A 57671-nucleotide genomic window follows, 5' to 3' on the forward strand; every position below is an offset into this window, starting at 1 on the left:
ACAGCTCGGGGATGCCGAGCTCACTTCCGAGACGAATCCAGTCGGCCGAACGAAACCCTTTAGCCACGGATAAAGGACCGTCGTGAACGATGTATCGGTTGCTCGACACCAATCGTGCTGTAAGCCACACTGCAGTCCATGCAATCCAGTGCCGATGAATATCATTGATTACGACGCCCAGTCGGGACGTCTTGAGCATGTGCTCTACAACGCGGGGCAGCTCCTGATCTTCAAAATGATGGACAAATTGCGTCCCAGCAACGATATCAGCAGCTCCTTCCGGCAATTCGAACAAATCGCGCTTCAAGACTTGTACCCGCGGTTCCTTATGGAAGAATCTTCTCGCTTCCTCACAAGCTTCTTCCGTTACGTCAACCAAGGTGATCCTGAGTTTAATTCCATTCACATCAGCCCACCGGAGAAGCCGCCGGTTCACATCTCCGGAGCCCGAGCCGATGTCCAGAATGGACAAACGGTCCGGCTTGTCCGCTGCTTGCCATAATCGATTCACACCATACAGTGTGGGCGATGATGCCGCAAAGATCCGATTCAGCCTGCGCAGATGCTGCAGCGCTTCGCGGAGCTCCTCTCCCCCTTGTGAGAAGTCGTCCATCAGTTCAGGCTCCTCGGCCCGCTGACGCAGCCGGCTAAACACTTCGTTTACCCGCAAGCAGCTCCTCTTGGCGATTAACGGCCGGGACATATACAATCCGGATCATCTCGACCGTAAGGCCCGGACCGAATGCCATCGCTATGCCGTCTGCAGCTCCCGAACCGCGGGTTTCCAGACCCCTTCTCATTTCGTCAAGAACGAACAAAATGGTCGCGGAGGATACATTGCCGTAATGGCGCAGTACGGAATAGCTGGGCTCGGTCTGCTCGTCCGTAAGCCCGAACACGTCCTGCAAAGCATCGACAATGCCGCGTCCGCCGGGGTGGATCGCCCATAGCTGCGGGTCAGGCTCTCCTTCCAATAACCGCCTTGCCTCTGCAGGAATCAAGCCGGCTATTTGCTTCGGAATACTCGGGGAAAGGAATAGGTCAAAGCCGTAATCCCCCAGCTCCCATACCATCTCGTTGGCCGAGTCAGGCAGAAGGGCCGAATGCTCCTTGCCCAGCTGAAATATCCCTTTATGCTCACGATCAGCGGCTCCAATAACACAAGAAGATGCACCATCACCGAAAAAAGAAGCGGCAAATAGAGCTTCCCGCTCCGTCGAAGGTTGAATGTGGAGCGTACACAGCTCGACACATACAACAAGCACTTTAGCGCCCGGTTGCCCTGCGGCGATTTGCTTCGAGAGACAAACCGCCTTAAGCCCTGCAGCGCAGCCTAGAAATTGCAGCGGGATCCGATTCACCGTATCGGACAACCCCAGCTGCTTGACCAAAGCCGCATCCATACCCGGAAGAAATTGGCCTGTGCAGCTGACCGTCAGCAGGTGAGTAATTTCTGAAACGTTAACCTCGGCGTCTGCCAGCGCTTTTCTTGCCGCCTCTAAGCCAAGCGGTACGGACTCCCTTTTATATGTTTGCATTCGCTCGGCGGTAGAAGGTATAGATTCTATGGATAAACTCGGAAAGTAACGGCAGCTCGAAGCCGGCTCCAGCAGGTTCGGCTCGCAGGTATACCGGGTCTCCACACCGCACTGCTTGAAAATTCTCCTCGCCCAGCGCGCGGAATCCGCGTTGTCCTTCAAAGCCTCCATTAACCTTGCAGATGTCTCTGCCTGTTCAAGCCGATAAGCCGGCACGGCTGTACCTATTCCTAAGATTGCGATGCTGGAATCTCCATGCTCCATACCCTGATACCATCCTCTCCTGCAAATTGTTTCAGCTTCATTGTTACATCCTCGGTAAGTTTGGACATGTCTCCTGCTGCTATCATTCTTATTCGCAAGTTGTTATTCATATGACGAATGGAGCAAGATAGATTCCTATAAAGAGAGAAGAACCCCTTGCCTGCTCTCCTGGATAAACGAAAAGAAGCATCCAGACGCGGCCGTCTGCAATGCTTCTCTTGCCTTCCTACCACTTCACGCGGGCGATCCCCAGCTTTGAAGGTGTTTATCTACGATCTCTTCAATTCGTTCAAGCATCGAGTACTTGATAACCCTGGAGCCCTTGAATGATACTTTTAATTGAAGCTCAGGGTCATGGAGACGCTCTTGGATCGCAGCACCAATGCTCTCTCGCAGCTCCGTATGCACGTCCGCTATTCGCAGCAAAGCCATAACGGAGAACGAAAAAAACTGAAAATACAGCTCCTCCGGATCGGATATAAACTCCCAGTTTCGTTCCTCCGGATTTAGTTGCGGCAGCTCCCCCGGGTCACGGATAATCTTCAGCAGCTCCTGCACGATGCCCTTATCCCTGAGCTTGCCTAGCAGGTAAATTGCTGCATAGCCGCGCACTTGGTTGTATTTGCGGCTCGTATGCGGAACAAACATGTCCCTTTCCTGAACGATGCGTCTAAGCATTGGGATCGCTGCAGCATCGCCGATTAATCCGAGGGCCATCGCACTGTGCTTCGGCAGGTGTTCCTCCTTGTCGCTCGACAGCCAGGATTGCAGCTGGGGCACCAGCTGAGCTCCGAGACGCTTCGCCGACCAAATGGCAATACCCGGCTTGGTTCCGGCAAGAGCCTCCCGGATCTCGGCAGGGTCTGTCAGCCACTTGCGGACAGCGTAATCTTGATTCACCTTAGTGGAGCTGTCTATAAACTCCACGCTCCTCCCCTGCTCCAGACAACCGGTTTCTTCCAATAAGGACCGCAGCTCCGCATAGGGAATGGTTGTTAGCGAGCAGTTCTTAGTTATACTTAGATACGCCATATCGGCAGCGGCTTCTCCGCTCTTCTGCATATCCCGTTTCATGCGGATGCAGCTGGCGAGATCATGATCAAGCGAGATGCTTCTGCCGGCAGCTAGCAAGCCTTCGGTACCATGCGGTATGTGGGTGCCAATCGGAATGGGAACCGTGAAGTTGAGCCCCCACAGACTGGAGACGACGGACCAATCCTGCTGCGCTTCGCTCTCGAAGGCAACGTCCTTGCTGTGATTATCCAAATTCGAGTATGCGTAAAAGAGCGGCTCCGAAGTATACCTTTCTTCGATAAAGTCTCCGAAGGTGACCGTCTCCTCGCCAACGATAAGCCTTCCTTCTCTCAGCCCGAGCTGCGGCATAATTTTCAACAGCCGTCCCTCATCATCCCGGTACTCCGCTTTCAAGTGTGTTTCTAGAAGAGCGGATTGTACAATCGACTTGGACAAGGCTTCCGGGTCTGCGGCGTCGACATATCCCGAATCCGTGTAATAATGGTGGATACGGTGATCTTTCAGGAGCTGCACGACATTGGAAAACGGCTGCACTTGACCGTCTGATGAACGCCCCCTGCGCACCTCGCAGCCTGCCAAAGCGCAAACCTCGGCCTCACTCGACGCATCGATAATGACGCGGCTGCCTGCGCTTTGGATGCCATGGGGCCCTATCCACCGCAGCCCCTTGACGGCGCGTCCTTCCATGTACACGCCAAGGACGATAGCCTCATACTGAAAGGCGGCACCGGCTGATGCGGTTTCCCGCTCCAGAACGATGCTCTTGGCATTGGCATTGACGCCTCCCGCTTTGAGAAAGGAAGCAGCCTCCAGCTCCGCCGTCCGAGTATCTACCTCTTCGTAGATTCCTCCGCGCGTTCCAAAGTAATAGCCGGTCACGCCGCCCAATGTTCCGGCTCCTCCCATCCCGTGCATTTGTTCCAAGCCGAGCACCTTCAATCCCAGCTTCGCCGCCCGGATGGCTGCAATGGCGCCTGCTGTACCTAACCCCACAATGATAACATCATACATATCTTTAAAATCGGGCTTGCACGATGTTTGTACAAGTCTGCCGTTCCAACGCTCGGAAAGGTTCATATCGCCGGTACCTCCATTTGAAATTGAACTCCCGCTTCAAATGCGGCAATAGGATCCGCATACGCAGCCGAAGGATGCCATAGCCAGCCCGGTGACAGTACGGATGTCTTCGCAGGTAAAGATACATCGAACGCGTCGGCAATAGTAGCCAGCTTCCACGGCTTCAACGATTCCGGCCGTGCTTCCCAGAACGACAGCAGCCTCTCCCTTGCTGCATGCCAATCGTCATCAAGCTCCAGCGGACAGCTGACGACCCACTCCGATGCAAAGCGCCCTTGATAGATCGTGAAGCCTTCCGTTATGGAAGGTGGATTTTGCGTGCTCTCCGGACGATGAATCATGGCATTGAGCCGTTTGCCCTGCAGCTGTCGTCCTGCCGAATCCGGGGCTGTCTCACAAAAGCTCGTAGTATCTATGATGGTGTCCACCTGCACCTTGGATAGTCCTGCGGCTCCCATCAAAGTGACCTCGTAGCCTCCGTCCGGCAGCGCAGCCGTTTCAATTACGCGGGTCAAGAAGCGCACCGGAAGCTTTTCGCTGGATATCACTCGATATAAGAGCGGCGCAAACGCCGGCCAGTGAATGCCTCCCTCTCCGCCGATGACGCTTCGATGCACCGCTTCGCTCATCAGCGTATTCGTTATCGGCGACACCTCTTGTGATAAATTCACCTTAGCATTGCGGAAAGCAGCGATAAATTCTGCTCCGACCGACCCGGTTCGTTCCACAACGAGGGCCTTCTCCTTCAGGCTGGATGCTAACCCAAGCCCCGCGAACGTGCTCCCGACGATTAAGACATGGAATCGCTCCACCTCGTGCATAATCTCTCTCCTCCTCTACTCTACTAATTATCCTCGGTATTCACGGGGAGCCATTCCGGTCACCTTCGTAAATACGCGGGTAAAATACAACGGATCGTTATATCCGATCTCTCTGGCGATCTCGCTGATCGGCTTGGATGATCCCGTGAGCATGGTCTTAGCATGATCGATTCGAACCTTTTCGACGAATTGCAGCGGGCTGATCCCTATTACTTTTTTGAACAGGGCGGAATAATGACTGACGGATAGGGACACATGCTCCGCTAACACCTCCCGGCTTATGGGCTCGGCATAATGCTGCCGAATGTACTTTACGCTGTTGTCCATGGCGCGATAAGAGCTCTCCTCCCGTGTCCGCACTTCGATTACGGCGGAGCATAGTTCATCCAGCAGCTGGAACAGGCCCAGCTTCGTCTGCCACTCATAGCCCGGCGATTTCGAATGCCAACCATCGTATAACTCCGCTGCCTGCCCATGGACAGAATGTCCGGGCAAGTAGAGCATTCTTGCTAACGGCAGCGGTGTCACCGTAACCGTAGTCTGCACCTCGCTTCCTTCCCATTGCACACGCAGCTGATGAAAATGTACGCCGAAATAATGAAGCGGCTTATCGCGGGAGCACTTCAGCTCCATCCGCATTCCCGGTGAGACATGAAAGATGCATCCCGGCCCAAGCTCATAGCTCTCTCCATTCAGATTGAGCGTACCCTCACCCTCGTAGATAAAAGCCAGATTGTAAACATTCGTTGAAGGCCGAACCGCGCAATAGTCGGTTCCCTCCCAAAAGTCGACGGTTCGGTGCACCACGTCCATAATTTTGGGGAAAAATTGGTGAAGATACTCTTTCTCGATGACATACCACGCTCCCAGCCAAGAGTTTATTTGTTTTTCGCCGTCTGAATGGCTTGGTTGATCTTATCGTCTGCCAGACGCAGTGCCGTATTCACATCCGTTCCCTTGCTTATCATGGCCGCGAATTCCCCTTGTAGAATAGAGGATGCATTGACCAGTGGCGCCATTTTGGCGTTAGCTTGCGGCATCGGAGCGAATTTGTTGTAAAACACGGCTTTGAAATTTTTGTCCTTGAACAGCTTATGACCGCTGCCGAGACTCGATCGGATTTTCTCATCCATTAGGATGGTTGGTCGGCCTTCCTTGTTCGCCTGCAGCTGAACTTCATCGGATAGCAGCTCCGTAACCACCTGGAACGCCTGCTCGGCTTTCTTATTCACATTGCTGATAAAATAATAAATGGTGTTGGGCTGATAACCGACTCCTTGCGCATCGGGGAATGTCGGAGCGGCCACCATATCCCAATCGAGATCCGGATCGCTCTCGAACCGCCCGTAGCCTGACATCGGAGAAGCCACCATCGCAACATTTCTCTGCTTATGAAATGCGGTCAGCTCTTTATCCGGCGTAATATCTCCCTCAGGCTTATTTCCGGGAATGTCGTAAATGGCCTTGTATGTCATGAGAAGCTTTTGGAAAGCCGGCACATTGACGGAGCTTTTTTCCTCCGTTGGATGAATCAGAGGCAGTGACAATTGGTTCTCCAGGATCATATTGCTGTAAAACAGCGACATGCCCCGGTATTGGGTTCCGTCTTCATAACGGGTCAAGCTGGCGGTGAGTCGGGTGACTTCCTCCCACGTCATGCCGTCCTTCGGAAAGGCAATGCCGAATCGCTTAAAAATATCTTTGTTATAAAAGAGAACGACAGTATTAAGATACTTGGGCAATCCGTAAATGGCACTTGTGGAGGTAGCATTTTTCAACGATTCCATGGTGGAAGGCTCGATCCGAGACATATCGTAGTTATATTTCTTGATCAAGCCGGTCAAGTCGTACTCAAGCCCCAGGGGGATAAGGGAGGATTGCATTCCTGCGAGCGAAGTGATCGTAATGTCAGGCGCTTGACCGGAAACCATCATGCTTTGCAGGCTGGTTTCTTTTCCCTCAATGATATATTTCAGCTTATAATGCGGAAACTTGGCCCTAACGGGCTCAGCGATCGTACGCTCGAATTCTTCCTGTGTGATGGAAGCAACCTTGGATAGAATCAGCAGCTCCGCCTGCTCCAGCTTGGCGTCTTGGATGTTTTTCGCTTCTTCTTTTGCCGAAGGCTTTTCTGCGGTTGGATTCCCGGCGGGAGCGCCGCCCGTGCATGCGGACAATAATACGATCGAAATTGCCGTGATGCAACCGATACTCCCCTTTGTCAATAGATACATCGACATTCCCCCTAATTGAATGAATACGCGGTTGAAAACCCTTTCATCACTAATTATAATCATCCGTTTTAGGGAGTAAATGGAGAATACCTCTAACTAATATGGATAATAAGCTGATGCGCTTTCCAGCCAAAACAAAAAAATAAAAAGCCTGATCACTCAAGCTTTTTCATTAGAATTCATGGTGCTTTGATATGTCTCAAGTATCGTTGTATCACGCAAAATCATAAATCCAGTGGAATAGTCATTGCTATGTAAGACGGAATCATTCATCACTTCTAATGCTTTGTCCAGTGTCATCCAAGTAACCGTCATCCCAAGCTGCTGTTCGTTCTCGCTAAGCATTGCGCTACGAGGGCTATGATTGGCTTTGGCTGCATAGCAGTAGGAATATTGCATAAAATCATTTCTCTTCTTATGCTCCTCGATATATCCCAGCTCATGAAATACTTCAGCTTCATAACCGGTTTCTTCCATAATCTCGCGCAAAAACGCGTCTTGTGCCTGTTCGCCATCCTCTATACCACCGCCAGGCAGCTTGTAAAGCTTCAGCTTCGACATATACATCATGGCAACGTTACCCTGTTCATCTACTACAATGCCTCTCGCGCTATAACGTGATACGGAATCCAGCAACTCGGGTTCACCGCCGACAATATCACTATCCGTAATTATTTTGATTAATTCCATTCCTTGTCCCCCAGCTTATCTAGTTTAATAAAATCATGCTCACAGCATCTCTAACAGTTCACTAACGCAATGCTCTATCTCTTTGTTTGTGCAATCCAAAGTTTTATCACTGTACTTCATGTAGAGCGGGACTCTTTCATCGTAAACGTCCTTCAGACTGTTTCCATTCTTGATCACAATACCTCTGGTCGTTATGTTGGTAAGCCTCCGCTCAATTTCCTCGTACGACACATGCAAATAAATAATCTGTCCGCCCTGTTTTAAAGCATTCATAGCTTTATCGGAATAAACGACGCTTCCGCCTGTGGATATGATGCAATGATTTCGCTGCAGCTCAGACACAATGCTTTCTTCAATTTCCATAAACGCTTCGATACCGTCATGATCGATGATTTCTTGCAATAGCCTGCCTTCCTGCTGCTGAATAACAAGATCGGTATCTACGTAGTCCATTCCCAAAGCTTTGGCAAGCAGCACACCTAAGGTGCTCTTACCGGCTCCGGACATACCTATAAGCACGATGTTCATAAGACCCTCACTTTTGATGGAGTTGAAAAATAATGAAGCTTTCATTCATCAGGTACAGCTGCGGTATGCAGTCACGCTGCTTCGATCACTTCGTCAGGGCGCCTGACCCGCGATGAGGCGCAGCCGTTCCTGCTCCCGCCCTGTTCAGCAGCAGGTATGCCAATACGGATGTGACGCAGCCGAGGGCGCCGACCATCAGGAAGCCGTCCTCCAAGGATAGCCAATCTCCGGCAGCTCCCATGAATAAGGGTCCCCCGAACATTCCTAAGCCGTAAATCGCCTGATAGAAGCCCATGGCTGTCGCCCGTTTCCCGGTATCCATATGCTTAATACTCAAGGACATCAGCACGGGAGAAGTGAAGCCTCTTCCGAAGCCCGCCAAAGCTTGCGTCAGCATCAGCACCCAGAGCGATGGAGTAAAAGGAATTGCCACTGTAAACACTCCGCTGATGACGAATCCGACTATGATTGTATTCCTCTCGCCCAGCTTTTGCGCCAAATGCCTTCCCCCGAACCAGGAGGCTAATGCGGTTGGGAACGTGGAAAAGAACGTCAGAAGTCCCATATCCAGCTTCGTAGCTCCAAGCGACTGGGCGAACACAGGTGTGAAGCCGAACACGGTCGCGAAGGTCAGCACCTGAAAAAGAATGGACAAGAAGGAAACAGTGAGCAGTTTCCGGTCCCTCGCTACCTCCAGAACACCCTCGAAGGTAATTTTCTGCGCATCCTTCTCCACCTTCTCGACCAGATACAATGCGCCGACGAGTCCTATCGCCCCTACCACCGCGCCGATGATAAATGACGACTCCCACCCGAACCGGTCCGCGAACCATCCGCCGAGAAGAATGCCGAGCATTTGCCCCATGGAATTGTAAAAGGATAACGTCCCCAACGCTTGAGTCGTGTCTTCTTTCTTAAAGTAGCTGACGAACAAAATAGTGAAATCCACCCAGGTCGCCGCCGCTGCTCCCGCAAGCGCTCTCAAGATGAGAATCCAGGTGACCTCCTGTGTGATCAGAATGCCGAGTCCGGCCAATACGGAGAATAGCAGTCCGAATACGATAAACAATTTGCGTTTGTGATAACGGTCGGAAAGCACACCTACGGGAATGCGCAGCAGCATCTGGCTGAGCCCGTACATGCCGACGATAAAGCCGGCCATTTGGTGGGAAGCGCCAAGATACTCTACATATGAAGCCAAGATCGGAACGCACGTATACATGGAAAACCAGAACAGCAAGGTCACGGCGCAAAAAAGCGGGATTCGATAATTTGCCTTAGCGTCTGCCAATGTGATCACTCCGCCCTATGTCATGGATATATCCTTCATCATAGTCAATAAGGAAGAGGATGACAAGGAGTGTAATGAAATCCATTTAGTAACCTGAAGGTAAGTATCGGAAAGAGGATTGACTGACCCAAAATATTCCATTACAATAATCGACGAATCTTATTAACGGCAAATCGTCTTTAGTTAGGAGAAGCTATGAACGCAGCAAAAATGGTCCCCACCGCGCTTTCGGGCTTACTGCTGATAAGCTCCGTGTTAGCTCCGGCTGCGCAAGCCTCGGCTTCCACCCGTTTTGCAGACACGGCAAATCACTGGGCTATGGAAGCGATAGATTGGGCGGTTCAAAATCATATTACTCAAGGGTACCCGGACGGTACCTTCCAACCGGACCTGCCGGTAGCGGAAGCGGAATTTCTGGCTATGCTGTTTCGCTCCACGCCAGTAACCGAGGCGGTTTATTCTTCTGCAAGCGGACCGGCTTCCAACGATACCGCTTCCCCAGAACAACGACATTGGGCGGATTCTTTGTACGAACAAGCGGCCAAGCTGAAATATCCGGTGGCAGGGATAAGCAATGTAGAGAAGCGCAACACACCACTTTCGCGTTTGAATGCTGCGGAAATTATGGCGGGTGCTTACGGTTACTCTTATCAGGGGGATGACGCCGTTATTTTCGTCATGGCTAACGAGTTGGCCAGCGGCAAGGATGACTCCTTCTCCTTGGAAAGCTACCGGGGAGCGGAACCGATTACGCGGGCGGAAGCGCTGGAGCTCATCAAGCGCTCCAAGGTTCGTCAGGTGTGTCGGCCCTCCGAGCCCGTCTTAAATCAGTTGGCGGCGAGAGGCTCCACTGCCTCGGCAGCAGCGGATGTACAAGCCTATTGCAATCAGCCCAAACGTGCGGATGCTGCGGCGAACGAAAAGAGCAGCATGGGTGGCTCAAGCAATGTAATGGCATCGGATAGCCCGCAGAACAAGCCAGTACATACCCCAGTTCCTCAGCGCGTTTGGTATCAAATTCAAAAGGGGGATACGGTTTACAAAATTTCTAAAATGTTCGGTACCAGTCTAAAAGAATTGACCGAGAACAACCAGCTTGCCAATCCGGAACAAATCGGCGCCGGCCAGTTATTGTATATTCCCGGCTTTCAGCTGCCTGAGGGCGAAGGCGAAATCGTTGTCAGCCAAGTGCTAAATGCCACCTTGACCGCATACACAGCCGGCTATGAATCTACCGGCAAAACACCGGAGCATCCGGCTTATCGCGTGACCAAAAGCGGCGCCCATGTGGAAGAAGGACGGACGGTGGCGGTGGACCCTTCCATCATTCCTTTTGGGACCAAGGTGTATATCGAGGGGATTGGATATCGTACCGCTGAAGATACAGGCTCTGCGATCACAGGCAGCCGCTTGGATGTATATTTCGAAGATTTGGAGGAAGCGCGACAATTCGGCTTGCAGAAAGGCATCACCGTTTACGTGCTGTCCTGATTATAAGGAACAGGCTTCTCGATTGAACTACAAAGCGCATGCCGTAATCGGCATGCGCTTTGCATTATATATTATTCTTGCACGCCTTCGGCGTATTTCTTGAAGTTATCCAAAATCGCTTGCCATCCGGCTTGCTGCATCTCAACGGCGTTGGTTTCTTCCGCATCGAACGTTTCAACGATTTTCGTGTCGTTGTCTTGGCGAATAAAGGAGACCTTCACTTTTCTGCCGTCGCCCAACGAATAGGCAATGCTCTCGTTAATGCTGACTTCGTCGTACACTCCGCCGAAATCAAATCCAAAGCTGCCGTCTTTCGCTTCCATTCTCGAGACGAATTTACCGCCGACCCTCAGATCGTTCTCGGCATGCGGCGTATGCCAGTCGTCGGAAGCATTATTCCATTGCATGATATGTTGGGGTTCCGTCCAGTATTTCCATACGCTTTCAACTGGTTTATGAACGATGGTTTCCACGGTGATTGTAACGGGATTAGCTGCTGCCATAATATTGCCTCCTAATAAGAAATTATGAATCTCTGAAAATACCGACAAGAGTCATTCATTCGTCTTACATAGGATCTATTATAGCATGTAAACGGCAGCAAGATTTCTTATAGATTGCTATTTTATTATTTCTTTACATTTCTCTTAGTGCTTCTTCTACGGTAACTATTTTCCCCATCCTCGACGACACACCCGCAGCATGCACCAGGCTCTGCGACTTCAAATAGTCGCTGCCGCTTGGTCTTGGCTCCCGCCGTTCCTTCAATGCCGCAAGAAATTCATCCAGCGACAGCATTTGTCCTACCCCGTCAAAGGTGTATACTTCTTCGTCCTTGCCATCCTTCATGAGCTGCACCCGGTTACTCGTTATAACAATTGCGCCTTCGGCCCCTTCGAAACGCCAATCGCCATACCATTCGGTCTGCTTACCTTTTGCCATCATGCTGCCGTGATAATCTACTATGGTTCCTCCGTCAAGCTCCAGCCACGCAGTGAGGTGAATCGTCGTCGTCTCCGTCCAGCTTCCGGGCGGGTTGCTGTTAATAGCGAATACTTTGATTGCCTCCTGGCCGGTAAAATAACGAATCATATCGAAATGATGAATCGTGACATCCTCCAGCAGTCCATTGGCCATCTTGCCAAAATAGGGGATGGAGACAACATGATAGCGGTCAAATTCGATGTGTACCGACGACAACGGTCCAATGATACCGCTGTCCAGCAGCTCCTTCGCCTTCCGTACCGGCGCAAAGAAACGGTAATTCTCGGAAATCATGAACGGAATGTTCTTCTGTTCGGCTTGGCTTACAATATATTGCGCATCCCTAATATCGTTCGATATCGGTTTCTCACACAGCACAGGCAAGTTATGTGCGAAGGCAATTTCGTTAATGGCTGTATGAATGTGAGGAGGTGTAACATTAATCACAAAATCGGGTCTTTCGCTCTGAATTGCCTCTTCCAAATTCAGATAAAAAGGAGTACCCGGATCAATCGTTTCCCGGAGCGTTGGATTCGTTTCAACAACACAGATCTCCTGAACGCCCGCATGGCGTTTCAGTCTTTTGTACCATCCTGAACCAAAGTTTCCCAAACCGACCAGAACCGCCTTCATATAGCTCATCCTCTCTTTCTGCTAGTTACAATTGATTTTTGTTTCGTGACGGTCCGGCATGGCACCATACGACGACAATAGGATCTTCCACGCTTGAAATAAGATGATGGTCCTCGCCTGGCTCAATAATGATAACGTCCCCGGTCTTGACAGGGTAAAAATGCTCTTTATTGATTTCGACCTCGCCCTTCCCTTGTAAAATAAGGAACGCTTCACAATCCTCATGCACATGATAATCCTTCCCTCCAGGACCATCGTTCGTATGCGCACGTGCTCCCGGCTTCTCAAAGGCAAGTCCCCCGTATGATAAGTATTCCCCAGGCATAATACCTTTCAAAATATGACCCTCTGTCACATCGGCTAACTGGTTCAATCGATATGTCCTCATTGCGAACACTCCTTCAAATTTTGTTATGTAAACTAGTCAGGGGCAAAGGGATGTAAATCCGCTCCCGACTCAGCTACAGCGTACATCCACTCACTATGATTATGAAAAATCGATATCTGTCGTGGTGAGCTCAGAAAGCCAAGCTGCATATATCAAGCTTATGCCGGACGCATAGGAAAGTAAATGTGAAAAGCCGACGATCATTTGTGAAAAATCGATATGAGAAAAACGTCTATCGACGTCCTTTCACAGAGGAGCGACCGCGTTAAGAGGTTGTTTTTATCGCCAAATAGAATTTTTACATCCGATGACCTCGGAATCTTTTAAATTTTATTGTGGTAAAAAAAGCCTGAATTGTCATGTGACAATTCAGGCTTTTTGATTACAGGACGGCAGCCGCCAAGGGCTTGGCCATCATCGCAATGTCCGCTTCCTGCAGCGGAACCGAATACAGCTTCACTTGGCGGATCACTCCGTCGAAAGGATCCTTGCCGTATGTATCTCCGAACGCATCGCTGCCGAAGCGCCCGCCATACCCTCCAGCTCCGGTATGCGGACCGACGATGGCGAACCCGGCACGAACACGGTCAGCCAGCCTCCCGTCAAGGTACAGGGAGACTGTGCCCTCGGCAAAGCTGAGAGCAGCATGGCGCCATTTGCCGCCTGCCGACGCATCTACGGGAGCCTGAAGCATCACCCGTTCTCCCTCCGATACGACCGCCGCTTCGAGCCCTCCTTCGCGAATTCTCAATGCCAAGCCATTCTTGCTATCGCCTTCGTCAAACAATACTTGGGTTCCTGCAAGCTGGTTCGGACTAAACTGCATGACGATCGTTCGCAAGGAGAAGGCGCTGTGCAGGAATCCTTCCGGCTCTTCTGCAGCCAGTCGTACAGGTGCATTCGTCGGCGTACCATATTGCGCCAATAGCGCATACTTATCCAAAAGCCGCGCCAGCTCAGGCTCGCTTATCGGGAAGACGGTGTTATGCCTTGCACGGTATGGGATGCGGAACTTGTCCTCACCGAGCTCTCTCCACTCGCGGAAATCGGTTGTCTCCATGATGCCGAACTTGCCGTAGGACCAATAATCGTAGAACAGCAGCCAACGGTTCGTCCCTTCCAGCTTCAAAAACTCCGGCCCCTCCGTGTAGTCGGGTGTCCGAAAACCCGTTTCGACCGTATATGGCCCCTCGAGCCGGTCGGCAACAGCCAGAACATTGCGGCAAGGATGCTTGACGCTGCGGTCGTATACTACGCTTTCATCCTTCACCGCCATGTAATATTTGCCTTCATGCTCAGCAAGCGATGCATCGATGGTCTGGTATCCGGGATCAAAGAACAGCGACGGCTCCGTTAATGTAATCCAATCAGGGGTCCAGGCAGAATAATGCTTGCTGTTGCCCAAATCTTGTCCGCAGCTGGATGCCCAATATATCAGATATTGGTTGCGCTCTGGATCGTATGTGAACTCCGGCGCCCAGCTGTTCATACAATCGTCTATGCCTTTCATGACCGGGAGCTTCCTCTCGTCTTCCCATGTAATCAGATCACTTGAACGGCAATAGCCTATGTATTCTCCCCTCGGACGGATCGTGAACACCATATGCCAGTTACCGTCGGCGCCTTTGGCAATGAATGGGTCTCGAAGTATGCCTTCTCCCAATGACGTACCGAACACGGGGCGATTTTCGTTAAGCTCATACCAGTGAAGTCCATCCCGGCTATAGGCATAATGAAGCTTTTCCTGCTTGTGGGTTTGGTTCGGCCCGGAGCTGAAGTATCCCATGAAATAGGCGGGAGCGCCTCCTGCGACTTCTGGCTGTATCAATCTGGACATGAGATTGTCTCCTTCTCTGATCATCTTTTGGCTTCCTCGATTTTTTTATTAGCTTCCTCTTCCGCCTGTCTCAAGATTGTGTTAGTATCCAGTTTTCCTTTCAAATATTCGACCATCGATTTATTGATGACCTCTTTAATGATTTCCTCATATTGGCTTGGCGGCGGATTTTGACCGCTCTTCATTTTTAGCAGAGCCTGCACGTTCTTTCCTTTCAACGACGCCATGTCCGCTCCAAAATCTTTCGTCACTTCCGGATCATTGATGACCGGGATCAATCCCCTTCGCGCCATGCGAGCCTGGCTCTCCTTCTCAGCCAAGAAGGCCATGACCTTGAACGCTTCTTCTTTATGCTTGCTCTTGGTGGACAGCAGCAGGCCCGATACATCAGTTTCCTTCACCAGCGGAGCTTCTTTGCGGCTCGGGAACGTAACGATATCCCAGTTCGGCTCTGTTCCCGCCTGATGCAGCTCCTCCAGCTGATTGAGACGGTTATATGCAACCATAATAGCCAAATTCTTGTTTTTCTCGAAGTCGTTGAAGATGCCTTTCGTCTGGTTGCCGGGGATATCCTTGATCGACTTGTACATTTCGAAATAGGATTTCCAGCTGTCGGATGTCAGCACAGCTTTGCCAGTATTCGGATCGTGAAGCGGAAGCATCAACGAGGCCGAGATACGGGGGGCGGCGATCAGGTCAAGTCCGTAATACTGCTGCCCGCCGTCCGTTCTGCTCAATTGGCGGGCGAGGCCGATCGCTTCATCCCAGGTAATGCCATCCTTCGGAAAAGGAACCCCGAACCGGTCGAAGATATCCTTGTTGTAATATAAAGCCGCAGGATTGCTGTAAAGAGGCAGCATATACAATTCGCCTTTGGTTCCGTAGCTTTTCAACGTTTGAATGATGTTCGGCTCGAATTTCGCCATGTCCAGGCCGCTGTTCTTGATATAGGCCGTCAGATCCTCGGCAAGACCGAGCGGCGTGTATTTATAAATATCGAAATTGGCCTGAAGCATCATATCGGGAAACGTCCCGGCAGTGAGCATATCTTCAAAAGATTGGTTGGCCGGCTTACGTACCAGCTCCATCGTAATATGCGGGAATTTCGCTTTTACCGGCTCCGCTATCAGCTTGCTGAAGTCTTCGTCCGTCACGTTGAGCAAATATTGAAGGACGGTAAGCTTGATCGGCTCTTTGTTCTCTTCTGTTAGAGCTGCTTGCTTCGGTGTATTCGAGCCCGTGCATGCAGAGGTCATAACCAATATTGCGGCAGACGCGAGGATCAGCGCTTTGTTACCTTTCATATGTAAACACCCCTTATTTTTTTGTCATAATGATCATACATGGCGAAACGCTTCGTTTGAATACAATTATCGGACGAAAAAGTGAGCATTCCGGACATCGCGCAGCATTTAATTTTTGCGGATGGCGTTGGAGAACGAATGGCTTTCACCGAGCTCGTTAACCGCTTTCACTTTATAATAATACCGCGTTCCTTCCGGCAGCCCGCTGTCGGTAAATGCCGTGTCCTTAATTCCCATGGCAATCGCTTCGTAGCCTGTATCCGGTTGAATGCTTCTGTATACGGTATATGTTCTTGTATTTGGCGAGTACATTCGGACCGAATCGAACCACGCGCCGGTACCGCTGCTATATAGAGCAAACTTCCCCGCCGCAGGCGAGCTGTCCGTTGCCCGCAGAATGGTGCCTTCATTATTCAGCTTGGCATAAATATGGTTTCCGTCGATCGTAAGGAACAGATACAGTCTCAATGGATCGCCGTTTGCTTGTTTCGCTGCAAGCACCTGTTCCTTGCCCAACGCTACTTTAATCAGCTTGTATTGCTTATCCGTTCGGTCGTATACAAACCGGATATGATTGTCCTGATCGAGGAAGCGCACGGCGATCCCCGCTTGCCCCGTCTGCACTCCGTCCGTCCATTCCAAGACAGCCTCCCCTTCATAGTTCCCTTGCGGAGTACTCGACCACACGGCAAATTCGCTGCCGCCTTCTTGAGCGCGGTAGCCGTTCACCCTCCGGCTGCGATCCGGGTGCGGCTCCACGTTCCACCCTTCGGCATGAAACGGCCCTGCCGTCCCGTCTTCAAAGTGATGCTCCTCCACCTCGGTTCGCGCCGGCTTCCATTGCATCGAGATGGATGGCCCGTCCTCCTTCTTGATCGACAGATCGCGGGGAGCAAGCGGCAGCAGACTCCTCGGGACGGCTTCCAGCTCCGTCGAATTCCGGCTCTCGCCCAATGCATTATAGGCCCTTACGGAGAAATAATAGCGGGTGTCGTTGTCTAGTCCGCTCACCAGCCAACCGGCATTGTTGCCGGCCTCTATCGTTCCGGTATACACTCCGGGCGCTTTGCCGTACAGGATCCGATAGCCAGCAGCTCCTGCGACAGATTGCCATTCCAGCACGACCTTGCCTGAACGCTCTGCATAGGCATGGCGCAGCAGCGGGATATCCGGAGCAGATAGCATAACGGGGACTTCGTTCGATGCCGGACTTTCCCCGCTTTCATTATAAGCCGCGACGGAAAAATAATAGGTTCGTCCTTCCGTCAATCCGGAAATGTCATACTCCAACGCTTGTCCGGCGTTGATCGTATACGTGTAAGCCTTTGACTCGGTGCCGTACTTTATCTTGTAGCCCGATGCATTCGGGATTGCGTACCATTGCAGATGAACCGAGCCATGGCCGGGCTCCGCCGCATACAGCCAAGCTTCCCGAGGTGCGTCGGGCGCTTCACCGTCCCACTCCAAGCGAGTAACGCTGTATGGAGCAACGGTAACCGGATTCCCGGTAGCTTCGCTGCGAACGGCAACCTGTTCCTTCTGTATCGCCGTATTGCGTGCAGCCGGGTCGTTTGAGGTCGTATAGGTTTGTTTCATGGCCGCAAGTACCGGCTTGCCGTTCATTTGTACGGACACTTGTTGTTCCTGAGCCGACTTGTTCGTAATGACGAGGTACCGCGTCCCGTTCTCTCCTTTGTATGCTGCAGCATATAACGCAGGCATGCTGCCTTCCGCCTTCGGCGATTCGGCTCCGCCCGTCACCTGTGCTCGCCATACGGCCGAGCTGTAGTTCACCGCCCCGTCGACAACCCGCAATCCGGCGGAAGACGCATGATAATAGCTGTCGTACGCAAGCGTTGACGGATCGACTGTCTCTCCCCGCTGATACGCGTCCTCCATGAGCAGGGAAGCATTGGCTCCGCCTCGGGCCGCATTTGTATTGAAAATCCCGTTATGCAGCCGGTAGCCCGCCAAGTATGTAATATTCGGGTGGGTGGATAGCCGCAAAATCGATTCCGCGACATAAATCCCATGATATTGCGTGCTCTCAAGAATGCCGCCCAGTGCGACCCCTTGCTCCCCCAAATAAATCGGCGTATCTTGCTTTTGCAAATGCGGCACGTAGTTCGTGTCGATAAGCGGTACGAGCTTCTCCAATGCGCTATTGGCGCTTTTTACAGCTTCCGCAACCGTTCTTCCGTCGCCTTCAAAGCGGTGAAAGGTTATACCATCCCAGTAGGGGTCCGGATACTGGTATACGTCCTTGTCAAACGCCTTCGCCATCTCAGGCTTATTGCTGTTGGCCACGGAAATGATAACCTGCGCCCCCGGATAATTGCGTTTGATCGCATCGAAGTGGCCGCGAACCCTATCCAGATAATCCGATGCCGTCTTGTAGTACGCCGTATTTTTGCCGCTGCTTGATGTAAAGAACATGATTTCGTTCCCCAGCTCAAAATAGATGACCGGGACGCGGTTATCATATAAATATTTGGCCAAATCTCCGGCCTGCTCTGCCGTTTGGCGCGTCGTATTGACCGTGATCATTGCCTTGGTGTTAGTCTTGCGAAGAAGCTCCACATAATCTGTGATGTGCTCTCCGCCCTTGGCTTGGCCAAGCCGAAAGGTCGTATGCGGCCCATGAATCGTGCCGTCCGGTCCGAAGGAAAATGCGCCGTAATCGATATCCGGCATCCCCGTCCGCCAGTTGAACACATCGGAATTCGTCCCGCCCGGCCAGCGAATGAAGCCGAGACGTCCGTAATGGTTCACCTCATCGATCAATTGCTTATGATTGATGAAAGCCTCTTTGTTGCTGGTCTCATTATTTACGCCTCTCATGCCGTAAGGGATCGGTTTCTCACTCCTCGTATCGATATCAATAACCGCGTGAGCTGCGTCCGTTTGAAACGGTATCGTGCTCATTTCAGCATCTCCTCCATCCTTCGTTGTCAGGCTCCCTTCAGGCCACAGCAAGTAAGCTATGGCAAGCAACGACACTATAACCGGCATGACGCCTCTTCCCCTCAATCTATATACACCTTCTTCCTCCAAGGGTGGTTGTGTTACAATACATTCATTACTCCTAAGAGACGGGCTGACTGCCTTTGTAGGAATACAATTTTCAGTAGAATGGTGAGGATTATGGACAAATACGGGCCTATCTATCATTTTCCGACTATCGGCGAAATCCCTCCCCCCATCAGTGTGCCTTTCATCGGCATTAATTACTGCACTCCTCAGTACCGCAATGTGAGAAGGATTTCCACCATTACGGTCATCGGCTGCGTGCTGTCGGGTCGCGGGAAAATTCGCGTGAACTCACAAACCAGTCGCGTGCAGCAAGGCGATGTCTTCCTTATGCGCAGCGGCAGCTTCCATGAGGTGATATCCGAAGCGACGCCGGAGGAGCCATGGGTATTTATATGGTATAACGTACACAGCCAATGGGCGCTCAATGTTCTCGAGGCTTACCGGCTTCTCTCCACCATTGTCGTCCCGGACGCGGACATGGAACCGTTGTTCCGGCAAGGGATTGATTGGGCCGAGAGCAAAACGATCGAGGAGATGCAAGGAGCCCTGCAGCAGCTGTTCATGCAAATCGTGATCCGTTTATCGGAAATCCAAAGAAACCGCGGAGACCTGTTACCTCTCCTTGTACGGCAGATCAAGCTGCACCTGGACAACCAGATGCTGCAGCCGTTTCATACCGAGCAGCTCGTTAAGGAGATGGGCCTATCCGCCAAGCATTTGAACCGGGTGTTCAAGAAGGAAATGGGAACCACGATATACAACTATGTTCTTACCAAAAAAGTGGAATCGGCCAAGCTGATGCTGATCGAGACCCACTTGACGGTCAACGAAATTTCCGAGCAACTGGGTTATTCCGACCCCCATTATTTCTCCAATCTCTTCAAGCAAAAAATCGGTATGCGCCCCACCGCGTTCCGTAGTAAATTCAGTGAGCAGGAGCATCATTAGCCGCATTAAAGTAAGCGATTTCATACAACTGCCGCTCTACGCGGCTAGCACAGCTGCTGCAAGAAAGCCTCCCTTGCCAGGGAGGCTTCTCATTAGCTGCCGGACGGCTCGGTCCGTTCTATGGCAGCCGGCTTCATATTGATTCTGCGGATCTCATCCCTCGGGAACTTCAGCTTGCGATCGTAGGTATACAGCCCGTTCACCTCTTGCTCTACATCATAGAGCTGAGTGTAGCATAAACCGCTGATGTTCGGGTTATCCAGTATGACCGTCATAAGGCCCTCATACCGGGCAAGAAACTCCTCCTCGCTTTTCGGACGGTCGCCATACCCCCAGCCTTCTTCGTGAGATTGGGCCGGGTCCCACCAGATGCCCCCGTATTCCGCTACCTGATAGGGCTGTCCTTCATACTTTTGCCGCTTCGGATGCCGTACATACACTTCGCCGCCGTTCTTCATCGGCTCCAGTCTGGCTGCGAACGATTCGGGATCCTGATCATAATCATGCAAGCTGAAGATGTCCGTCTTTACGTGATAATGGCCGCTCGTATCCTTCACCGGACGCGTCGGATCAATGCTCTTGCTCACCTCATAGGTGATGCGCAGCACCTCATTATCCTGCTTCGTTCCGTCTCGGTCCCACGTCTCGTTGAACGGGCACCAGCCGATAATAGACGGATGATTGAAATCACGTTCCATCCCTTCGATCCATTCCGGCAAAAAGCTCCGAAGTCCCGCTGGCGTAGTAATGTCAAGCCCCCAGTTGGCGTGTTCCGCCCATACCAGGTAGCCTAGCTTGTCCGCCCAATACAAGAAGCGGGGCTCGAATATTTTCTCATGCAGCCGGGCTCCATTGAAGCCCAAATCCATAGCAAGCTCAATATCGCGGCTTAGAGCTTCATCCGTTGGCGCCGTGTAGATGCCGTCCGGATAGAAGCCTTGATCCAGTACGAGACGCTGGAAGACGGTCCGCCCGTTGATCAATACCGCTTTATCGGTCAAGGTGATCTCCCGCAGTCCGAAATAACTTGTTACTTTGTCGAATGCATGGCCATTCTCTTCCAATGTAAAGGACAGGTCATACAGCCTTCCGTTCCCCGGCTCCCACAGATGTACTTCGTCCAGCGACAGCTGCGTGTGCAGCTGATGACTGCCGATTTGCGCAGTGCGGCTGCCTACAGGCTTTCCGTTGTAATAAGCGTCGATGCGCAGCGATAGACCCTTTTTGTAGCTCCCATTGAAGCGTATCGCCAAGTTCGCCTGACCGTTGAGCGGATCCGTTACGATACGGTACGAATCGATATGGAATTCCGGAACGCATTCCAGCCATACCGTTTGCCAAATACCGGTTGTCCGCGTGTAGTAGCAATTATACGAATGATATTTACCGCTCTGCTTGCCTCCCGGCTGCAGTCCTGTTCGAACATCATCCTCAGCGCACACCGTAATGACATTGTCTCCTTCTTGTACCAGCTTCGTTATATCGAACTGAAACGAGCTGTAGCCGCCCCGGTGCGTTCCCGCCGATACGCCGTTAACCCATACTTCCGTCTCATAATCAACGGCTCCGAAGTTCAGCAGAATGCGCTGGCCTGACCAATCCTTCGGCAGCGTAAACGTCCTGCGATACCATACTGCAGGCATAAAATCGGTATACCCGATTCCCGATAGACTGCTTTCCGGGCAGAAGGGCACGATGATTGACTGCTCCAGCCGCTCCGTTTGATGGAGGCCGCGCTGTCTGCCGGTCCGTCCAAAATCCATTTCAAACTCCCATGTTCCGTTCAAATTAATCCATTCCGCTCGAACAAGCTGCGGACGCGGGTATTCAGGTCTTGGAATGTGCATTGCGTTACTTCCTTTCGGTATGTATTTATTAGCTTCCGAGTAATACAGCTTAATAGTAATCCTTCCCGAGCGAAGCAGTAAATGTATTTAAAGGATCAAATAGTGAGGAAAAAAGACATCGGACCGATAATGAAAAAACCCGCGATCTACGCGGGAGCGGATATGGATATTTACAGACAGATCAGTTATCAACAAAAAAGAGGACGGTTCCAAAATGTTTCATAAATAGTTTATAATCGGTTGTGCCCTTCAATACGATAACGGCTGGAAAAGCATTGATTTTACTTTGCTTCAAAGCAGCGAATAACTCTTTTTGCAGGTAAGAATAAAATTTGCCCTTCTCATACTCAATAATAAGCGGAGGCAGCGCAGCTGGTTCGTTAGGTTCTTCCACCTGAGCTTCAACCAGCTTCATTCCCTCACTCTGAATTAGGCGCAGCGGAAACTTGACGACTCCAAAATATATCGCCTCTCCCTGCATGAAATCATAAGAAACAGGAGCATCTTTTGGAGTAAATAACAGATAGCACTGGACCCATTCCTCAAGCATGCCGGCATTGGCGTATTGTACAGCCGATACGAAAGTCGGTGCATACGTTAAATTGGGAGATATAGTCACAGAATGGCTTTAATTGCGTTTTGGCTGGACAACCAATCAAAAAAAGCGGCTTAGTCCATGACCAGAATGCAAGTCTTAGATCGCCGCTGTTGTTTTGTTTGTTTAAGGGACAAACTTTTGTGGTTGATCCGAACAAGAGGAGTTCCATTCCTTCTGCTGGATGAATTTCTCTCCCCACTCTTCCAATTGGTCCAATATGGATTTCAACGACTTTCCGAATTCGCTCATTTCATAGACTACCTTTGGCGGCACTTGATTGTATACCGTTCTTACGATAATACCGTCTTCCTCCAGCTCCCGAAGCTGCTGTGTTAACATTTTTTGGGTAATTTCGGGAATGACCCTCTTCAATTCGCTTGTTCTAAGGGGAACAGGGCCGCAGTTTAAATGGCATAAAATCAGCAGCTTCCATTTCCCTCCAATAACCTCCAATGTGGCTTCCGCCGGGATATTGAAGTTTTTTGTCTTCTCCATAGAATTACACGCCCCCTTTAATACATTGTTCTTTATAGGTACTTTTTAGTACCTATAATACTTTTTAGTATTTATAGCACAAAAAAGTACGTTCTTCCTTTTTTGGACGGTATGCCGGATAATTTGATCGTACCTCATTCGAGGATTAACAGTAAAGAATGGAAGGTGGACGTACATGAAAGTCTTAACCGTTGTATCGCATCCAAGGGTGCATTCCTTAACCTTTTCTGCAGCAGCCAAATTTACCCAGGGATTGAGAGATGCGGGGCACGAAACGGAGATCCTGGATTTGCATCGCAGCGGCTTCAATCCCGTATTGTGGGAAGCGGACGAACCCGATTATTCTATCGATCGTAAGATCTATTCGCCTGAGGCGGAAGCAGAAATCGAACGAATGAACAATCATGATGCTCTGGCCTACATTTTCCCAATTTGGTGGTACGGTCTCCCTGCTATGCTAAAAGGATATATCGACCGGGTATGGAACAATGGCTTTGCTTACGGCTCCAATACATTGCATCATCAACAAATCCTATGGCTTGGGCTCGCAGCGGCTTCGAATGAAGACTTTGCAAAAAGACAATACGACAAGATGATCTCCCACCAATTAAACGTTGGAATGGCCGAATACTGCGGCATCACTAATAGCAGAGTCGAAATATTATATAACACCTTAGATACAAAGCAAGAAACATTCGACAAGCTTCTGACGCAAGCTTATCATCTCGGACTGTATTATGACAACTATTCTAAGGCCGTGCATTCATGAGAAGTACGGCTATCGACTCTATTGACAAAGAGCAAAGATGATTGACTGCGGTCGGTTAACAAAAAATAGACTGCCGCGTGTTTACGCGGCAGCCTTAAGCCGTCTGTCATTCAGACTATTGCATGATCCGGCTTATGCCCCGAATCCTCCCGGTTTGCCCAGCTCAACTTCGCGCTGCAATTTGGAAGACGCATAAGTTCCCAATATAATTTCAAGCGCGTGAATGCCTTCCTCTCCCGGTACGACAGGAGCCCGTTGTTCTTGAACGGCCAGAGCCATATCGCGAAGCTGAATCCGGTGACCGTCAGGGATCACTTGAAACGGTTCGAAGGAAGGGAGCTCCACCGCTTCCCCGTTCACCTTCAGAAGCTCGATGTCATCTTCCTTGTAAACGATGGTTCCTCGTTCACCGTGGATTTCCAGGCGCTGGCCCAGATCAGGATAAACGGTCGTCGTTATTTCCATAACTCCCATGGCCCCATTGCGGAAACGAAGCAGCGATACAGCGGTATCCTCTACCTCGATTTGTCTTAACTGCGTGCTTGCCCGGCCATAGACGGATTCCACCGGCCCTACGAGCCATTGCAGCAGATCGACGGTGTGAATCCCTTGATTCATCATCGATCCGCCTCCATCGATATGCCACGTTCCCCTCCAGCCGGCGCTGTCGTAATACTGCTGGCTGCGGTATATCTTCACATACGCATCGCACAAGCTTAATTTGCCGAGCCTTCCGTCTGCAATGAACTGCTTGACATATTGTGCCGCAGGAGACATTCTTCTTGGAAAAATCGTCGCCAGCAGAACGCCCTGCTGCCGGCACTCTTGAATCATCCGATGTGCATCTTCGATGAGAATAGCCATAGGCTTCTCTACGACCACATGCTTGCCGGCTCTTGCAGCCCGAATGGTCTGTTCGGCATGATAACCGCTTGGCGTACAAATGCAAACGACTTCGATCTCGTCATTTTGCAGCATATCCTCGAACTTCAAGTACAGCCGGCCTCCATGCTTATCGGCGAAGGCCCGTCCTTTCCCTTCGTCCGATTCGCATACGGCGACCAGCTCTGCTTCCTCCACCGCATGGATTGCATTCGCATGAACCTCGGCGATAACGCCGCATCCGAGAATGGCGAATTTGGTTGTTCTTTTCAGGCTCATGGCCTCAGCCTCTTCTCTTGTGTATGAATAACATTAACAAGCCCGTCCGCTAAGATAGTCGCCTCCGTCGTCTTGAGAATGTCGTTATGGGAAATCATCGAGGGCTGACCATCCATGCGCCGGATGAAATCGGCCGAGATAGACCATGGCGGCTGCTCAAGCGACAGTAAGGCCGCCGGGGCATCATTCGTCAGCTGGATCAGGACAGCAGCGTCTTGGACTAGCGGATCTCCTTGCAGCCGCAGCTCGGCAAAGCCTTCCGTGCCGGTCACAAAGATGCGGCCGTCTCCCCATGTCCAGCTTCGGCTTGGCGTATGCCAGTCGGCATATAATTGGGCGACGACGCTCCCCTCCATAACGACCTGCAGGCTTGCGGTGTTATAGAACGTCTCGTGCTCAGGCAATATCGTCTTGCCCATGTAGCCGTCGATCGCTTCGATCTCGCTGCCGGTAAACCAACGCAACAGATCGAAATCGTGCACGAGCAAATCAACAACGATGCCGCCGGACTGCTCTTTACTGAAAAACCATTCCGGCCTTCTAGCCGCATCCAGACGATGAGGCTTACGCATGCCTACCGTAACGATGTCTCCGAGATCGCCTTGCTCAATCCGTCTCTTCAATGTATAAATGGCGGGATGAAACCGCTCGGTGAGCAGCATTCCGACTTGAATCCGGCCCCGGCGGATCACCGCCTTCAATCGCTCAAGCCCTTTCGCGCAAGTAACGGCCGGTTTGTCAACCATCACATGCTTGCCCCGGCTTTCGCACAGTTCAATGACATCGATTTTCTTGTTGTTTATCGAAGCGCAGCCGACAACGTCTACGGATTCTCCCAACAAGCTTTCTATGTCGCCTGTAACGGGGATCCCATATTGCTCCGCTATGCTTTGGGCCAATTCTGCATTCTCGTCCTCGTATATTCCTGCGCATGTATGCCCCAACTCAAGCATCTCGCTAATAAATATGCCGATATGCGCATGCTGACAGCCAATAATCGCAAACTGGCGAGCTCTCATTCACCTTTAACCCCTTTCGTTCCCAGCTCTGAGAAGCTAGTTGTTTTTCTCATAAATTTTATCGGCTTCCTTGCGGAACTCGGCAGCCGCCTCATCGATCGTCGCTTTACCGAATTGCTGCTTCTGTACAATTTGTTCAAACAGCTTGTTCACTTCGCCCGTGCCTTTAGGTCCGCCGTCGTACATCGAAGGCTTGCTGCTCGTTACATGCTGCAGCATGGATGCCATTTTCTTATCCCGGTCGTTAAATTTCGGAGTCAGGTATTCCAGCATTTTTTTATTTTCCGGCATGCCTCTTTCCGTTTCCAGAATGTCTGCCGCTTCCTTCGAATTCAGGAAAAAGTCGAGGAACATCGCCGCTTCCTTCGGATACTTAGATTTCGCCGAAGCCGAAAGGAACATGGCCGGCAAAATAGCGCTCCCGGTTTGTTTGTCTTTCGGGTAGGAAACCATATCGATCTTGTCTTTCATGACATTCTCATAAGCCGGGAACGTCGCTGTAAACTGCGGCCCCATAATAGGAACGATTCCCCTCATCAGAGCATCCTTATTGGGATCCGCATTGCCGATAGGCATGAAGGAGGCGGTCATTGTAGCCGGAGGAATGATGCCCTCCTTGCGAGCGTCGTCCCACATTTTCAACCAGTTCTTAAACGTCTGATCCGTGAAGCTGAGCCGGTTGTCCTTATACATTTGCTCGCCGACAGAGAACACATAATACATATAGGCTTCCATGGAGCTCGACATGTCGAAGGCGCCGTATACTTTTTCACCCAGCTTGGACTTCACTTCGCGCGCTTTATCGAAATATTCCTTCCAGGTCATATCCAGCTTCGGAGGTTCGACGCCTGCCTGCTGGTACATTTCCTTGTTATAAATTAATGCGGAGGCATTGTCGGATACCGGCAATCCGGTAAGCTTGCCTTTCACCGTACCTTGATTTTTCACCACATCGGCATTCAAATCGTCAATCTTCAGCTCTTTGCCGACATAGGGAGCAAGATCGGCCAACACCCCCCTATCGGAATACTCTTTAATATATAAAATGCTCATTTGCATCAAATCCGGTACATTGCCTCCTGCGACCTGGGTGGACAGCTTCTCCCAGTATCCGTCAAAGCTCGTATATTCCGGCTTTATCTTGATGTTCGGATGAAGCTGCTCGAACTTCTCGATAACCTTCAGCGTCCTGTCGTGCCGTCCCTGACTTCCCCACCATGTAAATCGCAGTTCTACCTTCCCTGATCCGGAAGGATCGGCAGCGGCGCTCGGATTCTTCTTCTCTGTCGGAACACATCCGGCTGCCAGTCCGCCTAACAAGGTTAAGGTTATCATCGGGACAACCAAATTTCGGGTCAAACCATGTAGACTTGCCATTGTTGACACACCCCTTATGAATTTACTTGCTTACATATCAATTATAAAATGAGCGCTATTTTTAAAAATAAGAGAAATCTACAAAAAATATTAAAATAATACGGACTGTTGCAGCCGCGAATAGAGATAAAAAAACTCCTAAAACAAAAGCCGGGATGCGGTGCAGCTTTGTTTTAAGAGGTGCGGGGTCAGTCACTGATTAAATTCGGACGGGTTCAAGCCGGAATATTTCTTGAACAATTGGCTGAAATACGCATGGTTCTTATAGCCGACCATCCCGGAAATTTCAAAGATCTTATAATTGCCTCCGAGCATAAGCTCCTTCGCTTTTTCCATTCGGATTCGCGTCAAATAGCTGTTGTAATTCTCCCCTGTCTCCTGCTTGAAGATTTGGCTCAAGTAATTCCGGGTCAAATACACCTTCTCGGCCAAAACATCGAGAGTAATATCATCCGCATAATGCTGCTGCACATATCTCATGATGAAATCGATCGTTTTTCTGTGCTTCTGAGAGCCTCGTCGGTTCATCGTCTCGCAGATGGGGAGCAGAAGATCGCGCAGCCAGCCGGTGAAATCGGAAACGGAGTACAACTGCTCCAGCTCCTTGTACATGTTGGAGCCCGCATGAATATCTTCAAACTGCAAGCCGTGGTCGTGCAATGCGAGAGCCAATATACCGACGATGTCGATGGCAAACTCCCTGAGCACGCTTACGCTAGGAGCGGTACCGCCATGAAGAGACTCGCCTAGCTCTATTATTTTTTCCTCCGCCAGCTCGCTCTGACCTGCCATAACGGCATCAGCTAGCGCCTGATAGTTTATCATCGGACGGCGCGCGGCCGGCTTTGGCAGCCCCATAAGATCCTCGGCAGAGATGAGCTGGCGGCCCGGCATATTGTTCCGCTCCGCCAGCAAATCGAAGGCTGCGGAATACGACTTGGGGATGTCCGCAATGTGATCCGTCACAGGGCCGATAGCCGCCCCTACCTGCAGCTTAAGGTACTGATCAATATGCGCCAGCATTTCCTCCGCCATCTGCTTGACCAGAACCATGACACGTTCCTTCTTCACACGGGAAGGTGTCGCAATAATCACGGTGATGACATTGCGCTGTATGTCCGCCACATACACGCCTTGCTTGTCCTGCGTAAGCTCATTGACAATATTATTGACGGCATAGGCAAACAACGACAAATCGCTTGGCTTAAAGCTTCGCTCCCGTTTGATGAAGAACTCAATAAGCAATACGGTAAAATAGTTGCCCGATAAATCGATTTTCAAATAGTCGGATACCTTGCGAAATACGGGTGTATGATAAAACTCCGGCTCCAGCAGCCCTTTAACTATTTGTTTTTTCGTAATCTGCAGATTGGTCTCCAGAAGCTCCCGCAGCTCCTTGTCTTCCTTCTCAGCAGCCTCTCTTTTTCTAATTTTGCTTACGGTCTCCTGCAGAACGCGCTCAATGTCGTCGAGACTCGCCGGTTTGGATAAATAATCGTTAACGTTCAGCTTTACCGCCGACTGGGCGCACTTGAAATCCTCGTATCCGCTCAAGATAATGACTTCCGCCATGTTGCCGTCTTCGCGCACCGCTTGTAGCATGGAGATTCCGTCCATCACCGGCATAAAAATGTCGGTTAGAATAATATCCGGACGATGAACCCGAATCTGCTCCAAACCTTCTTTGCCGTTCCTGGCGGTTGCCGCCACTTGAATTCCGTAGCCGTCCCATTTAACGGACCGTGTGAGCCCCTGAATCGTTGTCATATCATCATCAATGATGACCGCTTTTATCATGTTCATTCCCTCCATATGACCCAGGCGGCTCTGAGATTTTGGGCAGCGATACGACGATTGTAGTGCCCTGATTCGGACGGCTGTCGATTCGTACCCCATAGCTGTTACCGAAATACAGTTCTATTCGCTCACGTACGTTGCGCATTCCGCTGTGCTCCCGGCCTGTTGGCTCTCCCTCGGCCTCCATCCCCACTCCGTTATCCTCAACGGCAAAATACAGGCTTCGTTCGTCTTCCCAGCCGGCAATCGTGACTATGCCTTCTTCGCGGGAATGAAGTCCGTGGATGAGGGCGTTTTCTACAAAAGGCTGAATGATCAGCTTCGGCGTATAATAGGCGTACATGGTCTCCGGAACATCGATGTGAAACTGGATGGTTTGTTTGTGGCGGATTTTTTGCAGCTCCACATAACAATGTAGATGCTCCAGCTCCCGCTTCACGGGGATAAAGGAGGCTCCGCTGGAAAGCCCGATACGCAGCATTTTGCCGAGCAGCACCAGCATGTGGCTAATCTCCTTGTTGCCCGATTCAATCGCATGCCAATTCATCATATCCAATGTGTTGTACAGGAAATGAGGGTTGATCTGCTCTTGCAATACTTGAATTTCCGCCTCCCGCTTCCGTCTGTGCTGATCCTCCACTTGAACGAGCAGATGGTCGATACGTCCTGTCATCTGATTGAAATTATCGTTCAAATGGCCGAACTCATTCTGGTAATCGTTATCGATCTGCACGTCCAGCTTACCGATCTTCATTAAATTCATCGCATGAATCAGCTTCCGGATGGGCGCGGCAAATTGTTTGGATAACAGGAACGCCATAACGATCGCAAACAAAATACAGAGGAATGCTGCAACAACGATGACGGTTTCGATGCGGCGGCTGCCTTGCGTAATATTATCCCAAGGAATGACATCCAACGTCAGCCATAGCGTCCGATCCTGCTTATTCCATATAACTAGCTCTTTCTTCTCCAGATCGGCTATGGCGTACTGCTCCGATTCCGATTGAGTTAGAACAGTGTCCAGCTTGTCCTTGTGGCTCTCGTAGGATACCGACTTTTTGGGAGCGCCGTTAAACTCTGCAATCAGCCTGTGATGCGTATCGAGCACAAACCGGCTGACACCGGAACCGCTGCCGGACACGATTTTTTCGATAAACGGAAGCTTCAGGTTAATGACGAGAATACCGAGCTCCTTGCCGGAGGGGGACAGCACCTTGCGCGCAAAACTAATGACAAGCCGTTCATCGGCGGTGTAGCTTCCTACTTCGATGGGATGCGTACCAATCCAGGCGTAATCGGCATCCTTGATCTCGTTAAACCATGTGCTGGTTTCCACGATCCGGTAATCGAACACACCGCTGCCTGCAATTTGCTTATTCACGGACGTATCCTTGGCATACAGCTGAACGGAATGAATTCCTTCCTTAATGTAGCCGGGGCGCGTAAGCATATCTACTATGTCCGCATTTTGCCCGATCCTCTCGAACGAATGCTCGCCAAGCTGCAAATAATGAATCAGCTTCGGGTTGCTGGAAAGGACAAGGGAATCATACTCGACGGACTGCAGCTGAATGTCCAATTGCTTGTTGATTTCGTTCAACAACAGCTTCCTCGAGGAGATCGTCTGCTCCACGACTTCCTGATTCGTAATATAATAGCTCGTTATCCCGAGCAGCATGATCAACAGTGCGGAAATGAGAATGAATGACGTAAAAAAGGTCGCTTGGAAAGAAAAGATTTTAAATGGATTCCTCATGTACAAAAACCACCTGTTGTTTAGCCATTTTACTCTCAGCATAAGGCCGGCAAAGCGGTTTGTAAACCCTTACCCTTTGATCCCCGTTGTAGAAATGCCTTCAACGAAATACTTTTGCGCAAGGACAAAAATGATAAAGCACGGGATCACCGACAGCAGCGACATCGCGTACATCGGCCCCCAGGTCACAGCTGAGGAATTGTCCAGAAACAATCGCAGCGCCAAGGGCACCGTATACTTCGCGGTATCGGTCAAATAAATCATTTGCCCAAGAAAGTCGTCCCAAGTCCATATAAAGCTGAAGATGGCGCTAGTGATAAAGGCCGGGGTACAGAGCGGCAGAACAATTTTGAACGCAATCCCCGGTGTCGAGCAGCCGTCCATTTTGGCCGATTCGTCCAAATCTCTCGGAATTCCGCGAATAAATTGGATGATGAGAAATACGAAGAACGGGCTTACCGCCAGGAAATGAGGAACAATCAAGGGAAGCGTCGTCCCCACCCAATCGAAATATTTGAACAATATATATTGCGGCACTAATGTAACCTGCGTAGGAAGCATTAACGTCAGCATCAGGATGGCGAACCACATCGTTTTCAAAGGAAACTGGAGCCGGGCAAACCCGTATGCGACCACTGCGCTGGATAATACCGTCCCGATCACCGACAGCACGGCGATGAAGAATGAGTTGTAGAAAAAATGACCGAAGCTGAAGCCGGGAATCGCAGTCCAGCCGTTAGTAAAGTTGTCCCATTGAAACTCGCGCGGGATCAGATTCGACAGAGGAATCTCCTCATTCGATTTCAATGAGCTGCCTACCAGCCATAAGACGGGGTAAATCATTACGATGCTGCATAGTGTCAAGAACATGTATTGTAAAAAGTTTTGTTGTTTCACACGAATCCCCTTCCCATCGTTTGAAATCTATCGATGTTAATTTTCATAATGGACCCACCGTTTCGCCGACCAAAAAATCAATGCAGTGAACACGGCGATTATAACGAGAAGGATCCATGCCAGAGCGCTGGCATACCCCATGTTGAAATACGCGAATGCTTGCTGGTACAAATATAAAGCATAGACCAGAGTCGAATGGATCGGACCGCCTTTGGTGACAATGAACGCTTGAGTGAACATTTGAAAGCTTCCGATAATTTGCATCACCAAATTAAATAAAATAATAGGCGTCAGCATGGGCAGCGTGATGGCAAAGAAAGAACGGATCTTGGAAGCGCCGTCCACCGAAGCGGACTCATAGAGCTCACGCGGGATTTGCTTCAATCCGGCCAAGAAAATAACCATCGAGGAGCCGAACTGCCACACGGCCAGCAATACAAGCGTATACAACGCCGTTTCCGGCGTATTGATCCAGTCTATTCCCGGAATACCGATTGCTCCCAAAAGTTTGTTAAGGATGCCGTCGCCTCCGAACAGGTTGCGCCAAATGGCCGATATCGCTACGCTGCCTCCTATGAGCGAGGGCAAATAAAAGATCGCGCGGAAGACGGACATGCCGCGAATGGCTCTAAATAGCAGCAAGGCTACCATTAAGGCGAAGCCTAATTTCAAGGGTACGGATAACACGACATAAGTAAAAGTAACCTGAAGCGCTTTCCAGAAATCCCGGTCCTCGGCAACAATCTCATAATAATTTTGGCTGCCAACCCAGATCGGGAGCTCGAGCAGGTTGTACTGCGTCAACGATAAATAGAAAGATTGGGACATCGGCCCGACGGTGAGCAAGAACAAACCGATGAGCCATGGTGAAATGAAGATATACCCCCATAGCGGTTCAAACCATTTGTTGAATTTTGCCATTGCAGTTCACTCCCAAATATTTATTCAAAGATGTCTGGTAACCAAATGGTAACTTTCTTAGCATCATTAATAAATGAGAGAAATCTATAATTAATAGCAAAATTATACGGCCTTTAGGCGTTGGCTGATCGAAAAAAAGAGACTGACGAATGTTCGTCAGTCTCTTTATGCGTGAGAGCGAAGCCTATTGCTGCGCCCGTGCTGCCCGCATTGCTATGGTTTCTTCTTCGTTAGGTCCATAGACACCCGGTGCTACGAGTCCAGCCTGGCGCATCAGTATTGTCATCTGGCCGCGGTGATGAATTTGATGGCGGAGCACGAAGCTCAATACGCCTCCATAAGTCGTATCGATGAAGTTGAACAAGCGAAGTGATTCCTGAAGCTTGGCGTCAGACCACTGCTCCGTCAAAGCCGTTGCTGCCGCATCGTTAACGCGGCGGTAAGCCGCTGCGATAGCCTCTGCAGAAGTCGGCTGTTCTTTGAAATCCGGCACTTCCAATTGCAGACCTGCCGCATGCAGAAAAGCGCCGAAGCTGCCTACCAAGTGCCACGCAATCTCACCCAGGGAACGCTGTTGAGCATCTGAGACCGTCTGTTTCAGCGAAGCGTCAGTGAGTTTGTCCAGCACTTGCAGAGTAAGAGAAGCTTCAATCTTCCAGTCTTCCAGAAATCCTTTTACGCTTGTGTACATTGGCTAATCTCTCCTTCAAAGGAAATTTCAAACACAACCGAATTATACCGTACAAACGTTCGATAGTAAAATACAGCTCGTTACACTTTCATATTTTCATGATGAATTACCGCAGTTTCGATTTGAATGGTTGTATGCTGGATCTTGAATTTATCCGCGATGAACTGAATCGCTTGCTGCAAAATCTGTTGATGATCCTGATTATCCTCGATCAAGAGATGGCAGCTAAGAGAATCCAAGCCGGATGTAATCGTCCATATATGAAGGTCATGCACGTCTTTCACACCGTCAATGCTCTCTAAAGTCTTCTTCACTTCGTCTGGATTCACAGTGATGGGCGTACCTTCCATTAGAATATGAACGGTATGCTTGATAACTCCCCAAGCACCTTTAAGGATAAGAAGAGCGACAAGGACGCTGATAATCGGATCTGCAATGTACCAGCCAAAGACCAGCATTATCAACCCGGCAACAATGGCTCCCACCGATCCCAATGCATCTCCAAGAACGTGAAGATAGGCGCTGCGAAGGTTGATATTATTTTTGACATCGCCTTTTCTCATGAGAGTCCAGGCACTTGCTATGTTAGCTAAAAGACCGATGCTGGCAATCAGCATCATGGAGCCGCTGGCGACGGCCGGAGGCTCCAGAAAACGATCGTATGCCTCCTTTATAATAAATCCTGCAACAATGAACAAAGTGATCCCATTAAAGAGCGCCGCCAAAATTTCAAAGCGATAAAACCCGTAGGTTTTATTGGGCGAAGCTGGTCTCGCAGCAAACCAAACAGCAACCAGACTTAGTAATAAAGAGCTTGCGTCGTTCAACATATGCCCGCTATCGGATAGTAGAGCAAGACTGTTTGTAAGGAGTCCGCCGAAAAACTCCAAAAACATAATACCGACGGTAATTATCAAAGCAATGGTTAATCCCTTTTTATTGCCATTCGGGTCAAAATGATGGTTATGACCGTGGTGGCTGTGGCCGTGGTCGTGCTGGTGATGCGAATGTTCGTGGCCATGGTCATCGTGATCGTGATCGTGGTTGTGGTCCTGATGATGTTTACTCATAATAATGCCTCCTAATCGTGTTCAATATGATTGATTGCTTACAAGATTTCACATTCCAGCCGGGTCGGATCAGCCAATAAATAATCGCGATCCATCCACAATTCAAAATTGGAAATACATGTTCTTCGTCTCCATATGATGCCCAATCTTTTTCAATTAATATATGATCATATACTCATATATTCATTATGTTTTGAATCTTTCTGTTTGTCAAGTGTTGGATAAAAATAAGCCGAAGACTGGAACCTCTTCTTGAACCTTTTTTCCAGACACAACGCAAAAAAAAGAGCCGCCTCCAAGTGTTAAGAACCTGGGGCAGCCCTGTATGATCGATTACTCTTCCTCGAACAGCCTCTCGCCGCGGTACAAACGCACCGCTATTTTGGCCGTATGCGGCAGCTCTCGCGCGCTTGGAGCATGTGCCGCCAAATATCGGGCACAAGCTAGCAAATAAGTCTCCTTAGCCTGTTTCGCAAATGCATCGGTACGCGCCTCCCAACAATCGTATTCGGAAACGACGGCTTCATAAAGCTGGAACGTGTGAAACTCCGCGTCCTCGCGAAGCAGGCTTAAGCCCAATGTCCCGAGCAGAGCCTGAGGATCGCGCTGTTCGTTCAAGTAACCCTTAACCCAGCCCGCTGCCTCTTCTACCTGTTGCCTGCGGTCCATAAGGTCAAGCAGCTCCTCCGGATTGTAGCTATATCCGTTTGCAGGCTTCGGCCCAGGTGCACGCGGTACATTTAAAAATCGGTCATGATAAATTGCCATCGCCCCGTAATACAGAGCTCTGTTCAGGAGCGGCTCCTTGGAACGGCGCAGCCGCATGTGTACCGCATGCGCGTAAGTAAGAGTATGCAGAACAGCCACCCAATCGCCGAAGTCATTTTGAGTGTGGAATCGAACCACCCGCTCGGCCGCCGCCAGGCAAATCAGCTGCGCCAATCGATCAGGTGCCGCTCCGCCCAGCAGAAGCCGGGTAAGCTGATTGACCGTTTCGATCGGCTTATCGCTTAGCAACTGATCCATAAAGCTTGGCTCCTCAAGCTGAACGGATGCCACCGAGTCTTCAGTCTGCTCGAGACTTGCGAAAGCCTGACGTAACGGAGCTACCAAATCGACCGGCGCCTGCCAATGATGAAGCTCTTCGCTGCGGGTAGGTGAACCGATTAGAGGAACGAGCGAGGCCAGGATCGGCTCGGTTAACGAAGGTCCCAAGTTTTCCAGAGCCTCGAACGCTTTATTATGAAAATCGAAGGTATGACCACCGTCTAAATAAAAGTGGTCCGTCACCGAAATCAGCATCATGTCCGCAAGCTGTTCGGAAGATGCGCCATTTGCAACCGCGGTCAATAGCACCTTCTCCGCGCCTTGGGTATCTCGTACCTCAACACAGCTGCGGTACCATTCCATCAGTCTTTCTATTGGAGCCGACGAGGGAGGCAAAGCTCCATGCAGGTGACGGGGAGCCCGGCCGGAGCTGGCCCTGGCAACATGAACTAAGCCGTGATACAAGGCGAGAATTTGTCCTGATGAATCGAGCTTGGGCAGCACGTTTCTCATCGCTGTCAAAATGGTCAGGCCGGCTCCCCAGCCATTGCCTTGTGATGTCCCGAAGGTAACGCCGATACGAACGATTTCATCCGTCGGAACACCGGATTCGACCAAGCCGATCACCGCCTTGGCGATTACGATGCCGATATTCTGCTCAAGACCTTCCCTCAAACGCCGCTTATGCTTCTCGGCGCTGCCGACGTTCCGCGGTCTCGAGCTGACCCATACTTCCTCGCCTACTACTTGGACATCATAGGCCGGTACGTCATCCGCCCAGGGATCCAGCGTCCCTCCGCTGCAAATATCAAAGCGTGCATGGTGCCAATGGCACGTCAATATACCATTGCAAACGCTTCCCAAATGAAGCGGAAAGCCGAGATGGGGACATCGGTTGTCTATCGCTCTTACCTCGTCCTCGTGGTAAAAAACAACGATGCCTCCTTTGATGATTTTGGAGTGCACTTGCTTCAGCTCCTCCAGAGTACCCGCGTTAATCCATTCTTCCGAGTTCATCACATACGCCTCCCTCACCATGATTTACCATCTCTTTCAGTATACAATATTCATATTCACTTAAGGCAATGGATTTCATTCCAGACGAAGGCGCATCCGGTTAAACAGAGTCAGCCAGCACCGCACTTAGTCGATGCCGGCTGACTCGTCTCGAAGAATCTCCATGAATTGCTGGCCTGTGATCGTTTCCTTTTCCATTAGAAACTTGGTGATTTCATGAAGCTTGACTATGTTCTCCTCCAAGATGGCTGCTGCTTTTTGATGGCAGCCTTTGATGATGCTCAACACCTCTTCGTCAATTTTTGCCGCGGTCTCTGACGAAACCAACAACGAGGTGTCACCTCCCAAATAAGGATTATTTACGGTTTCCAGTGCCATCATATCGAACGCCTCGCTCATGCCGAACCTTGTGATCATGGATCTGGCGATTTTCGTAGCCTGCTCGATGTCATTGGAAGCGCCGGATGTGATCCGTTTGAAAATGATCTCTTCCGCTGCGCGCCCGCCCATGTAAGTGGTGATTTTATCTAATGCCTGCTCCCTGGACATTAAGATCGTTTCCTGCTCGTCCACTTGCATCGTGTACCCAAGTGCACCGGAGGTTCGCGGAATGATGGTGATCTTGTGTACCGGTGCGGAGTGACTTTGCTTGGCGGCGACCAAAGCGTGCCCCACTTCATGATAAGCAATCGTGAGCTTATCCTGCATAGAGATAAGGACATGTTTGCGCTGATATCCGGCGATAACTACCTCAACGCTTTCTTCCAAATCGTTCTGAGAGACCTTGCTCCGGCCGAGCTTAACGGCTCGCAATGCAGCCTCGTTGACAATGTTGGCGAGATCGGCCCCCGACGCCCCCGGTGTCGCCCTGGCGATGACATGGAAATCCACCTCATCCGCCATCTTCACCTTCTTCGCGTGCACCTTCAAGATGGCTTCCCGTCCTGCCAGATCCGGCAGCTCTACCGGCACTCTGCGATCGAACCTTCCTGGGCGCAGCAGCGCTTTATCCAGCGTCTCGGGGCGGTTGGTGGCCGCTAAAATAACGACGCCCTTGTCCGCGTCGAACCCGTCCATCTCGGTCAGCAGCTGGTTTAAGGTTTGTTCCCTCTCGTCGTTTCCTCCCGCGATGCTGGAGTTACGGCTTTTACCAATTGCGTCGATTTCATCGATAAAGACAATGCACGGAGCCTTCTCCTGAGCTTGCTTAAACAAATCCCTCACCCGGGCTGCGCCCATCCCGACGAACATCTCCACGAACTCGGAACCGGAAATCGAGAAGAAGGGCACCTTGGATTCTCCTGCCACCGCCTTCGCCAATAGCGTCTTCCCCGTCCCGGGAGGACCTACTAGCAATGCGCCTTTCGGGATGCTGGCACCGATCTCCGTATATTTCTTTGGATTATGGAGGAAGTCGACGATTTCCTGCAAAGCCTCTTTCGCCTCATCCTGTCCAGCAACATTAGCGAATGTCACGCCGGTTTGCGCTTCGACATACACCTTCGCGTTGCTCTTACCTAAAGAAAACGGATTGCCTCCACCCGGCATCCTGTTAGCCATTTTTTTCATGAGCCACTGGCCCACGGCAAGAAAAATAAGAAACGGGAGAATCCAGGTTAGAAAGAAATTAAGCAGAGGTGACATTTCCCTAGGGATGACTCGGGTAAAAGCGACGTTCGCTTCGTACAATCGATCAACCAGCTTCGGGTCCTCAACCACACCTGTCTTGTAGAGCTTAGCCTCGGCCGTATTGACAGGAGTGAGGAAAATCACTGTGCTTTCGATTTTCACTTCCTTAACCTGACCGTCCTTCACCATGCGCAAGAACGTCCCGTAGTCGATTTCCTTCACGGAATAGTTGTATATAGCGGGCATAACAAAAGAATTAATCAGCAAGATCACCAACAGGGTGATCCCATAATAATAGAAAGTGGACTTCTTGGGCGGTTTGAACTCGTTCATACTCATTATGGTTACACCCTCCTTTCGTACGGTACAAGACCATTATTCCCCAACACTTCATGCCCCATGCTAACCAAGTCTCTCCGAAAAAAACTTCAACCGCAGGTCATTATAAGCAGCAAAATAGGGAGCCCTAGGGCTCCCTCGAGTAAAGCTTATATTATTAGTGCATTGCACCCATTGCCGCACGGTTGACTACGACGCGGCGGATAAAGAATGCTATGGTCAGACCGATAACCGTTACAACCATCGCGAAGAAGAACACATTCTGAGAAGCGAATGTCATCGCATTGGCCATCTCTACCGGCTCGTTCGGTGCGGAAGATCCCTCCAAGTACTTTTCCATACCCTTAGTAAGGATGCTAATCGCTACCGCTGTGCCGATAGCTCCAGCGACCTGCTGCAGCGTGTTCATCACCGCTGTGCCGTGCGGGTACAGCTCCGGCGGCAGCTGGTTCAGGCCGTTCGTCTGCGCCGGCATCCAAACCATCGAGATGCCGACCATGAGGCAAATATGCAAGGCCACAATCAAAGTGATGGAGGAAGCCAGCGTAATGCCGGAGAAAAACCAAAGCGTAGCCGCGACGATGAAGAGGCCGGGAATAACGAGCCACTTCGGACCATACTTGTCAAACAAGCGACCCATCCGCGGCGATAGAATTCCGTTCAGCGCACTGCCTGGCAGCAGCATGAGTCCGGCAGCGAACGCGGACAGCTTCATGCCGTTTTGCAAATACATCGGTAAAATAATCATGCTCGACAAGATGATCATCATACAGGACAATACCATAAACAATCCCACGATGAACATCGGGTACTTGAATACGCGTAAATTCATCATCGGCTCTTTCATATAGATTTGCCGCAACGCGAACATTACAAGCGCGATCATCCCAATAACAATGGATGCAACCACAACCGGACTGGTCCAGCCTCCGTCCCCTTCACCCGCTTTACTGAAGCCGAATACGACACCGCCAAAGCCGATTGTCGACAATACAATGGACAACAGATCGATGCGAGGCTTCGTGACCTCGGTAACATTCTCCAAATACTTCAGTCCCACGAACAGTCCTAACAGCAGGAACGGCAGCGAGAGCCAGAAGATATAATGCCAAGATAAATATTCAATCAGTAGCCCCGCTACCGTAGGTCCAGTAGCCGGTGCGAACATAATGACGAGACCGACGAAGCCCATTGCCGCTCCGCGCTTCTCCGGCGAGTAGACCACGAGGATCGTATTGAACATGAGCGGAATTAGCAAGCCCATTCCGATCGCCTGCAATACCCGAGCTACCATTAACAATTCAAAATTGTACGCCAGCGCCGCGATCAGCGTGCCGACGATGGAGCTCGCCAGGGAGACGATGAACAATTGCCTTGTTGTAAACCATTGCAGCAGCAGCCCCGTCATCGGCATCAGAATGCCGAGCGTTAACAGAAAGCCTGTCGTTAACCACTGTGCGGTCGCGGCAGAAATATGGAACACGTCCATTAGATTACTGATCGCGATGTTGAGTGCCGTCTCGCTGAACATGCCAACGAAGCCGCAGATGAGCAGCGACGCCATAATGGCTCGCGTGTTGTATTGCTTCATGTAGTTTCCACTTCCCTCTCCTGAAAAATCTCTATATATTAGCGATTTAGTTATCGCCTCTCTAACTGTTACAATAATCGTAACAGTTATTTATGTCAATACTATGAACATGTTTTATTTGTAAAAAAAGATTTACGCAACGGGTTAACGTTAGCTATCCTTGCTCACGTTATACCAATTCAGCGCTTTTGTCTCTAGCTCTTTCACGAATGTATCCTTGCCGTCCATATAAGCTTCTATGTCTCTTGGGAATTGTCTTGCGAGGCTTTCCTTCAACTCTCCATATCGCTGCGTGTCGTCGGAATGAGTCCGGAGATAATCTCTCACGGCCAAGTGGCGCGTAATATCTTCCTCGTTATCGGCTTGAAACACATGCACTTGATGTGTCCGGTTGTCTCCGCCTTTACGGAAATATCTCCTTCCTGACATGCCAAACTCTCCCATACATTCGTAACCAAGGCTTCTCATTTGTTCATTGAATGAATCCACTTGTTTAATATCTTTTACAACCGGCATAATATCAATGATCGGTTTCGCCTTTAACCCTGGCACCGAAGTGCTGCCGATGTGATGAATGTCAACTAGCTCCTGGCCGAAAATGCTTCTTATTTGCTGAGACTATTCGATATAGTTTTGCACCCAATTATCACTGTATTCCGTTTCCGTTACAACAACATTCATCCTATAAACCTCCTTAGTGGACATATCCTTTTCGTTCTTTTCAGGGCATTCCACCATCATATAAAAGTGAAGGAATAGTGTCAATCACAAATTGAGATAGCGCAAAGGGATTGGGACAGCAAAAAAACAGGGATGAACCGTCAACAGTTCACCGTTGACCGTCCATCCCTTTATAGTACGTGATATTAGTTGAAGCCGCCGTTTACGCGAATCGTTTGTCCTGTGATCCAACGGGCTTTGTCGCTAACTAGCAGCTCGATTGCATTCGCGATGTCCTCCGGCTCACCAAGTCTTCCGAACGAATTCATTCGGCGGTACGAATCAATCAGCTCCTCCGATTTGCCGTTCAAGAACAACTCGGTTGATACTTGCCCGGGCGCTATGCAGTTGATGATAATATCCTTAGGTCCGAATTCCTTCGCCAATTGGCGGGTTAGCTGCTCGACCGCACCTTTCGTAGCTGCATAGACGCTGTATGTCGGGATCATCGCCCCCGATACGGAGGTCGAGAAGTTGATGATCGTCCCGCCATGTGCCATATGCTTCATAGCTTGCTGGCAAGCGAAATAAGTACCCTTCACGTTGACTGCGAACTGCCGGTCAAACATCTCCTCCGTCACGTCCGCTATAGCCGTACATTCCATGATGCCGGCATTGTTAACGAGAATGTCCAATCGGCCAAAGCGCTCGAGCGTCTTGGTGAACAACATTTCGACTTCGCTCACCCTGCTCATATCGGCGCGGATGGCTGCCGCCTCGCCTCCGGCTTGCTCAATCATGTTCACAGCCTCATCGGCTTTTCCTGAATTCGATGCATAATTGACAACTACCTTTGCGCCGGATTGCGCTAATTGGATCGCTATTTGTCGTCCGATACCCCGTGACGCTCCAGTGACTATGGCGACTTTTCCATGTAAGCTCATTTCTATTCTCTCCTTTATTCGAGACTGGCCGAAAGGCTTCTATCGTGTTCGGCCTTGTAAACTCATTATAGTAAAGGTTTGCTGAACTCCGTTAGAACATACCTGTTCAATTCTTGCCTAATTCTCTTCTGTCTCGTTATAATAAAAGGAACTTTGACAATCTTTCCGGAAAGAAGCTGATATAGATGGACGAATCAATGCGAATGGGGCAGGCTTTGCAGCAGCTTGCAATCTTGATAGAACGCTTCGCTCCATCGGACGGTACGCACCCCACTTCCGTGCCATCTCTAATGCTGATGCGTGCCACACAACTGTCAGAACCGCTGGAATCCGTATATAAGCCATCCATTTGCGTAGTGGCTCAAGGTGCCAAGACGGCCACACTGGCTGATGAAATCTACCGCTACGATCCTTCAACCTACCTGGTCACATCCGTCGAATTACCTATTGTGGGCAGGATCGTAGAGGCAACGCCGGACATCCCGTATTTAAGCTTGAAGCTGAGCTTCGACACCGACGTGATTCTGGACATCGTGAAAGAGATGAACCGCCCCGATACCGTTCAAGCGGAAGCCGCCCGCGGTATTACCGTGAACAGGACAACTCCCGCATTACTCGAAGCCATTGTGCGGCTTATGCGATTGCTAAACACACCTGACGACATTCCGGTACTTGCGCCGCTCATCATCCGCGAAATTCTGTACAGGGTGCTTCAAAGCGATCAAGGATCGCTCATTCATCCATTCGCTGTCAACGGCAGCCATGCACATAATATAGCTCAAGCGATCCAGCTGATTAACCGGCAATACGATCGCCCGCTCGTCATTGAGCAGCTTGCCAAGTCTGTCAATATGAGTACGTCGGCGTTTCACAAGCATTTCAAGCGCGTCACGGCGATGAGCCCGCTGCAATACCAGAAAACCGTGCGCTTGCAGGAAGCCCGGCGCTTAATGCTGACGGAAACCGTGCAGGTCTCCGATGCCGCCTTTCGCGTAGGCTACGAGAGCCCGTCCCAGTTCAGCCGGGAATACGCCCGTATGTACGGACGTCCGCCGAGGCTGGATGTTCAAGAGATTCGCGGGTCTATGGCAGGTTCAAGCTCTTGAGCCTGACCTTGGATCTGTTGAATCGGCAAAAGCTTTAAACCTATTTTTCTCAGGTAGATCAGCCGCAGTTCGATCTCTTTTCTTCGATCAACATCCTTCATCAAAGGATTGACCTTCTATTGTTACAGGCAAATTTTCCTGTTTGGACTCGCTTCTAATAACATATACAAAGCTGGCAGGCGTATAAGTAGATAATGAGTAAAAATCCAATTGATATGATTAGATTCCTGCTTCTCGCGGAAATCTCTTTAAATCTGAAGTGTAAGAACATTCTTATCAAGAAATTATAAAGTATCAGTACTCCCACCAAAGGAAGCCACTTTACCATCCAATCCATTGTTTACCCATCCATTGGTCTCTAGTGTTTAACCGAATAATTTGAAAAATCGTAAATCGTTGTCTTCTTCCCTGTAACAGGGATACCCTATATTGGGATTTGCCTGTAACAAAAATCACAGTCTGTAGATGTGCTTTAATGTACAATGAAATGATTATATCAAGGTCTACTGCTTAATGGAGGAATAAAGAAATGAAACAAGAGCATATCGTCCATTTTAAAATTATTAACAAGACGGGAACGCGGCTGCTTAGAGGACTTATTTATTTGGAGGAACATCAGGAGCCGACCTTGCAAGACTTTGAGAAGTGCCTTCAAGACTGCGGTCACGAAGTACGCATAGTAAATAAGGAGCAGTTCATATTCCGAGCGTTCAAGCCTGGAGAAGAATATCTTATCGATGTTCTGGAAGATTACGAGGATCCTCATACAAGGGACCGGAATGCCGAGAGCTTGGCCAAGACGTTCATGAAGGACAACAATCCTCTTTAATCTGTGACCCGCTCCAATTATTTTTACGCTGCAGATGTAACGCGGCTACTGACATCCTCGGTGCCGCGTCTAACTTTTCCGTTGGTAACCGAAACACCCTCATCTACGCCTTACGCTGTAAAACCTCATTGCTCGCGGAACGCCTTTGATTTCCAAGAATCCGTTGTAAATAAGCTGCCGCAGCCGGTATTCCAAATAGCTGTCACCAACGTATTGATCGCAATATCCGAGCGCCTCGCCTATTACCCTTGCCGCCTTAATAAAATCGTTATTTGTCTTGTAGGAGTGCAGCTTCTCGACGGTCTCTAGCAAATAAGAATCGAAATGATGCTCATCCACATTAAGGACTCGATCTCCATCCCATATGCGTAACACCTCATGCTGATTGGCGAACTCTAACCATTCCTGCTCAAGTCTACGCCTTGTTTCCCATGCGATAGCCCCATTTTCCCCGATTTCTCCCCAAACGGCTTGAAGCTTCTCGGGGGGGATTTCTCCTGCATGCAAATAGTCGATATAACGATCCGCAGTGTTAAACCTTCGTTGGCAAGCTTCCGCAGCATCAAATAGAACTATTTTATTGGGACTGTTCCTCAACAAATAAAGAGCATACCGTAAACCTACTTGTTCGTGAGCATTTTTACCGCTCCATATAACTATGGAAACTTCAGCCGGAATAGGGGCCATTTGCTCCGTTATACTTTGATGAATAGCAGCAAAATCATAATCCGCCTCGTCATCCCCAAAGTTAATATGATCTCTGAACCATCCGCCTCTCTCTGCTTGTCCCGATTCCTCATGAAGCTGCCATAGGGGACCAATAGCAAATTGCTCACGAAAACATATAATCTTGTTTGTATCCTCATATCCCAGCTGCTGAATCGCAAATTTCAGACTTCCGGCTAAAGAATCGCCGAATACAATATGTAGCTTCGTGGTGGCGGCATCCGGTATCCATCGTGATATTTTGTTATCTGGAACTAGAAGCTTGCCGTAGATATCCCTCAAGTTTTTGTACAGATCTATGTTTGCATTCTTGTTCCTTTCAACGAGATCCAATTGCAGCTTAATCATTGTCAGAACCTGTCTTGCATCGTTCAAAGAAAGTCCATTGATCGCCTTCTGCATTTCAACCCGCTTATTCAATTTCTATGCCTTCCTCTCATTAAGTTAGTTCTAATTGATTGCACAATTTCAGATCACCGTTCTATCCGAGGTGGCTTTTCAGGTGTAAAACTTAGAACAAATCCGCCGCGATAAATAAGTTCGCCTCGATCCCCTTCTATATATTGATCCGCATCAGCAGGGTCAAGCAATTGCAGCCTTTTTTCCCCTTGTTGACATAAGAAAGTCAGGTATACTACCGTTACTTTATTTCCATTCATCCCTTGGAATGTTTCAATTTCCTTTTCAAGAAGCAGACCCTTTGTTTTAGTTTTCGGGAAAAGCTTTAAGTAGTACACTGCCAGACCTGCAACAAAGAGAATCAATAATACCATGTAAATGATTCCACGAATCATATAACCACCTGCTCGCAACTGTCAAAAAATTGTCTAACAACATTATTCGATACCAGGATAGGTATCCCCTTTTCACATTGCATAAAATGAAAAACAGGTTAACCATTTCAATAGGGTCAACCTGTTATACTATCATTCTATTGGAAAGAATATGTTGATAGCCTAGCGTAATCTTCCGGACTACCCCTACAGTATACATTGCATGAATGTTAGTCTTGTGCGGATTGATAAATTAAGTTGCAAATGTCGGCATCTCAGTGTATTTTATGAATAATCGATATTTTCATTTCGGAGTGAAGCTTATGGATATCGTATCAATGCATCACGGTAAGCACTGTGTGCCAGAATGGAAATGGAATGTTCCCGCCGGCTGCCATCCGGGGTTTACCCTGTGGAGTATTTGGGGCGGAGAAGGTCAAATGAAGCTCGGCGATAACTGCTACCGTTTAAGTGTCGGAGATGTATTTTTTATCAATTATAAGAGTGAGGTCGATGCTTTTCAAAGCGAGCATGCCAGCCTGGATGTCCGCTACATTGATTTCACCTTGCGCAATCCGGAAATACTGAGTGACCTGCCCGAGCATCGCCATTTTGATCATTTTCATTTCGTGCTAGAGCTGTTTCATCGCTTTCGTGCAGCCGAAGAAAGAAATAACCTGGAGCAAATGGAAATATGGCTGCGAGCGCTTATTACGGAGTATCAATCGAAAGCCCCCGTATCCTCCGGCGCATATACGAAACCGATAGATGAACTATGCCGCATGTTTCAACAGCAGCCGCAGCACCCGTATGATATGAGCGAGCTGGCCAAAAGCCTGTCTCTTACGACCGATCATTTCATCCGCATCTTTAAACAGGAACGCGGAATTACGCCCTACTCTTATCTGCAGCGCTGCAGGCTGGAAACGGCCAAAACCCTTTTGCGCATGTCTACTCTCAGTATTACGGACATTGCGAGCAGCTGCGGCTTTTCCGATATTTATAATTTTTCACGTTTCTTCCAGTCAAAGACAGGCTTATCCCCAAGAAAGTTTCGAAGCTGAATTCTTATTTGTGAGAAATCGATCTCAAGCCGTTCTTCCTTTGCCTGTTGGATAGCTTCTCAGCTTCAATTGTCCGACAGAATTCCGATGATGACGTTAGCGTCCATTTCATCAGAATGAACCCACTTGGGGAGCAATCCATTTTGTGTAAATAGTTCGGCAGTTAGCGGTGCCTGCTTCTCGCTGGTCTCCACTAGCAGCAACCCTCCTTTTGCAAGCCATTGAGGAGCCTCCGCCACGATTCTTCGTTGAACATCCAGTCCGTCAGCTCCTCCATCAAGGGCGATTCTAGCCTCGTGGACGCGAGCCTCCGCCGGCATGAATTGTATCGATTCCGTCGGAACGTAAGGAGCATTGGCAATCATTACGTTGACCCGATTAGCAAGCTGAGCAGGCAGAGGCTCAAAGAGATCCCCTTCATATACCAAGCCTCTGTCTATGGGAATGTTTCGACGAGCGCAATACACTGCAGCAGGATCGATATCAACTGCATACAGTGCAATCCCTTCCACCGATGCGGATAAGGCAGCACCCAAAGCTCCAGAACCACAGCACAGATCGACCACTACGTCTCCCGGTTGAGTAAGAGATATGGCCTGTCTAGCAAGAAACTCGGTTCGCTGACGGGGCACGAATACCCCCGGATCCAACTCAATTCGCAATCCGCAAAATTCCGTCCAGCCGATTATGTGTTCCAGAGGAAAACCGGCAGCCCTCCGATCCACTAGGTTGGCTAATTCGGTATAATTCTGTGATGCAGCTATTAACAAGCGAGCCTCATCCTCAGCAAAAACACATCCGGCGGCCCGAAGCTTCCATACGATTGTGTCCCAAACGCTGCTTCCTATTTCGCGATATTCCACATATCATCCTTCTTTACATGAAGATTTACTAAAACCAGTTTACATGGAAGCGTTAGAGGACTTATATGTCAAAAATTCTTATAGTTAAACTGTCCCGGCGGCAGCATCCTTCATTTCCATAATTCACCTTATTATATTGGTTTCACGAGCATGATTCAAAACAAAAAAGCCGCTAATGCGGCCTCCTTTTAATATAACACTCCATCATTCCTACGTCATAATGGCCAGCTGCTCCCGCTTCACCTCGAAGGCAAGCGGTTCTCCAGCATAGAATCGCCTGATCTCCTCCACCATCATTGTGCCGATCCGTAGTCGTGAGTCCGGATTGACTCCGGCAAGGTGAGGTCTGGCTATCACATTACCGAGCCGCCTGAATTCGCTGTCCGGAGGAAGAGGCTCTACGGAGAATACATCCACCCCGGCCAGAAACCGGTTCTTGCGAAGCTCCGCAAGCAGCGCATCTTCGTCGATCAGATCGCCTCGGGCCGTGTTGATCAGCATCGCGCCGTCCTGAATCAGGGACAGCTCCTTCACCCCGATCATCCGATACGTTTCCGGCACCTTCGGCGCATGTAAAGAGATAATATCTGACGATGACAGCAGCTCGTGCAGCGAGGCTAGCCGAACCCCCAGCTCGGCGGCTTTTTCCTCCGACAGGAACGGATCATAGCCGAGGATGCTAACACCGAACGGCTGCAGCAGCTTGATGACTTCTCGCGCCACCATGCCCAGACCGACCAAACCGACCGTCTTTCCTCGCAGCTCATACGTTTCCAATGCCGGCAGCTTGGCGTTTCCGCCAGTGCTCATAATTTCATGAACCCCGATAATCCGATGGCCCAACGCAAGAATAAGCGCCAGCACCGATTCGCTCACGGATACGGCAATAGCATAGTTGCTGTTAAGCACGCGGATTCCGCGGTCGTACACCTTCGTTGTCGGCAGCACCGGGCGAATGGAGCCGGCCATATGCGCAACGAGCTCCAACTGCTCTGCATGCTCCAGCACCTCGTCGTCCAGCGGACAAGTTCTCCAGGTTGTGATGACGATATGCGCTCCCTTCACTCTGGCCGCAAGCTCTTCCTTGGTGAAGGCGCGGTCATACGGGTTCCATTCAATATGTCCCAGAGACTGCAGCTGGGCTTTCGTCTCCTCCGTCAAGAAAGCGCTGATCTGATTATTAGGTATTTGCACTAAAATGGTACGCATACTTGCTTCCATCTCCTCATCTCCGTCAGGAGGAAAATGCCGAGGCAGACGGATTGCTCCATCTACCCCGGTCTCCTTATCAAATTCTATTTCTTCTGCTGCGCATCATAGGCTTTTTGGTAAATCTCCAAGTACTTTTTAAGGTTCATCTTATCAAGCGTACTCACGTAGTTGTTCCATTCCTTCTCGATATCCGCATCCCCTGTCACGAATCGGGCGATCATGGTTTTCACGTAGTCGTTGATCGTTTTGTCCAGCTCGGCGAGCACCTGGGAATCGCTTGGCGGGAAGAATAACGGCGGAACCAGCGTCTTGATATCCGGCTTGAACGGTTCATAATTTTTCTTCGTAATGTCGTAGTACATTTTTTCTTTATCCGGCAGCTTCAGCACCGCCTGACCTGCATACCAATCCTTATCCGTCCGGTAGTTCAAGCCGTATTGGGCCCAGCCCTCATTCTGTACCCGGCCGAATGGAATGAGCAGCCGGTATTTCGCAGGCTGACCGTCCCTGCCCAGATCACCCGGTTGAGGCCAAGACCATGACGAGTTTTCCACCCCGAAGTTGGAGTATAGATTGGCTTCGAAATCATACATCACATCCGCCCAGCGCATCGTTGCTTCCGGGTACTTATTGGTGTTGGTCATAATGAAGTTTCCCGAGCGGATTTTGTCATATGGATTCCAGAACGCGGTCTGCTTGCCCGAAGGTCCCTTGAGCGGAGCTATAGGCTGGTAATCGAGCCATCTGCCGCTCGGTCCTTCAACGATCGTAATGGTTGACGGCGAATGCGCCGGCATAGCCCCTGCGATGGCAATATCCGGATTTTCCGCGATTTTCTTAAGTCCTGCGTCGTCCTGAGTGAAGGATTGCGGAGCAATCAACCCTTCTTTATATAGCTTATTTAAATATTGCAGTCCCGCTTTCCATTCGGGCTTGTTGTATACGACATCGATTTTACCGCCATTGACGATCATCCGTTTCATACCGTCGTCATAAATAAACGAATTCATAATAAAAGGATCGATGAGAGTTCTCGTCCCGGTAGCTCCAGCCAGCGCCAGCTCATCCGGCTTGCCGTTGCCGTTCGGATCCTTCTCCTTAAATGCCTTGAGCATTTGATAGAACTCGTCAAGCGTTGCAGGCTCCTTTAATCCGAGCTTATCGAGCCATGGCTTATACACATACATTTTAAAATTCATCGAGCAGTGATAGCATTCGTTGACATACGGCAAGCTATAAACTTTATTCCCTGGCGCCGTTACCGCATCCTTGACCTCCGGCATTTCCTGGAATATTTTCTTCGTATTCGGTCCGTACTTCTCAATCAAGTCGGTAAAGGAGACGAACACTCCCTGTTCTCCGTACACCATCTGCTGCTCGGGAGAGATCCCCATGTTCAGGATGACATCCGGCAGATCGCCGCTTGACAGCACCAGGTTCAGCTGCTCCAGATAGTTCTTCTCATCCGTAACGATCCATTCCACCTGGACATTCGTCTTATTCTCGAGCCATTTCGTATAGCCGTTCGTGTTGAAGTTCTCCACCAGACTGTTGCCGCGGACAAGCACCTTCAGCTTTATTTTCTCATTTACGATGGGAAATTGGCCGGGCGGATTCACTTTGTTTGCCGTCGGACTTTGTTTGTTCTCACCCTCCTTGGCTGTTTCACCGGGATCCGACGTGCACGCTGACAGCAGTAACGAGAGACAAAAGACGATCGTCCACAACAGCACTATCCTTTTTCGCATGGTCTTGACCTCCCATAATCAAATGCTCACTCACCCTTAAGACCGTTGCCGCTTACCCTTTAATGGATCCGATCATCACCCCTTTAACAAAATGCTTTTGCACAAACGGATATATCACCAGCACGGGCACGGTAGCAACTACGATCAGCGAGTATTTAAGCAGGTCCGCCAAGCCCTGTCTGGCAACCAAATCCTCTTCACTCATTACCATGCTCGGATCGATTTGATTCTGGATCAAGATGCTGCGAAGCACCAGCTGCAGCGGATATAATTCCCGGTCCTTCAAGTACAATAAAGCGCTGAAATAGGAGTTCCAATGATTGACCGCATAAAATAGAGAGATAACCGCTACTATCGGACCGGACAACGGCAGGACAATCCGGGTGAGAAACTGCCAGTCGGTTGAACCGTCCACCTGTGCAGCCTCGAGCATCTCATTAGGGATATTCGTCTGAAAGTAAGTGCGCGTAATGATCACATTAAATACGCTGAGGGCAGAAGGGATGATCATAGCCCATCTCGTATCCAGCAAGCCTAAATCCTTTACCAGCAAATAGTTGGGAATCAGGCCGCCGGAGAACATGATGGTGAATACAAAAATAAACATGATCAGGTTTCTTCCAATGAAATCTCTTCGCGCCAGCGGGTAAGCCGCCATTAACGTCAGCACGACATTGATTATCGTGCCTACTACCGTGTAGAACAGTGAATTGGCGAATCCGGTCCATACCGCTTTGTTGTTGAACACCGCCTCGTACCCTTTAAGCCCCGGATCCACAGGCCACAGCCAAACTCTGCCGGAAATTACCGCCTCCGAGGAGCTGAAGGAAGCGCTGACAATATATATTAGCGGATACAGCATGGATAAGAAAAATATTGATAATATCGTATAGTTAACTATGTTAAATACTTTGTCACCGGTAGCTTCTCTTATGTTACGATGCATGCGTCATTCCCCCTACCCTACCACAGACTGCTCTGGCCGATTTTTTTGGCAAGCCGGTTCACGGAGATCAGCAGGATGAGATTGATGATATTCTTAAACAATCCAATCGCGCTCGAATAAGAGAAATTGACAATATTCGAAGCCAAGCCAACCTTATACACGTACGTATCCACAATCTCGGATGTCCGCAGGTTGAGCGGATTTTGCATCAGGAATGCTTTTTCAAAACCGATCTCCAGCATCCGGCCGACATCCAGAATAAGGAGAATAATCGCGATGGGTAAGATGCCGGGAATATCGATATGCCAGATTCTGCGAAGCTTGGAAGCCCCGTCTACAACCGCAGCCTCATGAAGAGAAGGATCGATGCTTGCCAGCGCCGCCAAATAAATAATGCAGCTGAAGCCTACGTTCTGCCATACGCCCGACCACACATAAATGCTGCGGAAGTACGATGCCTCGCCTATCCAGTTCACAGGGTCAAATCCGAACCAGGAGATGATTACATTAACAATCCCGATTCGCGGATCAAGCACCTGAAAGATGATGCCGACCATGACAACGACCGAAATAAAGTGCGGTGCGTAAGTAACCATCTGAACCGTCTTCTTAAACCTCTCATGCATGACGTAGTTCAGGCTCAAAGCCAGCAGGATCGGAAACGGAAAGCCTGCAGCCAGCTGATAGAAGCTGAGGGCAATCGTGTTCCACATAATGTTCCAAAACTCGTAGGATTCAAAGAAGCGGACAAAATGATCGAAGCCGACCCAGCTGCTCCCCCAGATTCCTTTGCTTGCGACGAAGTTCTTAAATGCAATTTGAGCTCCGTACATCGGAACGTATTTGAATATAATGATAAAAGCAAACGGGAGCGCCATCAGCAAATATAGCTGCCAGACCCTCCCCATGTCCCGCAGCAATTTTCTGTGTCTGCTCATAGGAACCGCATGGGACAATTGCTTCGTACTTGCCGTTTCCATTGGTGCCACCTCCTACGGGAATAGAACATTTATCTGCCGGCGAGCATCGCTTGCGCAAGAATAGTCTCCGCTACCTCCATCGTCTTCAATGCGTCACCGAAGTGGGAGGAAGGCAATGTCCCCGACTTCAAGCAGCGGATGAATTCCTGATGCTTCGCAAGAAATCCTCCGTACTGGAACAGCTCCTGGCCCCCCGCCATTTCCCGGGCATCGTATTCGATTCCTTGGGTATCTCCATCGGCGTATAGGAAGCCTTTGGTCTCATGCTCGGCCTCTACGCAAATGTTGGGAGCATGCATTTCAACGAAAAAAATACGGCGTCCGCTGGACCAGCTATTGATCAGGTAGCCCGTCGAGCCGTTGTCAAAGTGGAGCGTAGCCGAAATGAAGTTGATATCCGGCACCTGAACCCGTTTGGTCATGCTTTCCACATGGACGACTTCACCGCCGCACATCCAGCGCACCGTGTCGATGGAGTGCACCGTATCGTCCATCATCCGGTCTCTGGCATGAAGGTATGGCTTGATCTCGGATTTGTAAAATCGGCATACTGCGTGCGTAATCGGGCCTCGCTGCAAGCATTCCTCTCGAAGCTTCGTGACCATCGGTGAGCTGCGACGCTGAAAGCTGACTTGGGTGATGCAGCCGTTCTTTTCAGCCAAGTGGGCTAACGATCTTGCTTGATGTATCGTAATACCCAAAGGCTTCTCAATGTACAGGTTTAATCCCTGCTCCAAGCACCATACCCATATGTCGTACATGAGATGCGGCTGACCGATCACATAGACGGCTTGCGGCTTGACTTCTTCTACCATTAAACGGTAGTCGCTATACCTGTTTTCAATTCCGTATTGATCTGCCGTTTGCTGCAGCGCTAATGGATTCAGATCGCATACCCCGGCTATTTCCACGTCATCCATATAAGCCAGCGACGGGTAGTGCACCGAATTGGCCATTCGGCCGGCGCCAATAATGGCTATTCTGATTTTGTCCGTCATATTGCAGTTCCTCCTTTAAGCGAATAATGACTTCGCGTAATCCATGTCTTCTCGAATCAGCCGGTCCACGTCCTTATCGTTCGTGTATTCCGCCGACAAGCATACGACTCCGCTGTAATTGCGCTGCAGCAGATAAGCCGCAACCCTTGGCCAAGATGCGAGTCCCTGACGCCCGGACGTAAAGTATCGCTTCCATTCGGCGTTCTGCGCTTCAGGCCCGTTCAACCGGTGATAATAAGCGTTCTTCAAATTCACCATGGCTAAGTGAGGCCAAATGATATCCAGGCCGTATTCCGGCTGCTGTCCGGCCAGAGCATCATGGGCGCAATCCCAGATCGCTCCTATGCATTCAGGCGGTAGTCCGTCGAGCAAATGCAGCATCCCCGTAGAATCGGTGACGAAATTGCCATAGTGCTGCTGTACCCCAACCTTCACCCCATACTTTTCGCACAGTGGGATAAGCGCTTCCAATTTCTCGCGTTCCCGCTTCTCGGAAGCTACATAACCAAGCTCCGGCGATATCGTAGGCATAATCCGGATCATCGGAATTCCCGCCTCCGCACAACCGGCAAACACTCGCTCGTCTGTACCGCTTGCCACACTGAAAATGCTTAGCCCGTGGTCGGCGAATTGCTCTGCAAGCTTCGGAAGCTGATGGGCGTTCGCCGGATCGACTTGGAAGCCGTCGCGCAGCGGAAACTCGACACCGTCGCAGCCGAGTTCCTTAACGAATTTGCACAAATCCCAGACGGATAAGGTTTTCCAAGGCTTCGTGAACACAGAGAATAAAACGGATTGATCTGCCATGGTGAGCACATCCTTTGCTTTTTTGATATTTTTTCTTATGAGTCTGAGTCAACAATCATAATATCCACTTATTTCCTTACGGGCTTTACCGGATCCGATTATGGTTCCTGTTTTCATAATAATCAGGACTAGGCCCAAGCTTGCGAAGCACCGGTTCGCTAACCCGGTTCAGCCTCTCCATAACATCTCGACTCAGCTCCACGGACGCCGCCTGCGCATTCAGCTCCAGCTGCTCCACGTTGCGCGACCCGACAATAGTCGTGGCAATGGCACTGTTAGTAATTGCCCAAGCCAGGCATAGCACAATCATGTGGAGGTCCAGCTCACGAGCTATCGTCTGCACTTCCTTCAGCACGTTATTGATTTCCGCTTCGGCTCCTACCTCTCCATGGCGGGTTCCTTGCCCCCTGCTGTGATGGAAGTGTCTGGACCTTGCCTGCATGGGCTTCACATCCGCCAGATCGGCGTATTTGCCGGTTAATACGCCCTGCTGCAAAGGCATGTAGCCGATTACACCCATTTGATGCTTCTGGCAATATGGAAGGATGGTCTCCTCGATCGCCCGCGATATCAAGTTATACGGCAGCTCGTTGGCTGCTGCTTTCACTCCGGTCGCACGCACCTCCTCCATTTGTGCAACCCCGTGATTGCTGATCCCGATATGGCGAATTTTCCCTTCCTTCTGCAGCTCCCGGAGCGTATAGAATACCTCTTCGACGGTTGGCGGGCTCGCAATCAATCCGGGATTTGTCGTAAAATGTCGAATCGCCAACGGCGATATCGGCCAATGCAGCATATACAGGTCGATATAGTCGGTCTGCAGACGCTTTAGACTTGCCTCGCAGCCCTTCCTCAGCAAATCCGGTCGCGCATTCGCCGTATTGATCTTGCTGCCGATAACAGCCTCGTGACGGCGCCCCTTAAGCGCAATCCCGAGCGATATTTCACTTTCCCCATCATTATAGATTTCCGCCGTATCGAAATAATTGATCCCGATGTCCAAAGCCTTATGTACGACTTCATCCACGTCCTTCTGAGACTGGTCCCCCCAATAAGCTCCTCCGCCGTATTGCCAGCACCCCATGCCGAGAACGCCCAGCTTCAGATCCGTAGCTCCAAGTGTCCGTACTTTCATCGTTCCGCCTCCTTTATGGAGGGAGTTCGGATCACGCCTTTTTTCAAAATCAAATTGCCCTTATACGCCTCGTCGCTGGTCGCAATAACGGCAAAAGCCTCCTTCGCTCTGCTGTAAAAGGCGAACCGCTCCACATAGTCAAAATCAACGAAATCCGGTTGGCTGGAACGAATCAGGGTGCGGTACTGCTCCCATACATCCGGCTGACGGTCTTTTTCCCCCAACGACATCACTGCTGCCGGGCGTTCCACTGCGTAATCCAGCGGAAAAAAAGGCATAATGGCTCCAAGCACATCCGTAATTCGGTGTCCATCGCTTCGAATCAATCGTTTGGCCAAAGTAACAGCCGGAAAATTACCGTCTGCCAAGACGATTTCGTCCCCATGGCCCATTTCCATCAAAGCCTGCATCAGCTGCGGAGAAATGATCGGCGGTATTCCTCTCAACATTCTCGTGGGACCTCCTTAAGCAGGATAGCTGCTTTCGTTTACACCGGCATCATTCGTTCAGCAGGTGATTTTTGTAAATATTTTAATTAAGCTATTCTATTTTATGGGGGAACCCTGTAATTATGTTATTATGAAACAACTTATTATTACTAAAATTAAACTAAACTCTAGGGTGCTGAAGATGAGTCAATTGGAGATGAGAGATCAAAAAGGCAGCAAGCTTGCCATTCTGCAAACGCTGCGGCTTCACGGCCGCATGTCGCGAATTGATTTGACAAGATTGACCGGACTCAGCAGAGCCACGATTTCGATCTCCATAGCAGAGCTGATGGAAAACGGACTGGTATACGAAACCGACAGCCGTATGACGACCAAAGGACGCCCGGCTACATCACTGGATTTGGTTGCACATTCGACCGTGATGCTAGGAGCGGATTTGGATAATAAAGCATGGACGCTTGGAGCTTTCGACCTGCTGGGCAATCCGATCAAGACGACAAAAATTCCCGTTTACTCCTTCGAGCCGGAGATTACGTTCAGCACACTAGCTAATGAGATATTATCATTTGCGAAGAGCTTGGACCTCGCGCCTGTACCTTTGCTCGGCTTGGGCGTACCGGGCCTGGTGGACGGCAAGCACAGCATCATTCGCAGTGCCGCCGATTTGGACTGGCACAACGTTGAAGTCGCCGAGATGATGGAGAAAGCAACCGGATGGCCGACGGTCGTCGTAAACCGGCATCGCGCACGCGGATTGGCAGAATGCCGTTATGGCGCAGGCCAGTCCTATCACAATTCCATCTATATCGGCGTTGGCATGGGAATTGCCGCCGGCTTGTACATTGATCGGCAGCTGATGTCCGGATCCATGGGAGGAGCCGGAGAAATCGGGCATACGACTATAGAACCAGAAGGCCCGTTATGCCCCTGCGGCAATCAGGGCTGCCTACAGACCTTGTCCGCAGGTCCTGCGATCGAGCGGGAATTCCGCAAGCTGATGCGCACTAACGAACATACGTTTCTATTGCCTGATGAATCGATGGATTTACAGTTTGTTAAGGCGCAGGATGTCTGTGCTGCGGCCGAAGCCGGGGACGCTTACGCAGCGCAAGTGATTAAGAAGGCCGCCTCCTATCTCGGGATTGCCATGGGTAATTTATTGAATACGTTCAATCCCGAAGCGATTATTCTAGGCGGAACGATCCCGAATGCCAGCCCTCTGTTTGTGGAGACCGCTACCAAAACCATGCGGCAGCGGGCAATGCGCCAGCTGTCGGTCGATACCATAGTAAGCTCCTCACAGCTAATGGATATTGGAGGTGCGCTTGGAGCGGCGAATTTTGCGTTCGACAAGAACATTTCCCTGTCTTTTTTCAATTAATGATAAGGCTCTGTTTTTTCCTAATGTTGATAAATGAATACAGTCTAGTTATGCATTTTCTTGATTCCAACTATTGTTGAAACTTGAAACAATAAGCGCTCCTTTGTAGAGGAAATGAAAGAACGTGCACGAGCTTGGCACAGTAATTCCTAATGAAAGGGAAAAGGATCATCCGAATGCCCTTCTTGGCATCGAGATGATCCCTTTCCCTTCCCATTGTCAACTTTTAAATTAACTGTATTCACACCTGCCTGCTCACGTCAAACTAACTCTTCATGCTTTCTAAGCTTACAAATGCCGCGCTATCATTCGAACCAGCTTTGCCGGGAGCTCCTTCAGATTCGTAATATCCAAAAATCTCTCATTCCCATAGATAAGCTGAATGACTTCCTTGTCCTGGCCAATAGCTGCGGCTAGACATATAACTCCCTTCCGTTCATACTCCATTATGGTTTGCTGCATATCTTGGGCCGCAACCGTTCCGGTATAATCGTCCATCGCCTTGGGCTGTCCGTCGCTTAAGCTGATCAATAGCTTGGTCTCCTGCGGAGCAGCCGCTAATTTCTCAGCCAAGATTCTAAGCGCCATTCCATCGCGGTTGTTGCTTCTTGCACGAATGTCCATTAACCTGAACCGGTCGCTCGGGTCCGGCTTTTTGTAATCGGCATAAGCAAATAGCGACATTTGCTCTATCCTGGACACATCGGCGGTATCCCCATAGATCAACACGGGAATATGACATATTTGACAAAATTCATATACCGCGATTACCGCACGCTTTGCTGCCTCCAGCCTTCCGAATGCGGCCATCGATGCCGATTCATCAATTCTCAGACCAACCACAAGGGAGGGAGCCTCCGTCGGCGGCCGTTTTTTGGCAAAGGTTTTGTAATCCCGGTAAGCCACGCTTGCCGCTTGAAATTTGGTTCC

General features: G+C 50.0%; 51 protein-coding genes (2 of these 51 running past the window's edge). 7 read left to right on the forward strand and 44 right to left on the reverse strand.

Annotated elements, in window-relative coordinates:
• The 9 genes from DVH26_RS22635 to DVH26_RS22675 form a co-directional block, all read right to left on the reverse strand.
• Window positions 1-655, reverse strand: the 5' portion of a protein-coding gene (locus DVH26_RS22635) for a methyltransferase domain-containing protein (RefSeq protein ID WP_239635459.1). Its footprint begins 77 nt before the window's first position; 655 of the gene's 732 nt are visible here — the first part of the coding sequence; its start codon is at window positions 653-655; its stop codon lies beyond the left edge, outside the window.
• Complete coding sequence (locus DVH26_RS22640) at window positions 648-1802, reverse strand: type III polyketide synthase (protein WP_239625677.1); 1155 nt, start codon at window positions 1800-1802, stop codon at window positions 648-650. Before DVH26_RS22640 ends, DVH26_RS22635 begins: the two co-directional genes overlap by 8 nt.
• Before the next feature lie 234 nt (window positions 1803-2036).
• Window positions 2037-3914: an FAD-dependent oxidoreductase gene (locus tag DVH26_RS22645; RefSeq protein WP_239625679.1), complete on the reverse strand. Its 1878-nt coding sequence runs from the start codon at window positions 3912-3914 to the stop codon at window positions 2037-2039.
• Window positions 3911-4735 carry a hypothetical protein gene (locus DVH26_RS22650; RefSeq protein WP_239625681.1) on the reverse strand — a complete coding sequence of 275 codons (825 nt, stop codon included), beginning with the start codon at window positions 4733-4735 and terminating at the stop codon, window positions 3911-3913. Before DVH26_RS22650 ends, DVH26_RS22645 begins: the two co-directional genes overlap by 4 nt.
• 27 nt (window positions 4736-4762) lie before the next feature.
• On the reverse strand, window positions 4763-5542 hold the full coding sequence (locus DVH26_RS22655; RefSeq protein WP_239625683.1) for an AraC family transcriptional regulator: 780 nt from the start codon (window positions 5540-5542) through the stop codon (window positions 4763-4765).
• A 71-nt stretch (window positions 5543-5613) separates the two neighbouring features.
• Complete coding sequence (locus tag DVH26_RS22660; RefSeq protein WP_239625685.1) at window positions 5614-6969, reverse strand: ABC transporter substrate-binding protein; 1356 nt, start codon at window positions 6967-6969, stop codon at window positions 5614-5616.
• 159 nt (window positions 6970-7128) lie between these two features.
• Entirely contained in the window at window positions 7129-7659 is a 531-nt protein-coding gene (locus tag DVH26_RS22665; protein WP_239625687.1) for an NUDIX hydrolase, read from the reverse strand.
• Between the two features lie 39 nt (window positions 7660-7698).
• Window positions 7699-8187 carry a shikimate kinase gene (locus DVH26_RS22670; RefSeq protein WP_239625689.1) on the reverse strand — a complete coding sequence of 163 codons (489 nt, stop codon included), beginning with the start codon at window positions 8185-8187 and terminating at the stop codon, window positions 7699-7701.
• A gap of 85 nt (window positions 8188-8272) precedes the next feature.
• Complete coding sequence (locus DVH26_RS22675; protein WP_239625692.1) at window positions 8273-9478, reverse strand: MFS transporter; 1206 nt, start codon at window positions 9476-9478, stop codon at window positions 8273-8275.
• A gap of 195 nt (window positions 9479-9673) precedes the next feature.
• On the opposite strand from DVH26_RS22675, the gene DVH26_RS22680 reads away from it, so the two are divergent.
• Window positions 9674-10969 (forward strand): 3D domain-containing protein, encoded by a 1296-nt coding sequence (locus DVH26_RS22680; RefSeq protein WP_239625694.1) that lies wholly within the window; start codon window positions 9674-9676, stop codon window positions 10967-10969.
• A 71-nt stretch (window positions 10970-11040) separates the two neighbouring features.
• Here the strand turns inward: DVH26_RS22680 and DVH26_RS22685 are convergent, their stop codons facing one another.
• The 6 genes from DVH26_RS22685 to DVH26_RS22710 all read right to left on the reverse strand — a co-directional run bounded on the left by DVH26_RS22685 (window position 11041) and on the right by DVH26_RS22710 (window position 19127).
• Window positions 11041-11472 (reverse strand): SRPBCC family protein, encoded by a 432-nt coding sequence (locus DVH26_RS22685; protein WP_239625697.1) that lies wholly within the window; start codon window positions 11470-11472, stop codon window positions 11041-11043.
• Window positions 11473-11605: 133 nt separating this feature from the next.
• A complete protein-coding gene (locus DVH26_RS22690) occupies window positions 11606-12595 on the reverse strand; it encodes a Gfo/Idh/MocA family protein (protein ID WP_239625699.1) in 990 nt (329 codons plus the stop codon).
• Window positions 12596-12611: 16 nt separating this feature from the next.
• The gene (locus DVH26_RS22695) at window positions 12612-12974 is read right to left on the reverse strand and encodes a cupin domain-containing protein (RefSeq protein WP_239625701.1); all 363 of its coding nucleotides are present in this window, start codon (window positions 12972-12974) and stop codon (window positions 12612-12614) included.
• A 382-nt stretch (window positions 12975-13356) separates the two neighbouring features.
• Window positions 13357-14811: a LamG-like jellyroll fold domain-containing protein gene (locus DVH26_RS22700; RefSeq protein ID WP_239625703.1), complete on the reverse strand. Its 1455-nt coding sequence runs from the start codon at window positions 14809-14811 to the stop codon at window positions 13357-13359.
• 20 nt (window positions 14812-14831) lie between these two features.
• Window positions 14832-16115: an ABC transporter substrate-binding protein gene (locus tag DVH26_RS22705; protein ID WP_239625705.1), complete on the reverse strand. Its 1284-nt coding sequence runs from the start codon at window positions 16113-16115 to the stop codon at window positions 14832-14834.
• A gap of 108 nt (window positions 16116-16223) precedes the next feature.
• The gene (locus DVH26_RS22710; RefSeq protein ID WP_239625707.1) at window positions 16224-19127 is read right to left on the reverse strand and encodes a fibronectin type III domain-containing protein; all 2904 of its coding nucleotides are present in this window, start codon (window positions 19125-19127) and stop codon (window positions 16224-16226) included.
• Between the two features lie 132 nt (window positions 19128-19259).
• On the opposite strand from DVH26_RS22710, the gene DVH26_RS22715 reads away from it, so the two are divergent.
• A complete protein-coding gene (locus DVH26_RS22715) occupies window positions 19260-20096 on the forward strand; it encodes an AraC family transcriptional regulator (RefSeq protein ID WP_239625709.1) in 837 nt (278 codons plus the stop codon).
• 92 nt (window positions 20097-20188) lie between these two features.
• Here DVH26_RS22715 and DVH26_RS22720 read toward each other — a convergent pair whose 3' ends face one another.
• The 3 genes from DVH26_RS22720 to DVH26_RS22730 all read right to left on the reverse strand — a co-directional run bounded on the left by DVH26_RS22720 (window position 20189) and on the right by DVH26_RS22730 (window position 23036).
• Window positions 20189-21943, reverse strand: coding sequence for a glycoside hydrolase family 2 protein (locus DVH26_RS22720; protein ID WP_239625711.1), 1755 nt, complete (start codon window positions 21941-21943; stop codon window positions 20189-20191).
• Window positions 21944-22124: 181 nt separating this feature from the next.
• Window positions 22125-22358, reverse strand: a complete 234-nt coding sequence (locus DVH26_RS22725) for a hypothetical protein (RefSeq protein ID WP_239625713.1) — start codon at window positions 22356-22358, stop codon at window positions 22125-22127.
• Between the two features lie 306 nt (window positions 22359-22664).
• The gene (locus tag DVH26_RS22730) at window positions 22665-23036 is read right to left on the reverse strand and encodes a winged helix-turn-helix transcriptional regulator (RefSeq protein ID WP_239625715.1); all 372 of its coding nucleotides are present in this window, start codon (window positions 23034-23036) and stop codon (window positions 22665-22667) included.
• A 175-nt stretch (window positions 23037-23211) separates the two neighbouring features.
• On the opposite strand from DVH26_RS22730, the gene DVH26_RS22735 reads away from it, so the two are divergent.
• Window positions 23212-23805, forward strand: coding sequence for an NAD(P)H oxidoreductase (locus DVH26_RS22735; protein ID WP_239625718.1), 594 nt, complete (start codon window positions 23212-23214; stop codon window positions 23803-23805).
• 132 nt (window positions 23806-23937) lie between these two features.
• Here DVH26_RS22735 and DVH26_RS22740 read toward each other — a convergent pair whose 3' ends face one another.
• The 14 genes from DVH26_RS22740 to DVH26_RS22805 all read right to left on the reverse strand — a co-directional run bounded on the left by DVH26_RS22740 (window position 23938) and on the right by DVH26_RS22805 (window position 41724).
• The gene (locus DVH26_RS22740; protein WP_239625720.1) at window positions 23938-24966 is read right to left on the reverse strand and encodes a Gfo/Idh/MocA family protein; all 1029 of its coding nucleotides are present in this window, start codon (window positions 24964-24966) and stop codon (window positions 23938-23940) included.
• Window positions 24963-25985: a Gfo/Idh/MocA family protein gene (locus DVH26_RS22745; protein WP_239625722.1), complete on the reverse strand. Its 1023-nt coding sequence runs from the start codon at window positions 25983-25985 to the stop codon at window positions 24963-24965. Before DVH26_RS22745 ends, DVH26_RS22740 begins: the two co-directional genes overlap by 4 nt.
• Window positions 25986-26021: 36 nt before the next feature.
• On the reverse strand, window positions 26022-27362 hold the full coding sequence (locus tag DVH26_RS22750; RefSeq protein WP_239625725.1) for an ABC transporter substrate-binding protein: 1341 nt from the start codon (window positions 27360-27362) through the stop codon (window positions 26022-26024).
• 192 nt (window positions 27363-27554) lie between these two features.
• Window positions 27555-29159, reverse strand: coding sequence for a response regulator (locus DVH26_RS22755; RefSeq protein WP_239625727.1), 1605 nt, complete (start codon window positions 29157-29159; stop codon window positions 27555-27557).
• Window positions 29137-30918 (reverse strand): cache domain-containing sensor histidine kinase, encoded by a 1782-nt coding sequence (locus DVH26_RS22760; protein ID WP_239625729.1) that lies wholly within the window; start codon window positions 30916-30918, stop codon window positions 29137-29139. Before DVH26_RS22760 ends, DVH26_RS22755 begins: the two co-directional genes overlap by 23 nt.
• Before the next feature lie 69 nt (window positions 30919-30987).
• On the reverse strand, window positions 30988-31788 hold the full coding sequence (locus DVH26_RS22765; protein ID WP_239635460.1) for a carbohydrate ABC transporter permease: 801 nt from the start codon (window positions 31786-31788) through the stop codon (window positions 30988-30990).
• Window positions 31789-31851: 63 nt separating this feature from the next.
• Window positions 31852-32736 carry a carbohydrate ABC transporter permease gene (locus DVH26_RS22770; RefSeq protein WP_239625731.1) on the reverse strand — a complete coding sequence of 295 codons (885 nt, stop codon included), beginning with the start codon at window positions 32734-32736 and terminating at the stop codon, window positions 31852-31854.
• A 184-nt stretch (window positions 32737-32920) separates the two neighbouring features.
• Complete coding sequence (locus DVH26_RS22775) at window positions 32921-33427, reverse strand: DinB family protein (RefSeq protein WP_239625734.1); 507 nt, start codon at window positions 33425-33427, stop codon at window positions 32921-32923.
• 80 nt (window positions 33428-33507) lie between these two features.
• Window positions 33508-34497, reverse strand: coding sequence for a cation diffusion facilitator family transporter (locus tag DVH26_RS22780; RefSeq protein WP_239625736.1), 990 nt, complete (start codon window positions 34495-34497; stop codon window positions 33508-33510).
• Window positions 34498-34830: 333 nt separating this feature from the next.
• Window positions 34831-36561: a Rieske (2Fe-2S) protein gene (locus DVH26_RS22785; RefSeq protein ID WP_239625738.1), complete on the reverse strand. Its 1731-nt coding sequence runs from the start codon at window positions 36559-36561 to the stop codon at window positions 34831-34833.
• Window positions 36562-36687: 126 nt separating this feature from the next.
• Window positions 36688-38529 (reverse strand): ATP-dependent zinc metalloprotease FtsH, encoded by a 1842-nt coding sequence (ftsH, locus tag DVH26_RS22790; protein ID WP_239625740.1) that lies wholly within the window; start codon window positions 38527-38529, stop codon window positions 36688-36690.
• Window positions 38530-38686: 157 nt separating this feature from the next.
• Complete coding sequence (locus DVH26_RS22795) at window positions 38687-40120, reverse strand: DHA2 family efflux MFS transporter permease subunit (protein ID WP_239625743.1); 1434 nt, start codon at window positions 40118-40120, stop codon at window positions 38687-38689.
• 150 nt (window positions 40121-40270) lie between these two features.
• A complete protein-coding gene (locus tag DVH26_RS22800) occupies window positions 40271-40729 on the reverse strand; it encodes a GrpB family protein (protein WP_239635461.1) in 459 nt (152 codons plus the stop codon).
• Window positions 40730-40986: 257 nt separating this feature from the next.
• Complete coding sequence (locus tag DVH26_RS22805) at window positions 40987-41724, reverse strand: SDR family oxidoreductase (RefSeq protein ID WP_239625745.1); 738 nt, start codon at window positions 41722-41724, stop codon at window positions 40987-40989.
• A gap of 185 nt (window positions 41725-41909) precedes the next feature.
• Between DVH26_RS22805 and DVH26_RS22810 the strand changes: the two genes are divergently transcribed.
• Entirely contained in the window at window positions 41910-42830 is a 921-nt protein-coding gene (locus DVH26_RS22810; protein ID WP_239625748.1) for an AraC family transcriptional regulator, read from the forward strand.
• Between the two features lie 529 nt (window positions 42831-43359).
• Window positions 43360-43659 carry a hypothetical protein gene (locus DVH26_RS22815; protein ID WP_239625751.1) on the forward strand — a complete coding sequence of 100 codons (300 nt, stop codon included), beginning with the start codon at window positions 43360-43362 and terminating at the stop codon, window positions 43657-43659.
• 99 nt (window positions 43660-43758) lie between these two features.
• Here the strand turns inward: DVH26_RS22815 and DVH26_RS22820 are convergent, their stop codons facing one another.
• Both DVH26_RS22820 and DVH26_RS22825 read right to left on the reverse strand, forming a co-directional pair.
• Window positions 43759-44805: a DUF1835 domain-containing protein gene (locus DVH26_RS22820; RefSeq protein WP_239625753.1), complete on the reverse strand. Its 1047-nt coding sequence runs from the start codon at window positions 44803-44805 to the stop codon at window positions 43759-43761.
• A gap of 53 nt (window positions 44806-44858) precedes the next feature.
• Window positions 44859-45179, reverse strand: coding sequence for a hypothetical protein (locus DVH26_RS22825; RefSeq protein ID WP_239625756.1), 321 nt, complete (start codon window positions 45177-45179; stop codon window positions 44859-44861).
• A 302-nt stretch (window positions 45180-45481) separates the two neighbouring features.
• Here DVH26_RS22825 and DVH26_RS22830 point away from each other — a divergent pair, with 302 nt between their 5' ends.
• Complete coding sequence (locus tag DVH26_RS22830; RefSeq protein WP_239625758.1) at window positions 45482-46222, forward strand: helix-turn-helix transcriptional regulator; 741 nt, start codon at window positions 45482-45484, stop codon at window positions 46220-46222.
• A 65-nt stretch (window positions 46223-46287) separates the two neighbouring features.
• On the opposite strand, the gene DVH26_RS22835 is transcribed toward DVH26_RS22830, so the two are convergent.
• The 9 genes from DVH26_RS22835 to DVH26_RS22875 form a co-directional block, all read right to left on the reverse strand.
• Window positions 46288-47085 (reverse strand): putative protein N(5)-glutamine methyltransferase, encoded by a 798-nt coding sequence (locus tag DVH26_RS22835; RefSeq protein ID WP_239625760.1) that lies wholly within the window; start codon window positions 47083-47085, stop codon window positions 46288-46290.
• A gap of 210 nt (window positions 47086-47295) precedes the next feature.
• A complete protein-coding gene (locus tag DVH26_RS22840; protein WP_239625762.1) occupies window positions 47296-48294 on the reverse strand; it encodes a hydroxyacid dehydrogenase in 999 nt (332 codons plus the stop codon).
• An 86-nt stretch (window positions 48295-48380) separates the two neighbouring features.
• Window positions 48381-50045: a type 2 periplasmic-binding domain-containing protein gene (locus DVH26_RS22845; protein ID WP_239625764.1), complete on the reverse strand. Its 1665-nt coding sequence runs from the start codon at window positions 50043-50045 to the stop codon at window positions 48381-48383.
• Window positions 50046-50097: 52 nt separating this feature from the next.
• The gene (locus tag DVH26_RS22850; RefSeq protein ID WP_239625766.1) at window positions 50098-50991 is read right to left on the reverse strand and encodes a carbohydrate ABC transporter permease; all 894 of its coding nucleotides are present in this window, start codon (window positions 50989-50991) and stop codon (window positions 50098-50100) included.
• 17 nt (window positions 50992-51008) lie between these two features.
• Window positions 51009-51971, reverse strand: a complete 963-nt coding sequence (locus DVH26_RS22855; RefSeq protein WP_239625768.1) for an ABC transporter permease — start codon at window positions 51969-51971, stop codon at window positions 51009-51011.
• A 29-nt stretch (window positions 51972-52000) separates the two neighbouring features.
• Window positions 52001-52969, reverse strand: coding sequence for a Gfo/Idh/MocA family protein (locus tag DVH26_RS22860; protein ID WP_239625771.1), 969 nt, complete (start codon window positions 52967-52969; stop codon window positions 52001-52003).
• 15 nt (window positions 52970-52984) lie between these two features.
• Window positions 52985-53776 carry a sugar phosphate isomerase/epimerase family protein gene (locus DVH26_RS22865; RefSeq protein WP_239625773.1) on the reverse strand — a complete coding sequence of 264 codons (792 nt, stop codon included), beginning with the start codon at window positions 53774-53776 and terminating at the stop codon, window positions 52985-52987.
• A gap of 85 nt (window positions 53777-53861) precedes the next feature.
• Window positions 53862-54911, reverse strand: a complete 1050-nt coding sequence (locus tag DVH26_RS22870; RefSeq protein ID WP_239625775.1) for an aldo/keto reductase — start codon at window positions 54909-54911, stop codon at window positions 53862-53864.
• The gene (locus DVH26_RS22875) at window positions 54908-55360 is read right to left on the reverse strand and encodes an RbsD/FucU family protein (RefSeq protein WP_239625777.1); all 453 of its coding nucleotides are present in this window, start codon (window positions 55358-55360) and stop codon (window positions 54908-54910) included. The genes DVH26_RS22870 and DVH26_RS22875 overlap by 4 nt, the downstream gene beginning before the upstream one ends.
• A 181-nt stretch (window positions 55361-55541) precedes the next feature.
• On the opposite strand from DVH26_RS22875, the gene DVH26_RS22880 reads away from it, so the two are divergent.
• Complete coding sequence (locus DVH26_RS22880) at window positions 55542-56741, forward strand: ROK family transcriptional regulator (protein WP_239625780.1); 1200 nt, start codon at window positions 55542-55544, stop codon at window positions 56739-56741.
• Window positions 56742-57029: 288 nt separating this feature from the next.
• Here the strand turns inward: DVH26_RS22880 and DVH26_RS22885 are convergent, their stop codons facing one another.
• Window positions 57030-57671 carry the 3' portion of a vWA domain-containing protein gene (locus DVH26_RS22885; RefSeq protein WP_239625782.1) on the reverse strand. The gene runs 456 nt beyond the window's last position, so 642 of the gene's 1098 nt are visible here — the last part of the coding sequence; its start codon lies beyond the right edge, outside the window; it ends in the stop codon at window positions 57030-57032.

The sequence above is a fragment of the Paenibacillus sp. H1-7 genome (assembly GCF_022354825.1).
Classification (GTDB): Bacteria; Bacillota; Bacilli; order Paenibacillales; family NBRC-103111; genus Paenibacillus_S.

Bases quoted from the DNA above. Each gene is read 5' to 3' on its own strand.
- DVH26_RS22640 (WP_239625677.1), bottom strand. From the start codon at position 1,802: ATGGAGCATGGAGATTCCAGCATCGCAATCTTAGGAATAGGTACAGCC.
- DVH26_RS22645 (WP_239625679.1), bottom strand. From the start codon at position 3,914: ATGAACCTTTCCGAGCGTTGGAACGGCAGACTTGTACAAACATCGTGC.
- DVH26_RS22650 (WP_239625681.1), bottom strand. From the start codon at position 4,735: ATGCACGAGGTGGAGCGATTCCATGTCTTAATCGTCGGGAGCACGTTC.
- DVH26_RS22660 (WP_239625685.1), bottom strand. From the start codon at position 6,969: ATGTATCTATTGACAAAGGGGAGTATCGGTTGCATCACGGCAATTTCG.
- DVH26_RS22665 (WP_239625687.1), bottom strand. From the start codon at position 7,659: ATGGAATTAATCAAAATAATTACGGATAGTGATATTGTCGGCGGTGAA.
- DVH26_RS22670 (WP_239625689.1), bottom strand. From the start codon at position 8,187: ATGAACATCGTGCTTATAGGTATGTCCGGAGCCGGTAAGAGCACCTTA.
- DVH26_RS22680 (WP_239625694.1), top strand. From the start codon at position 9,674: ATGAACGCAGCAAAAATGGTCCCCACCGCGCTTTCGGGCTTACTGCTG.
- DVH26_RS22685 (WP_239625697.1), bottom strand. From the start codon at position 11,472: ATGGCAGCAGCTAATCCCGTTACAATCACCGTGGAAACCATCGTTCAT.
- DVH26_RS22690 (WP_239625699.1), bottom strand. From the start codon at position 12,595: ATGAGCTATATGAAGGCGGTTCTGGTCGGTTTGGGAAACTTTGGTTCA.
- DVH26_RS22695 (WP_239625701.1), bottom strand. From the start codon at position 12,974: ATGAGGACATATCGATTGAACCAGTTAGCCGATGTGACAGAGGGTCAT.
- DVH26_RS22700 (WP_239625703.1), bottom strand. From the start codon at position 14,811: ATGTCCAGATTGATACAGCCAGAAGTCGCAGGAGGCGCTCCCGCCTAT.
- DVH26_RS22705 (WP_239625705.1), bottom strand. From the start codon at position 16,115: ATGAAAGGTAACAAAGCGCTGATCCTCGCGTCTGCCGCAATATTGGTT.
- DVH26_RS22710 (WP_239625707.1), bottom strand. From the start codon at position 19,127: ATGCCGGTTATAGTGTCGTTGCTTGCCATAGCTTACTTGCTGTGGCCT.
- DVH26_RS22715 (WP_239625709.1), top strand. From the start codon at position 19,260: ATGGACAAATACGGGCCTATCTATCATTTTCCGACTATCGGCGAAATC.
- DVH26_RS22720 (WP_239625711.1), bottom strand. From the start codon at position 21,943: ATGCACATTCCAAGACCTGAATACCCGCGTCCGCAGCTTGTTCGAGCG.
- DVH26_RS22725 (WP_239625713.1), bottom strand. From the start codon at position 22,358: ATGAAGCTGGTTGAAGCTCAGGTGGAAGAACCTAACGAACCAGCTGCG.
- DVH26_RS22730 (WP_239625715.1), bottom strand. From the start codon at position 23,036: ATGGAGAAGACAAAAAACTTCAATATCCCGGCGGAAGCCACATTGGAG.
- DVH26_RS22735 (WP_239625718.1), top strand. From the start codon at position 23,212: ATGAAAGTCTTAACCGTTGTATCGCATCCAAGGGTGCATTCCTTAACC.
- DVH26_RS22740 (WP_239625720.1), bottom strand. From the start codon at position 24,966: ATGAGCCTGAAAAGAACAACCAAATTCGCCATTCTCGGATGCGGCGTT.
- DVH26_RS22745 (WP_239625722.1), bottom strand. From the start codon at position 25,985: ATGAGAGCTCGCCAGTTTGCGATTATTGGCTGTCAGCATGCGCATATC.
- DVH26_RS22750 (WP_239625725.1), bottom strand. From the start codon at position 27,362: ATGGCAAGTCTACATGGTTTGACCCGAAATTTGGTTGTCCCGATGATA.
- DVH26_RS22755 (WP_239625727.1), bottom strand. From the start codon at position 29,159: ATGATAAAAGCGGTCATCATTGATGATGATATGACAACGATTCAGGGG.
- DVH26_RS22760 (WP_239625729.1), bottom strand. From the start codon at position 30,918: ATGAGGAATCCATTTAAAATCTTTTCTTTCCAAGCGACCTTTTTTACG.
- DVH26_RS22765 (WP_239635460.1), bottom strand. From the start codon at position 31,788: ATGTTCTTGACACTATGCAGCATCGTAATGATTTACCCCGTCTTATGG.
- DVH26_RS22770 (WP_239625731.1), bottom strand. From the start codon at position 32,736: ATGGCAAAATTCAACAAATGGTTTGAACCGCTATGGGGGTATATCTTC.
- DVH26_RS22775 (WP_239625734.1), bottom strand. From the start codon at position 33,427: ATGTACACAAGCGTAAAAGGATTTCTGGAAGACTGGAAGATTGAAGCT.
- DVH26_RS22780 (WP_239625736.1), bottom strand. From the start codon at position 34,497: ATGAGTAAACATCATCAGGACCACAACCACGATCACGATCACGATGAC.
- DVH26_RS22785 (WP_239625738.1), bottom strand. From the start codon at position 36,561: ATGAACTCGGAAGAATGGATTAACGCGGGTACTCTGGAGGAGCTGAAG.
- ftsH (WP_239625740.1), bottom strand. From the start codon at position 38,529: ATGAGTATGAACGAGTTCAAACCGCCCAAGAAGTCCACTTTCTATTAT.
- DVH26_RS22795 (WP_239625743.1), bottom strand. From the start codon at position 40,120: ATGAAGCAATACAACACGCGAGCCATTATGGCGTCGCTGCTCATCTGC.
- DVH26_RS22805 (WP_239625745.1), bottom strand. From the start codon at position 41,724: ATGAGCTTACATGGAAAAGTCGCCATAGTCACTGGAGCGTCACGGGGT.
- DVH26_RS22810 (WP_239625748.1), top strand. From the start codon at position 41,910: ATGGACGAATCAATGCGAATGGGGCAGGCTTTGCAGCAGCTTGCAATC.
- DVH26_RS22815 (WP_239625751.1), top strand. From the start codon at position 43,360: ATGAAACAAGAGCATATCGTCCATTTTAAAATTATTAACAAGACGGGA.
- DVH26_RS22825 (WP_239625756.1), bottom strand. From the start codon at position 45,179: ATGATTCGTGGAATCATTTACATGGTATTATTGATTCTCTTTGTTGCA.
- DVH26_RS22830 (WP_239625758.1), top strand. From the start codon at position 45,482: ATGGATATCGTATCAATGCATCACGGTAAGCACTGTGTGCCAGAATGG.
- DVH26_RS22840 (WP_239625762.1), bottom strand. From the start codon at position 48,294: ATGCGTACCATTTTAGTGCAAATACCTAATAATCAGATCAGCGCTTTC.
- DVH26_RS22845 (WP_239625764.1), bottom strand. From the start codon at position 50,045: ATGCGAAAAAGGATAGTGCTGTTGTGGACGATCGTCTTTTGTCTCTCG.
- DVH26_RS22850 (WP_239625766.1), bottom strand. From the start codon at position 50,991: ATGCATCGTAACATAAGAGAAGCTACCGGTGACAAAGTATTTAACATA.
- DVH26_RS22855 (WP_239625768.1), bottom strand. From the start codon at position 51,971: ATGGAAACGGCAAGTACGAAGCAATTGTCCCATGCGGTTCCTATGAGC.
- DVH26_RS22860 (WP_239625771.1), bottom strand. From the start codon at position 52,969: ATGACGGACAAAATCAGAATAGCCATTATTGGCGCCGGCCGAATGGCC.
- DVH26_RS22865 (WP_239625773.1), bottom strand. From the start codon at position 53,776: ATGGCAGATCAATCCGTTTTATTCTCTGTGTTCACGAAGCCTTGGAAA.
- DVH26_RS22870 (WP_239625775.1), bottom strand. From the start codon at position 54,911: ATGAAAGTACGGACACTTGGAGCTACGGATCTGAAGCTGGGCGTTCTC.
- DVH26_RS22875 (WP_239625777.1), bottom strand. From the start codon at position 55,360: ATGTTGAGAGGAATACCGCCGATCATTTCTCCGCAGCTGATGCAGGCT.
- DVH26_RS22880 (WP_239625780.1), top strand. From the start codon at position 55,542: ATGAGTCAATTGGAGATGAGAGATCAAAAAGGCAGCAAGCTTGCCATT.